This is a genomic window from Streptomyces xanthochromogenes, from assembly GCF_014650455.1.
Taxonomy (GTDB): Bacteria; Actinomycetota; Actinomycetes; order Streptomycetales; family Streptomycetaceae; genus Streptomyces; species Streptomyces xanthochromogenes.
This window is the reverse complement of the sequence record NZ_BMUZ01000007.1, coordinates 293,731-351,401: the sequence shown is the minus strand read 5'-3', so window position 1 is coordinate 351,401 and position 57,671 is coordinate 293,731. Positions and strand designations below refer to the sequence as shown.

The 57,671-nt window shown below is 71.2% G+C and carries 41 protein-coding genes and 1 pseudogene (2 of these 42 only partly in view); 19 read left to right on the top strand and 23 right to left on the bottom strand.

Translation table 11 applies throughout. From position 1 onward, the window contains the following. From pyk to pta, 3 genes and pseudogenes are all read right to left on the bottom strand, one after another. On the bottom strand, window positions 1–1,097 hold the 5' portion of the coding sequence (pyk, locus tag IE267_RS20530) for a pyruvate kinase (protein WP_161253046.1). 334 nt of this gene lie to the left of the window's left edge; only the first 1,097 of its 1,431 coding nucleotides appear in the window; it begins with the start codon at window positions 1,095–1,097; its stop codon lies off the left edge, out of view. A gap of 106 nt (window positions 1,098–1,203) precedes the next feature. Then, entirely contained in the window at window positions 1,204–2,433 is a 1,230-nt protein-coding gene (locus IE267_RS20525) for an acetate kinase (RefSeq protein WP_189764193.1), read from the bottom strand. Beyond that, window positions 2,430–4,516: pseudogene (gene pta / locus IE267_RS20520) on the bottom strand (phosphate acetyltransferase). The gene IE267_RS20525 and the pseudogene pta overlap by 4 nt, the downstream one beginning before the upstream one ends. A 256-nt stretch (window positions 4,517–4,772) precedes the next feature. Between pta and IE267_RS20515 the strand changes: the two are divergent. Then, window positions 4,773–5,798: an ATP-dependent 6-phosphofructokinase gene (locus IE267_RS20515; RefSeq protein ID WP_161253037.1), complete on the top strand. Its 1,026-nt coding sequence runs from the start codon at window positions 4,773–4,775 to the stop codon at window positions 5,796–5,798. Window positions 5,799–5,930: 132 nt separating this feature from the next. Here the strand turns inward: IE267_RS20515 and IE267_RS20510 are convergent, their stop codons facing one another. From IE267_RS20510 to IE267_RS20485, 6 genes are all read right to left on the bottom strand, one after another. Further along, window positions 5,931–6,605: a helix-turn-helix domain-containing protein gene (locus IE267_RS20510; protein WP_229861344.1), complete on the bottom strand. Its 675-nt coding sequence runs from the start codon at window positions 6,603–6,605 to the stop codon at window positions 5,931–5,933. Window positions 6,606–6,729: 124 nt separating this feature from the next. After that, entirely contained in the window at window positions 6,730–7,554 is an 825-nt protein-coding gene (locus tag IE267_RS20505) for a carbohydrate ABC transporter permease (protein ID WP_167159516.1), read from the bottom strand. 59 nt (window positions 7,555–7,613) lie between these two features. Beyond that, window positions 7,614–8,501, bottom strand: a complete 888-nt coding sequence (locus tag IE267_RS20500; protein WP_189764192.1) for a carbohydrate ABC transporter permease — start codon at window positions 8,499–8,501, stop codon at window positions 7,614–7,616. After that, window positions 8,498–9,904: an extracellular solute-binding protein gene (locus tag IE267_RS20495; protein WP_189764191.1), complete on the bottom strand. Its 1,407-nt coding sequence runs from the start codon at window positions 9,902–9,904 to the stop codon at window positions 8,498–8,500. The genes IE267_RS20500 and IE267_RS20495 overlap by 4 nt, the downstream gene beginning before the upstream one ends. Before the next feature lie 114 nt (window positions 9,905–10,018). After that, window positions 10,019–10,705: a response regulator gene (locus IE267_RS20490; protein WP_161253280.1), complete on the bottom strand. Its 687-nt coding sequence runs from the start codon at window positions 10,703–10,705 to the stop codon at window positions 10,019–10,021. After that, on the bottom strand, window positions 10,702–12,300 hold the full coding sequence (locus IE267_RS20485) for a sensor histidine kinase (protein WP_189764190.1): 1,599 nt from the start codon (window positions 12,298–12,300) through the stop codon (window positions 10,702–10,704). The genes IE267_RS20490 and IE267_RS20485 overlap by 4 nt, the downstream gene beginning before the upstream one ends. Before the next feature lie 146 nt (window positions 12,301–12,446). Here IE267_RS20485 and IE267_RS20480 point away from each other — a divergent pair, with 146 nt between their 5' ends. Further along, window positions 12,447–13,820, top strand: a complete 1,374-nt coding sequence (locus IE267_RS20480) for a cation:dicarboxylate symporter family transporter (protein WP_229861343.1) — start codon at window positions 12,447–12,449, stop codon at window positions 13,818–13,820. Window positions 13,821–13,835: 15 nt separating this feature from the next. Here the strand turns inward: IE267_RS20480 and IE267_RS20475 are convergent, their stop codons facing one another. From IE267_RS20475 to IE267_RS20465, 3 genes are all read right to left on the bottom strand, one after another. Next, on the bottom strand, window positions 13,836–14,543 hold the full coding sequence (locus tag IE267_RS20475) for a DUF1345 domain-containing protein (RefSeq protein ID WP_229861342.1): 708 nt from the start codon (window positions 14,541–14,543) through the stop codon (window positions 13,836–13,838). Between the two features lie 85 nt (window positions 14,544–14,628). Further along, window positions 14,629–15,081, bottom strand: coding sequence for a phospholipase (locus IE267_RS20470; protein WP_189764188.1), 453 nt, complete (start codon window positions 15,079–15,081; stop codon window positions 14,629–14,631). 206 nt (window positions 15,082–15,287) lie between these two features. Then, window positions 15,288–15,875 carry a TetR/AcrR family transcriptional regulator gene (locus IE267_RS20465; protein ID WP_229861353.1) on the bottom strand — a complete coding sequence of 196 codons (588 nt, stop codon included), beginning with the start codon at window positions 15,873–15,875 and terminating at the stop codon, window positions 15,288–15,290. 247 nt (window positions 15,876–16,122) lie between these two features. Here IE267_RS20465 and IE267_RS20460 point away from each other — a divergent pair, with 247 nt between their 5' ends. The 4 genes from IE267_RS20460 to IE267_RS20445 all read left to right on the top strand — a co-directional run bounded on the left by IE267_RS20460 (window position 16,123) and on the right by IE267_RS20445 (window position 21,204). Beyond that, window positions 16,123–17,766 carry an MFS transporter gene (locus IE267_RS20460; RefSeq protein ID WP_373304574.1) on the top strand — a complete coding sequence of 548 codons (1,644 nt, stop codon included), beginning with the start codon at window positions 16,123–16,125 and terminating at the stop codon, window positions 17,764–17,766. Window positions 17,767–18,022: 256 nt separating this feature from the next. Beyond that, window positions 18,023–18,493: a MerR family transcriptional regulator gene (locus IE267_RS20455; protein ID WP_189764186.1), complete on the top strand. Its 471-nt coding sequence runs from the start codon at window positions 18,023–18,025 to the stop codon at window positions 18,491–18,493. Beyond that, entirely contained in the window at window positions 18,493–18,828 is a 336-nt protein-coding gene (gene trxA, locus IE267_RS20450; RefSeq protein ID WP_161258343.1) for a thioredoxin, read from the top strand. The genes IE267_RS20455 and trxA overlap by 1 nt, the downstream gene beginning before the upstream one ends. Window positions 18,829–18,969: 141 nt before the next feature. Further along, window positions 18,970–21,204, top strand: coding sequence for a HelD family protein (locus IE267_RS20445; RefSeq protein ID WP_189764185.1), 2,235 nt, complete (start codon window positions 18,970–18,972; stop codon window positions 21,202–21,204). A 260-nt stretch (window positions 21,205–21,464) separates the two neighbouring features. Here IE267_RS20445 and IE267_RS20440 read toward each other — a convergent pair whose 3' ends face one another. Continuing rightward, on the bottom strand, window positions 21,465–22,562 hold the full coding sequence (locus IE267_RS20440; protein ID WP_229861341.1) for a LacI family DNA-binding transcriptional regulator: 1,098 nt from the start codon (window positions 22,560–22,562) through the stop codon (window positions 21,465–21,467). 201 nt (window positions 22,563–22,763) lie between these two features. Here IE267_RS20440 and IE267_RS20435 point away from each other — a divergent pair, with 201 nt between their 5' ends. The 5 genes from IE267_RS20435 to IE267_RS20415 all read left to right on the top strand — a co-directional run bounded on the left by IE267_RS20435 (window position 22,764) and on the right by IE267_RS20415 (window position 30,419). Next, the gene (locus IE267_RS20435; protein ID WP_167156797.1) at window positions 22,764–24,059 is read left to right on the top strand and encodes an ABC transporter substrate-binding protein; all 1,296 of its coding nucleotides are present in this window, start codon (window positions 22,764–22,766) and stop codon (window positions 24,057–24,059) included. 53 nt (window positions 24,060–24,112) lie between these two features. Next, on the top strand, window positions 24,113–25,072 hold the full coding sequence (locus IE267_RS20430) for a carbohydrate ABC transporter permease (RefSeq protein ID WP_189764184.1): 960 nt from the start codon (window positions 24,113–24,115) through the stop codon (window positions 25,070–25,072). A 25-nt stretch (window positions 25,073–25,097) separates the two neighbouring features. Then, window positions 25,098–25,964 (top strand): carbohydrate ABC transporter permease, encoded by an 867-nt coding sequence (locus IE267_RS20425; RefSeq protein ID WP_167156793.1) that lies wholly within the window; start codon window positions 25,098–25,100, stop codon window positions 25,962–25,964. 58 nt (window positions 25,965–26,022) lie between these two features. Beyond that, the gene (locus IE267_RS20420; protein WP_189764183.1) at window positions 26,023–27,264 is read left to right on the top strand and encodes a glycoside hydrolase 5 family protein; all 1,242 of its coding nucleotides are present in this window, start codon (window positions 26,023–26,025) and stop codon (window positions 27,262–27,264) included. A 146-nt stretch (window positions 27,265–27,410) separates the two neighbouring features. Further along, entirely contained in the window at window positions 27,411–30,419 is a 3,009-nt protein-coding gene (locus IE267_RS20415) for an alpha-mannosidase (RefSeq protein WP_189764182.1), read from the top strand. A gap of 63 nt (window positions 30,420–30,482) precedes the next feature. Here IE267_RS20415 and glgB read toward each other — a convergent pair whose 3' ends face one another. The 4 genes from glgB to IE267_RS20395 form a co-directional block, all read right to left on the bottom strand. Further along, on the bottom strand, window positions 30,483–32,843 hold the full coding sequence (gene glgB, locus IE267_RS20410) for a 1,4-alpha-glucan branching enzyme (RefSeq protein WP_189764181.1): 2,361 nt from the start codon (window positions 32,841–32,843) through the stop codon (window positions 30,483–30,485). 12 nt (window positions 32,844–32,855) lie between these two features. Further along, window positions 32,856–34,223: a maltokinase N-terminal cap-like domain-containing protein gene (locus IE267_RS20405; RefSeq protein ID WP_189764180.1), complete on the bottom strand. Its 1,368-nt coding sequence runs from the start codon at window positions 34,221–34,223 to the stop codon at window positions 32,856–32,858. A gap of 143 nt (window positions 34,224–34,366) precedes the next feature. Continuing rightward, a complete protein-coding gene (gene treS / locus IE267_RS20400) occupies window positions 34,367–36,106 on the bottom strand; it encodes a maltose alpha-D-glucosyltransferase (protein ID WP_167156783.1) in 1,740 nt (579 codons plus the stop codon). After that, window positions 36,103–38,202, bottom strand: coding sequence for an alpha-1,4-glucan--maltose-1-phosphate maltosyltransferase (locus tag IE267_RS20395; protein ID WP_189764179.1), 2,100 nt, complete (start codon window positions 38,200–38,202; stop codon window positions 36,103–36,105). Before IE267_RS20395 ends, treS begins: the two co-directional genes overlap by 4 nt. Before the next feature lie 356 nt (window positions 38,203–38,558). Between IE267_RS20395 and glgP the strand changes: the two genes are divergently transcribed. After that, complete coding sequence (gene glgP / locus IE267_RS20390; RefSeq protein WP_189764178.1) at window positions 38,559–41,189, top strand: alpha-glucan family phosphorylase; 2,631 nt, start codon at window positions 38,559–38,561, stop codon at window positions 41,187–41,189. Window positions 41,190–41,273: 84 nt separating this feature from the next. On the opposite strand, the gene IE267_RS20385 is transcribed toward glgP, so the two are convergent. Continuing rightward, a complete protein-coding gene (locus IE267_RS20385) occupies window positions 41,274–43,310 on the bottom strand; it encodes a M4 family metallopeptidase (protein WP_189764177.1) in 2,037 nt (678 codons plus the stop codon). A 203-nt stretch (window positions 43,311–43,513) separates the two neighbouring features. Beyond that, a complete protein-coding gene (locus IE267_RS20380; RefSeq protein ID WP_189764176.1) occupies window positions 43,514–43,747 on the bottom strand; it encodes a TetR/AcrR family transcriptional regulator C-terminal domain-containing protein in 234 nt (77 codons plus the stop codon). Window positions 43,748–44,027: 280 nt separating this feature from the next. On the opposite strand from IE267_RS20380, the gene IE267_RS20375 reads away from it, so the two are divergent. Further along, a complete protein-coding gene (locus tag IE267_RS20375; RefSeq protein ID WP_167156773.1) occupies window positions 44,028–44,534 on the top strand; it encodes a DinB family protein in 507 nt (168 codons plus the stop codon). 45 nt (window positions 44,535–44,579) lie between these two features. On the opposite strand, the gene IE267_RS20370 is transcribed toward IE267_RS20375, so the two are convergent. From IE267_RS20370 to IE267_RS20360, 3 genes are all read right to left on the bottom strand, one after another. Beyond that, window positions 44,580–45,731: a DUF1266 domain-containing protein gene (locus tag IE267_RS20370; RefSeq protein WP_229861339.1), complete on the bottom strand. Its 1,152-nt coding sequence runs from the start codon at window positions 45,729–45,731 to the stop codon at window positions 44,580–44,582. Between the two features lie 91 nt (window positions 45,732–45,822). Continuing rightward, the gene (locus tag IE267_RS20365) at window positions 45,823–47,676 is read right to left on the bottom strand and encodes an ABC transporter ATP-binding protein (protein WP_189764175.1); all 1,854 of its coding nucleotides are present in this window, start codon (window positions 47,674–47,676) and stop codon (window positions 45,823–45,825) included. After that, on the bottom strand, window positions 47,673–49,670 hold the full coding sequence (locus tag IE267_RS20360; protein WP_189764174.1) for an ABC transporter ATP-binding protein: 1,998 nt from the start codon (window positions 49,668–49,670) through the stop codon (window positions 47,673–47,675). The genes IE267_RS20365 and IE267_RS20360 overlap by 4 nt, the downstream gene beginning before the upstream one ends. Window positions 49,671–49,853: 183 nt before the next feature. Here IE267_RS20360 and IE267_RS20355 point away from each other — a divergent pair, with 183 nt between their 5' ends. From IE267_RS20355 to IE267_RS20340, 4 genes are read left to right on the top strand one after another with little or no spacing between them, the layout of a single operon-like run. Beyond that, window positions 49,854–50,756: an ABC transporter ATP-binding protein gene (locus IE267_RS20355; RefSeq protein WP_189764173.1), complete on the top strand. Its 903-nt coding sequence runs from the start codon at window positions 49,854–49,856 to the stop codon at window positions 50,754–50,756. Next, the gene (locus IE267_RS20350; protein ID WP_167156764.1) at window positions 50,753–51,544 is read left to right on the top strand and encodes an ABC transporter permease; all 792 of its coding nucleotides are present in this window, start codon (window positions 50,753–50,755) and stop codon (window positions 51,542–51,544) included. Before IE267_RS20355 ends, IE267_RS20350 begins: the two co-directional genes overlap by 4 nt. A 59-nt stretch (window positions 51,545–51,603) precedes the next feature. Then, the gene (locus tag IE267_RS20345; RefSeq protein WP_189764237.1) at window positions 51,604–52,872 is read left to right on the top strand and encodes a sensor histidine kinase; all 1,269 of its coding nucleotides are present in this window, start codon (window positions 51,604–51,606) and stop codon (window positions 52,870–52,872) included. Next, entirely contained in the window at window positions 52,862–53,506 is a 645-nt protein-coding gene (locus tag IE267_RS20340; protein ID WP_167156762.1) for a response regulator, read from the top strand. The genes IE267_RS20345 and IE267_RS20340 overlap by 11 nt, the downstream gene beginning before the upstream one ends. 15 nt (window positions 53,507–53,521) lie before the next feature. On the opposite strand, the gene glgX is transcribed toward IE267_RS20340, so the two are convergent. Next, on the bottom strand, window positions 53,522–55,777 hold the full coding sequence (gene glgX / locus IE267_RS20335) for a glycogen debranching protein GlgX (RefSeq protein ID WP_189764172.1): 2,256 nt from the start codon (window positions 55,775–55,777) through the stop codon (window positions 53,522–53,524). A gap of 140 nt (window positions 55,778–55,917) precedes the next feature. Here glgX and IE267_RS20330 point away from each other — a divergent pair, with 140 nt between their 5' ends. After that, window positions 55,918–57,147 carry a L,D-transpeptidase gene (locus tag IE267_RS20330; protein ID WP_189764171.1) on the top strand — a complete coding sequence of 410 codons (1,230 nt, stop codon included), beginning with the start codon at window positions 55,918–55,920 and terminating at the stop codon, window positions 57,145–57,147. Window positions 57,148–57,442: 295 nt separating this feature from the next. After that, window positions 57,443–57,671, top strand: the 5' end (the start) of a protein-coding gene (locus IE267_RS20325) for a L,D-transpeptidase (RefSeq protein ID WP_167156758.1). It continues 1,007 nt past the right edge of the window; the window shows 229 of its 1,236 coding nt (coding positions 1–229); its start codon is at window positions 57,443–57,445; its stop codon lies off the right edge, out of view.

The window sequence follows — 57,671 nt, the reverse complement described above, 5'->3', positions numbered from 1 at the left end:
TCCGCGATCTCACAGGCGGCACGGGCCACCGAACCGCCCTGCGTACGCGGCTTCTTGCCCGGCACCAGCGGCTGGAGACCCTTGGAGAGGAGCTCCTCCTCGGCCGCCTCGACGATCTTCGACATCGTCTTGACCGTCTCGATCGGGTACGCGCCCACCGAGGACTCGGCGGAGAGCATGACCGCGTCCGCGCCGTCCAGGATGGCGTTGGCGACGTCGGACGCCTCGGCGCGCGTCGGCCGCGAGTTGGTGATCATCGACTCCATCATCTGGGTCGCGACGATCACCGGCTTGGCGTTGCGGCGGCACAGCTCCACCAGGCGCTTCTGCACCATCGGGACCTTTTCGAGGGGGTACTCGACCGCGAGGTCGCCACGGGCCACCATCACGCCGTCGAAGGCGGCGACGACGCCCTCCATGTTGGCGACCGCCTGCGGCTTCTCCACCTTGGCGATGACCGGCACGCGGCGGCCGACCTCGTCCATGACCTTGTGGACGTCCTTGACGTCGTCGGCGTCCCGGACGAAGGAGAGCGCGACCAGGTCGCAGCCCATGTTCAGGGCGAACCGCAGGTCCTCGATGTCCTTCTCGGACAGCGCCGGGACGTTCACCGCCGCGCCGGGCAGGTTGATGCCCTTGTGGTCGGAGATGACACCGCCCTCGATGACGATGGTCTTCACCCGGGGGCCGTCCACCGAGACGACCTTGAGCTCGACGTTGCCGTCGTTGATCAGGATCGGGTCGCCCTTGGTGACGTCGCCCGGCAGGCCCTTGTAGGTGGTGCCGCAGATCGACTTGTCGCCGGGGACGTCCTCGGCGGTGATGGTGAACTCGTCACCCCGGACCAGCTCGACCGGGCCCTCGGCGAACTTCGCGAGGCGGATCTTGGGGCCCTGGAGGTCGGCGAGCACGCCCACCGCGCGGCCCGTCTCCTCGGCGGCCTTGCGGACCCGGTCGTACCGGGCCTGGTGCTCGGCCTGGGAGCCGTGGCTGAAGTTGAAGCGGGCCACGCTCATGCCGGCCTCGATCAGAGCGACGAGCTGCTCATGAGAGTCGACGGCGGGGCCCAGGGTGCAGACGATTTTGGAACGGCGCATAAGGCGGATCCTATCGGTTTGTTTCGCTACGGAATATTCCGTCTGGTGGAATGTACAAATGGGCGGGATGACGCTCAGGTGTCGTCCAGGCAAACCGGAAATTCGGTCAGGAATTCGCCCCCGGTGTCACCAGCTCATACGTCTGCTGCGCGATTTCCAGCTCCTCGTCCGTGGGTACCACGGCCACCGCGACCCTGGCGTACTCCGGTGAGATCAGCCGCGCCGTGTCGGACCGCACGGCGTTGAGCTCGCCGTCCACCGCGAGGCCCAGCTCCTCGAGACCCGCGATCGCGGCCTCGCGGACCGGGGCGGCGTTCTCGCCGACACCCGCCGTGAACGCGATCGCGTCGACCTTGCCGAGTACGGCGTAATAGGCGCCGATGTACTTCTTCAGACGGTGAATGTAGATGTCGAAGGCGAGTTGCGCCTTCTCGTCGCCCTCGTCGCAGCGGCGGCGGATCTCCCGCATGTCATTGTCGCCGCACAGGCCCACCAGGCCGCTCTTCTTGTTGAGCAGCACGTCGATGTCGTCCACCGACATTCCCGCGACCCGCTTGAGGTGGAAGGTGACCGCCGGGTCGACGTCACCGGACCGGGTGCCCATCACCAGGCCCTCCAGGGGTGTGAGCCCCATCGAGGTGTCGACGCACCTGCCGCCGCGGACCGCCGAGGCGGAGGCGCCGTTGCCCAGGTGCAGCACGATCACGTTGACGTCCTCGGGCGCCTTGCCGAGCAGCCGCGCCGTCTCGCGCGACACATACGCGTGCGAGGTGCCGTGGAAGCCGTAGCGCCGGATGCGGTGCTCGTCGGCCGTCGCCACGTCGATGGCGTACCGGGCGGCGGACTCCGGCATCGTCGTGTGGAACGCGGTGTCGAACACCGCGACCTGCGGCAGATCGGGGCGCAGTGCCCGGGCGGTGAGGATGCCGGTGATGTTCGCCGGGTTGTGCAGCGGGGCGACCGGCACCAGGCGCTCGATCTCCGCGAGCACCTCGTCGGTGATCACGGTCGGCGCGCTGAACTTGAGCCCGCCGTGCACCACCCGGTGGCCGATGGCCGTCAACTCCGGGGAGTCCAGGCCGAGTCCGTCCACCGCCAGCTCCGCGGCGACCGCCTTGAGGGCCGCCGCGTGGTCGGCGATCGGGCCGTTCTGCTCACGGGCCTCACCGCCCGTCGCCAGCGGGGTGTGCTTGAGCCGCGAGGTCGTCTCGCCGATCCGCTCGACCAGGCCCACGGCCAGACGGGAGGCGTCGCGCATGTCGAGGAGCTGGTACTTCACCGACGAGGAACCGGAGTTGAGCACGAGGACGCGCGTGCCCTGGTTGGCGGTGGTCATGCGGAGGCCTCCTGCCCCTGCGCCTGGGCCTGGATGGCCGTGATGGCGACGGTGTTGACGATGTCCTGGACGAGGGCGCCGCGCGACAGGTCGTTGACCGGCTTGCGCAGACCCTGGAGCACCGGGCCCACGGCCACGGCGCCGGCCGAGCGCTGCACGGCCTTGTAGGTGTTGTTGCCGGTGTTGAGGTCCGGGAAGATCAGCACGGTCGCCTGCCCGGCGACCTCCGATTCCGGCAGCTTGGTCGCGGCGACCGAGGGCTCCACGGCCGCGTCGTACTGGATCGGGCCCTCGATCCTCAGGTCGGGCCTGGCCTCGCGAACCAGCTTGGTGGCCTCGCGCACCTTGTCGACGTCCGCACCCGAACCCGAGGTGCCCGTCGAGTACGACAGCATCGCGATCCGCGGGTCCACGCCGAACTGCTGGGCGGTGGCGGCCGCCTGGACCGCGATGTCCGCGAGCTGCTCGGCATTGGGGTCGGGGTTGACCGCGCAGTCGCCGTACACGAGCACCTTGTCGGCGAGGCACATGAAGAAGACCGAGGAGACGATCGAGGCGTCCGGCTTGGTCTTGATGATCTCGAAGGCGGGCGGATGGTCGCGGCGGTGGAGTGCACCGAGCCCGACACCATGCCGTCGGCCAGGCCCTCCTGGACCATCAGCGTGCCGAAGTAGTTCACGTCCGCGACCACGTCGTACGCCAGCTCCACGGTCACGCCCTTGTGGGCGCGCAGCTGCGCGTAGCGCTCGGCGAACTGCTGGCGCAGCTCGGAGGTCTGGGGGTCGATGATCTGGCACTTGGTGACGTCGATGCCGAGGTCCGCGGCCTTCTTGCGGATCGCCTCCACGTCACCGAGCAGCGTCAGCTCGCACACGTCCCGGCGCAGCAGCACATCGGCGGCCCGCAGCACCCGGTCCTCGGTGCCCTCGGGCAGCACGACCCGGCGCCGGTGGGCGCGGGCCTGCTCCAGGAGCACGTGCTCGAACATCATCGGGGTGACCCGGCCGCTGCGGGCCACCGAGACCCGGCGCAGCAGGTCGGCGGTGTCCACGTGCCGCTCGAAGAGGCCGAGCGCGGTCTCCGCCTTGCGGGGGGTTGCCGCGTTCAACTTGCCTTCCAGGGCGAAGAGTTCCTGCGCGGTGGGGAAGGAGCCGTGGCTCACCGCGACCACCGGGGTGCCCGGCGCGAGCCGGTCGGCCAGGGTCAGGATCGCCTCGCCGGGCCGCTCGTCGAGCGTGAGCAGCACGCCCGCGATCGGCGGTGTGCCGGCGCTGTGCGCGGCGAGCGAACCGACCACCAGGTCCGAGCGGTCTCCCGGGGTCACGACCAGACAGCCCGGGGTCAGCGCGTTGAGGAAGTTCGGCAGCATGGCGCCGCCGAAGACGAAGTCGAGGGCGTCGCGCGCGAGCCCCGCGTCGTCGCCGAGCAGCACCGTGCCGTCCAGGGCGGCGGTGATCTGGGCGACCGTGGGCGCCGAGAGCGCGGGCTCGTCCGGCAGGACGTAGCAGGGCACGGGGAGGCGGGCCTTCAGGCGCTCCTCGATCTCGCCCCGGTCGACCGGGGCGACCCGGTTGACCACCATGGCGAGCACATCGCAGCCGAGCCCGTCGTAGGCCCGGTACGCGTTGCGCGCCTCGGCCCGTACCGACTCGGCGGTCTGGCCCTGGCCGCCGACCACCGGTATCACCGAGGCGCCGAACTCGTTGGCGAGCCGTGCGTTGAGCGCCAGCTCGTCGGGGAGCTGGGTGTCGGCGAAGTCGGTGCCGAGGACCAGGACGACCTCGTAGTCGCGGGCCACCCGGTGGAAGCGGTCGACGAGCCGTGAGACGAGTTCGTCGGTACCCTGCTCCGCCTGGAGCGCGGACGCCTCGTGGTAGTCCATCCCGTACACCGTGGCGGCGTCCTGCGCCAGCCGGTAGCGGGCGCGGAGCAGATCGAACAGGCGGTCCGGTCCGTCGTGCACCAAGGGGCGGAAGACGCCCACCCGGTCCACCTGGCGGGTCAGGAGCTCCATGACTCCCAGCTCGATGACCTGGCGGCCGTCTCCCCGGTCGATCCCGGTCACGTACACGCTGCGCGTCACGCGTGCTCTCCCGTTCTGCATCGCAGGAAATTGTCCATATAGGGCGGTCTTGCCCCCTTGACAATACCTCTGCCAATGGATAGGACGCCCGCCGGACGAAAGGCCCGGCGGAAGGGTCGGAAGACCCGCCCCCCATGATGGTCGGAGTAGCAGGACGGGCGGGTGGCCCAGGGTGCGTGGGACAATCTGAATTGCTCACGTTACGGGGGATTCGGGCGTGACCTCCCAGCACCAGCGAAGCAGGAGATTGACCACGATGCGCATCGGAGTTCTCACCGCAGGCGGCGACTGCCCCGGCCTGAACGCAGTGATCCGGTCGGTCGTGCACCGCGCCGTGGTCGGTCACGGCGATGAAGTCATCGGATTCGAGGACGGGTTCAAGGGCCTGCTCGACGGTCACTTCCGCCCGCTCGACCTCAACGCGGTGAGCGGCATCCTGGCCCGCGGCGGCACCATCCTCGGCTCGGCCCGGCTGGAGCGCGACCGGCTGCGCGAAGCGTCCGAGAACTGCGCCGAGTTGACCAGGCGCTACGGCATCGACGCGCTCATCCCGATCGGCGGCGAGGGCACGCTCACCGCGGCCCGGATGCTGTCCGAGGCCGGCATGCCCGTCGTCGGCGTGCCCAAGACCATCGACAACGACATCTCCGCCACCGACCGCACCTTCGGCTTCGACACCGCCGTCGGCGTGGCGACCGAGGCCATCGACCGCCTCAAGACGACCGCCGAGTCGCACCAGCGCGTGATGGTCGTCGAGGTCATGGGCCGGCACGCGGGCTGGATCGCCCTGGAGTCCGGCATGGCCGGCGGCGCCCACGGCATCTGCCTGCCCGAGCGGCCCTTCCAGGTCGACGACCTGGTCAAGATGGTCGAGGAGCGCTTCGCACGCGGCAAGAAGTTCGCGGTCGTCTGCGTCGCCGAGGGCGCCCATCCCGCCGACGGATCGATGCCGTACGAGAAGGGCGCGATCGACCAGTACGGCCACGAGCGCTTCGCCGGCATCGGCAACCGGCTGGCCGTCGAACTGGAGCGACGCCTGGGCAAGGAGGCCCGCCCGGTCATCCTCGGCCACGTCCAGCGCGGCGGCGTCCCGACCGCCTACGACCGCGTCCTCGCGACCCGCTTCGGCTGGCACGCGGTGGAGGCCGTGCACCGCGGCGAGTTCGGCAACATGACGGCGCTGCGCGGCACGGACATCGTGATGGCCCCGCTGGCCCACGCGGTGACGACCCTGAAGACGGTCCCGGACAACCGCATGTACGAGGCCGAGTCGGTTTTCTAGCGGACGAAGCGGGACCGCGGTCCCCTTTTACGGGGGCCGAAGGTCCCTCGGGAAAGGGGTGCGGGGAGCTCCGCGGCCAGCCGCGGCGGACCCGGGGACGCAACTCGCGCAACTCGGCGCACCCCGGCGGAGCTACCCGTGAGCAAGCTCCCAGAACCGGTCGACGATGCGGTCGAGGAAGTCCCGCCCCGCGTCCCCGGTGTCGTTGTCCGAGCCCCAGTTGAGCGTGGCGACCATGTGCGACTGGTACTCGGTGTGGAGCTGGTCGAGCACCCCCTCCACATGCTGCTTGGAGAGCGGGAGCAGCTTCGACGTCGGCTTGACGTACGCCTGCCAGCGCGTGGTCACCGCGCCGCGCAACAGCTCGGCGAGGTCGTCGTTCTGGCCGGTGGCCGTCACGTAGTCGCGCAGCGACAGCTGGAGCAGATCGGCCAGCGCCGCCGACTGGCGTTCGTTGCCGCGCCAGCGCCCCGCGTCCTCCATGCGCCGGTACGCCCCGACGTCGAGCCCGACCCGGCGGGCCATGTCCTCCAGGCTCAGGCCGCGGGCGAGGCGGTGCTCGCGCAGGGTGGAGGCGGCCGCCATCAGATCGCCGGGGGAGCACCACAGAACACCGGCCAGCGCGGTCAGCTCGCGCGCCTCGGGCGCCGCGAGCCCCCGCTCCCACGCCATCACGGTGTCCGGTGACACCAACAGGCCGTACTGGGCGCGCATGCCGTAGGCGACGTGGCCGGGGGCCATGCCCAGAGCCTCTCGCAGTCGGCGGGCCGCGAGGGCATTGAAGGGTGGGGTGGGGTGCACGCGCACACCGTAGGACGGTAAGTGACATCTGCCTACGGTGTGTTCCACCAAAGAAGGTGAATTGGAGGAAAGTACGGTTTTGGTGGCGTCCGGGTTACCTAAGGGTTGGGTAAGCGTGTGCTCGCCCACGCTAACCCTTCACCCCGCCGGCCAGCGCGAAACCTCCGCCGAGCCGCCGTGCGATCAGCACGTACAGCAGGAGCACCGGCGTGGAGTACAGGATCGAGAAGGCGGCGAGCTGGCCGTAGACCACCGAGCCGTAGTTGCCGAAGAACGTGAAGATGGAGACCGAGGCGGGCAGCCGGTCGGGGGAGAGCAGCAGCATGAAGGGGACGAAGAAGTTCCCCCACAGCATGATGAAGGTGTAGACCGTAACCACGGTCACTCCCGGGCCCATCAGCGGCAGCACCACCCGCACCAGGGTCTGCGGCATGGACGCCCCGTCCGTCCAGGCCGCCTCCTCCAGGGCGAGCGGCACCCCGTCCATGAAGTTCTTCATCAGCCAGATGGCGAAGGGGAGTTGGGAAGTGGCGAGGAACAGTGCGGTGCCGGACGTCGTGTCGATGAGGTTCACCTGGACGAAGAGGCCGTACACCGGCACCATCACCGCCGTGATCGGCAGACACGTCGTGAACAGGATCGTCAGCAGGTACGGGCGGGTCAGGCGCGAGCGGTAGCGCGAGAGCGGATATGCCGCGAGCGCCGCGCACGCCACCGTGAGCAGCGTCGAACTCCCGCACAGCACCAGGCTGTTGAGCATCGGCGTGAAGGTGATGTCGGGGGTCAGGACGGCCGAGAAGTTGTCCGCGGTCGCCGAACGCGGGAGCCGGACCCGCAGGTCCGCCTGGGTGTCCACGGAGGCGAGGAGCAGCCAGAGCAGCGGTACCGCGAAGGCCGCCGCGACCGCGAGCAGGGCGCAGTCGGCGGCGAGCCGTTGCCGGGTGCGGCGGCGCACCCGGCCCGTGCGGGCCGACCGGTGCCGGACGGCGGCCGGTCCGCGTCCGCCGCGGGCGCTCACACGTCCACCCTCATCAGCCGCAGATAGACCACCGAGAACAGCGAGCCGACCAAGAGCAGCAGCAGGGCCACCGCCGTGCCGTAGCCGATCAGGCTCTTCAGGAACGCCTGGTCGTACATGAACACCGGCAGCGTCTGGCTGCGGTCTCCGGGGCCGCCCCGGGTCATCGCCCAGATGAGGCCGAAGACCGACAGCGTCTGGAGGGTGTTGAGCATCAGGTTGGTGCCGATGGAGCGGCGGATCATCGGCAGGGTGATGTGCCAGAACCGGCGCGCCCCGCCCGCCCCGTCGACCTCCGCCGCCTCCTCGATGTCGCGCGGGATCTCGGCGAGCGCGGCCGAGTAGATCAGCATCGAGAACGCGGTGCCGCGCCACACGTTGGCGAACGACACCGCGAGGATCGGCAGCGTGAACAGCCAGTTCTGGGTGGGGAGATGGAGCCATCCGAGGATCGCGTTCAGTGTTCCCTCGCGCCGGAAGAAGGCGTAAAGGAGGAAGGCCGCCACGATCTCCGGCAGCACCCAGGCCGTGATCACCAGCGCCCCCGTCACGGTCCGCACCGGGCGCGAGGCCCGTCGCATCAGGGCCGCGAGCGCCAGGCCGAGCGTGTTCTGGCCGACGAGCGAGGACAGGACGGTGAAGACCAGGGTGAGCCGGACGGCGTTGCGGAACGCCGGGTCGGCGAACGCCCGCCGGAAGTTGGCGAGGCCGACGAAGTCGACCGCCGACGACCCGGTCAGCTGCATGTCGGTGAAGGCGATGTAGACGCAGTAGCCGATCGGCCCGGCGAGGAAGAGCAGCAGGAGCAGCGTCGCGGGCGCGATCGGCAGCCAGCGCCCCGCACGGGACCGCGGTCCGCCCCGCGCCGATGCGAAGGCGCTCAACTCGCGCCCCGCACGATCGACTTGAGCCGGTCGTCGTAGGCCTTCGAGGCGGCGGCCGCCGAGCCGCCGGTCGTGACCGACTCCATCGCCTCGCCGATCGCCGTCGACACCTGCGGGTACACCGCGAGCGCGGGCCGGTAGTGGGTGAGGGGGACGAGGCCGGTGAAGAAGGTGATGCCCGGCATGGAGCGCAGATACGTGGGGTCGGCGGCGACATCCGTGCGGACCGCGATCTGCGCGTCCGCCACGTCCCACTCGACCGCGTTCTCCTTCGTCTGCAGGGTCTTGACGAAGTCGAAGGCGAGAGCCGGGTTGGCCGCCTTAGCGGGGATCGCCCAGGTCCAGCCGCCCGACATCGAGACCTTGCCCGGCGCCTGGCCGTACTGGGTCGGCATCGCCGCCTGGCCGAGCGTGGTCGACCAGGCCGGCCACTCCTTGGGGCCCTTGTTGATCCAGTTCTGGCCGAGCCAGGAGCCGTCGAGGGCGATGGCCAGCTTGCCGTTCGGCATCCAGTCCGTCGCCAGATGTGTGCCCACGTTCGGGTCGAGGGCGTCGGAGGGGTCGGGGCCGAGCTTCTCCGCGTACACCGTCCGTACGAGGTCGAGCGCGTCCTTGAAGCCCTGGGTGCCCGAGACCCACTTCTTGGCCGCCGGGTCGTACAGCGGGTTCGCGCCGGTCCCGTACAGGAGCATCTCCAGGCCCTGCATGGCGGACGCCTCGCCGCCCGCCTTGCCCGTGTAGACGTTGAGCGGGATGACGCCGGGCACCTTCTCCTTGATCGTGCGGGCGGCGTCCAGGAGCTCCGCCCAGTTCTTCGGCTGCCAGTTCGCGGGCAGGCCCGCCTTCGCGAAGATCTGCTTGTTGAACCACAGGCCACGGGTGTCCGTGCCGTCCGGCACCCCGTACGTCCTGCCGTCCTCGGCCTTCGCCGCCGCCTTCGCCGTGTCGACGAACTGGCCCCACTGGTCCCACGAGGACAGATAGTCGTCCAGCGGGCGCAGATAGCCGGCCCCGATGTCGGCGTTGATGCGGAACGTGTCCTCGTAGACCAGGTCGGGGGCGGTCTTCGGCGAGCGCATCATCTGCTGGACCTTGGCCGCGTAGTCGTTGTCGGCGGCCTGGATCGGCACGAGTTCGGCCTTCTTGCCGGGGTGGGCCTGCTCGAACTGCTTCTTGACGTCCGCCAGGAACGCGTCCTTGAAGCGGATCTTGTTGTCGGTGGAGCGGTTGTACGCGATCTTCACGGTGTCGGGGTCGCTGCCGGAGCCGCCGCAGCCGGCGAGCGCTCCGGCGGCGAGGACGGCGGCGAGGATCAGGGAGAGCCGGTGTCCGTACGCCGCTCGGCGACACGGGTGGGGGCGGGACACGGGGGCTGCGGCGGGGGCGGTGGGGCGCACGGGCACGACCTCCTCGGGCCGGGCGTGCGGTCGTGGCCACGGCCGCACTTGGCTGCCCGGTGAAGGTAAGGGCGCCCGCGGACAAGGTCAACCCCGCGCCCACCCCGGCTGACAACCTTGTCAACCGCCGTGCGGGCGAGTGGAGTTGAGCCAGCGGTACTGCAACTCGGGCCGGCCGATCTGGCCGTACTGGGGCGTGCGCTCGGCGCGGCCGGTGGTGACCAGATGTTCCAGATAGCGGCGCGCGGTGATCCGCGAGATGCCGACCGCGAGCCCCGCCTCCGTCGCCGTCACCCCCTGCGGAGTCTCGCGCAACGTGCGGGTGACCGCCTGCAGCGTGGGCGCGCTCAGCCCCTTGGGGAGCGCGGAGGGCTGCGGGGCGCGCAGCGCGGCCAGCGCCCGGTCGACCTCCTCCTGCCCGCTCGCCTCCCCGGCCGCCGCCCGGAACTCGGCGTACCGCACGAGGCGGTCGCGCAGGGTCGGAAACGTGAACGGCTTCAGCACGTACTGCACGACCCCGAGCGAGACGCCCTCGCGCACCATCGTCAGGTCCCGCGCCGAGGTCACCGCCACCACATCGGCGCTGTGCCCCGCCGCCCGCAGCGACCGCACGAGCTGGAGGCCGTGCCCGTCCGGCAGATACAGGTCGAGCAGGAGCAGGTCCACCTCGGTCCGCTCCAGCGCGCGCAGCGCCTCGGCCCGCGAATGCGCGACCGCGACCGCGGTGAAGCCTGGCACCCGGCCGACATAGAGCCGGTGCGCCTCGGCGGCGACGGGATCGTCCTCGACGACCAGCACCCGGATCATGCGCGCACTCCCTGCTCCACGGGCAGCCGCACGGTGAACTCGGCGCCTCCGTAAGGACTTCGGTCGAGCTCGATGGTGCCCCCGTGCCGGGCCGCGGCGAGCCGCACCAGGGCCAGGCCGAGGCCGCGCCCCGGGCTCTTCGTCGACCACCCCCGCTCGAACACGGCCTCGGCGGCGGCCGGATCGATGCCGGGCCCGCTGTCCGCGACCCGCACCACGAGGTCGCCGTCCTCGGTGGTGAGCGTGACGGCGACCTCGGCGGCGGCGCTGCCCTGCGCCGCGTCCACCGCGTTGTCGAGGAGGTTGCCGAGGACGGTCACCAGATCGCGGCCGGGCAGCGAGTCCGGCAGGAGACCGTCCCCGATCGCGCTGCCCTCGGTGAGGACCAGTGCCACGCCGTGCTCGTTGGCCTGCGCCGCCTTGCCGAGGAGCAGTGCGGCGAGCACCGGTTCGCCGACCGCAGTCACCACCTGGTCGGTGAGCGCCTGGGCCAGTTCCAGCTCGGCGGTCGCGAACTCGACGGCGTCCTGGACGCGGTCCAGCTCGATGAGCGAGACCACCGTGTGCAGCCGGTTCGCGGCCTCGTGCGCCTGGGCGCGCAGCGCCTGGGTGAAGCCCCGCTCGGAGTCCAACTCGCCCGAGAGCGCCTGGAGTTCCGTGTGGTCGCGCAGGGTCACCACGGTGCCGCGCTGCCCGCCGGAGGAGACCGGCCGGGTGTTGAGGACCACGATCCGGTCGGCCGTCATGTGCACCTCGTCCACGCGCGGTTCGGAGGCGAGCAGTGCCCCGGCGAGGGCGGCGGGGAGGCCGAGTTCGGCCACCGGGCGGCCCACCGCGTCCTCGTGGAGCCCGAGCAGCTCGCGCCCCCCGTCGTTGATCAGCGCGATCCGCCGCCGGCCGTCCAGCATCAGGAGCCCCTCGCGCACGGCGTGCAGGGTGGCTTGGTGGTAGTCGTGCATGCGGCTCAGCTCGGCCGCGTTCATGCCGTGGGTGTGCCGGCGGAGCCGCGCGTTGATCACGTACGTGCCCAGGCCGCCGAGCGCGAGCGCGCCGCCCGCCATGCCGGCGAGCGCCACCAGCTGTTTGCGCACCTGCTCGCTGATCCGGTCGATGGTGATGCCCGCGCTGACGAGCGCGGTGATCCGGCCATGATCATCGGGGTCGCGAACCGGTGTCACGACCCGTACGGAACGGCCGAGCACCCCCATGTGCGTCTCGGTGAACGTCTCGCCGCGCAGCGCGGGGGCGGTGTCGCCGAGGTAGGTCCGGCCGATCTCGCCCGGCACGGGGTGCGTCCAGCGGGTGCCGTCCGGGGCCATCACCACGACGAAGTCGACGCCGGTCGTGGAGAGCAGGGTCTGTGCGTACGGCTGGAGGGCGGCGGTGGGGTCCTTGGTGCGGGCCGCCTCGACCACCGAGGGCGAGGCGGCGACCGAGGTCGCGGTCGCGACCGCCTGGCGCCGCGCGGTCTCCTCGGCCTGGCGGCGGTCGGCCAGGTATGAGAAGAGCGCGCATCCCGCCACGATCGCGGCGACCAGAACCACCTGCATGGCGAAGAGCTGGCCGGCGAGCGAGCGGGGTCCGGGAAGGCGCATCCGGTCAGTGTGCTGGCTGAATCCGCATGAACGAAATGCACGTAAGGGTGACCGGCGTCACAGTCTGCTGGATAGTCGCGGGGATCGCTGAAGGGCCATCGGGACATGGCCGCAGCCGCAACGGAGCCGCAACGAAGGAGAATCCCGTGGCAGAGCCAGCCGCCCCCGCCCGCCGGGAACGGACCCACTACCTCTACCTGGCCGTGATCGGCGCGGTGATCCTCGGCATCGTCGTGGGCTTCGCGGCGCCGGGGGTCGCCGTCGAGCTGAAGCCGATCGGCACCGGGTTCGTGAACCTGATCAAGATGATGATCTCGCCCATCATCTTCTGCACGATCGTGCTCGGCGTCGGCTCGGTGCGCAAGGCCGCCAAGGTCGGTGCCGTGGGCGGCCTCGCACTCGGCTACTTCCTCGTCATGTCGACGGTCGCCCTCGCGATCGGCCTGGTGGTCGGCAACATCCTGGAGCCCGGCTCCGGCCTCCACCTGACCGAGGCGGCCCGGCACGCCGGGGCCAAGCAGGCCGCCGGGGCCAGCGAGTCCACGGCGGACTTCCTGCTCTCGATCATCCCCAAAACGATGGTGTCCGCCTTCACCGAGGGCCAGGTCCTCCAGACCCTCCTGATCGCCCTGCTCGCCGGCTTCGCGCTGCAGGCGCTCGGCTCGGCGGGGCAGCCGGTGCTGCGCGGCATCGAGCACATCCAGCGGCTCGTCTTCCGCATCCTGGCGATGGTGATGTGGGTGGCGCCCATCGGTGCGTTCGGCGCGATCGCGGGGGTGGTCGGCGAGACCGGTGTGGACGCCCTCAAGGCGCTGGCCGTCATCATGATCGGCTTCTACGTCACCTGTGCCCTCTTCGTGTTCGTGGTGCTCGGCGCGATCCTGAAGCTGATGACCGGGGTGAACATCTTCGGCCTCCTGAAGTACCTGGCCAGGGAGTTCCTGCTGATCCTGTCCACGTCCTCGTCGGAGTCGGCGCTGCCGCGGCTCATCGCGAAGATGGAACACCTCGGGGTGAGCCGCTCGGTGGCCGGCATCACGGTGCCGACCGGCTACTCGTTCAACCTGGACGGCACCGCGATCTATCTGACGATGTCCTCGCTGTTCATCGCGAACGCGATGGGCAAGCCGCTGGGCGCGAGCGAGCAGATCTCCCTGCTGCTCTTCATGATCATCGCCTCGAAGGGCGCGGCCGGTGTCACGGGCGCGGGCCTGGCCACTCTGGCCGGCGGCCTCCAGTCCCACCGCCCCGAACTGGTCGACGGCGTCGGCCTGATCGTCGGCATCGACCGGTTCATGAGCGAGGCGCGGGCACTGACCAACTTCGCGGGCAACGCGGTGGCCTGTGTCCTCGTCGGCACCTGGACGAAGGAGATCGACAAGGCCCGCGTCGCGGAGGTGCTCGCGGGCCGCCTGCCGTTCGACGAGCGGATGCTGACGGCGGGTGAGCCCGAGGTGCCGGAGCAGCGAGAGGAGCCGAAGCCGGCTTCCCCGGCGGCCAGTTCCCCGGTGCCCAACTAGGAGTGTCGAGGGTGCCTAGTCGAGGATGTTGACCGCGCGGGCGACCACGAGCACGACGGTCAGCAGCGACACGGCGGACTGCAGCATCATCAGCATCTTCGCCCAGCGGTTCAGCGGCATCACATCGGTCGGGCTGAACGCGGTGGCGTTGGTGAACGACAGGTACAGATAGTCCGGGAAGGCCGGTTCCCAGTGGGGCGGGGCCAGTTCGGGGCTCTGCATCTGCGGGAAGAGGAAGTCGGGGAAGAGCCGGGTCGCGTGCATCCGGGCGACCGGACCGCCCCGGTCCCACTCCCAGTACCAGAGCGCGAACACGATCACGTTGGTCAGCCAGATGCCGCCGCCCGTCACGAGCAGGGCGGCGGCGTCGTGGCCTTCCTGCCCCCGGACGAGCCCGACCACGAGCCGCACCGCCGACCAGCCGTTGGCGGCGCTGATGCAGGCGATGAGCACGAGCCCCGCGATCCGGGACAGCCGCGAGGCCCGCTCGATGCGCAGGGGGTTGGCCGCGATCAGCGCCGCGATGAGCGCGATCTCCAGCGCGGGCAGCAGCCAACCGGGGTGGATGGTCAGCCGCTCGGGCAGTGTCCACTGCAGAGCGACGGCGACGAGCACGGCCACCGCCGACGCCCACCGCGACTCTCCTCGGGTGACCCGCTGCCATGCGGGCACCGGCCGGTGCGCGGAGCCGTGCTCGGACTCGTCCTGCGGTACGTGCGTCACGGTCCCCATGCTGCCGCCCCGGCTCGGCCGGGGCGAACCGGGGGCGGCGCGGGGAGGGGCCCGGACGCCGTGCACGGGGTGAACGTCAGCTGCCCAGGGCCTTCACCGCCTGGTAGTAGGTCCATGCCGTCGCGTCGCACGACGCCTTCTTGGCGCTGCTGTAGGCGTTGCAGACGCGCTTGAGGTCCTCGTACAGGGCGCTGTCGACGCGGGCCTTGTTCGCGGGGAACTGGCCCGCCGCCTTGTAGTTGCGGTAGCCGAAGTCGTGCCGGGCGCAGGACAGTTTGAAGGGGAAGCCGAAGGGGTTGTCGGGGGAGCTGGAGCAGTAGTCCGTCGACCAGTCGAAGCCGTACGCGGACCAGCGGGCCTGGTCGTTGTGGGCGGCCTGCCAGGAGTTGGAGCTGGCCGCGCTGGTCTGCGTGAAGGAGGCGAGCACCTGCGCCTTGTCGGCCGGGGCGGCCTGGGCCGGGGCGGTGGCGAGGGCGGCGAGGGTGAGTGCCGCGGTCGCGGTCATGCTCAGGGTGGTACGACGGCGCATCCTGAACCTCCGTGGGGAGAGCGGTGAGTGACGTGCCGTCACTGTCGCCCCACGGGCTACGGGTGTTCTACGGGCTTGCTATAGAAGCCCCCGAAAGATGTTCGGGGGCGTGGGCTTTTGGGGTGCCGGTCGAGAGTCCGCCGCCGGGGCGGCGGGGGTGCCGGGCGCCGGATGCGGGCTCACCGGCCACGGCTGTCGCCGGTCGGCTACCGGCTGTCGTCCGTCGGCTGGTGGCGATCGAGTGCCGCCGCCACGATCGCGGCCGTGCGGTCCGCCGGGACGCCGGCCGAGAGCAGCAGGGTCGTCGCGGCCGAACGGCCCGCCTCCGCCGCCGGCAGGGCGCCCTCGTTGACCGCCTCCATGAGGCCGAACAGGGACTGCTCGTGCACATAGGCGAGGGCGGCGGGCGGCAGGGGAGAGGTGAACACCCCTTCGCACAGGCCGAGTTGGAGCAGATCCACGCACTCCTTGCGAACCGGGGCGAGGCGTTGCTTGATGCCCGCCATGGTGACGCTCCGCTGGGCCAGGGCGACCAGGAGCCGGTAGCGGTCGGCGATCTCCCAGACCGCGAGGGTGGCCCGGGCCAGTGCCTCGGCCGGGTCCGTGATGCCGTCGCGCCCCTCGCGGTGCGCGTCCGCGACCGTCTCCGCCGCCTCGTCCACCAGGGCCGCGATCAGCGCGTCCCGGCTCGGGAAGTGCCCGTACACCGTGCGCCGTACGACCCCCGCCGCGCGGGCGATCTGGTCCATCGACGCGTCCGGGTCGCGGACCAGCTCGGCGAAGGCCACCTCCATGATGCGGCGGCGGTTCGCGTCGGCGCGGCCCCCCGAGGGGGCGGCTGGGGTTGCTGTCACGCCCCCATTTTGCACAGCGCCGTGCAGGGGCGTAAATTGCACAGCGTTGTGTAATTGCACAGCCATGTGCAAGTAGTGGATGTGGATCAACCCCGATGGGGCCCCGGGGGCGACAGGCCTCGGGGGAAGCAAGACCGAGGAAGGGTGAGACATCGTGGGTCTCGTCATCAACCAGCCCGTCGAGAAGATGGGGGCGCCCTATCGGCGACGCTGGTGGGCGCTGCTCGTGCTCTGCCTCAGCCTGCTGATCATCGTGATGGCGAACACCGCCCTCACCGTCGCCGCCCCCGACATGACCAAGGACCTGGGGCTCAGCAGCTCCGACCTGCAGTGGGTCATCGACGGCTACACCGTTCCGTACGCCGCCCTGATGCTGCTGCTCGGCGCCATCGGCGACAAGTACAGCCGGCGCGGCGCACTCGTGCTCGGCCTGCTCGTCTTCGCGGGCGCCTCCGTGGCCGGCTCGCTCGTCGACAGCTCCACCGGCGTCATCGCGTCCCGGGCCGTCATGGGCGTCGGCGCCGCGCTGATCATGCCCGCGACCCTGTCGCTGCTCGCCTCCACCTTCCCGCGCGCCGAGCGCGCCAAGGCGATCCTGCTGTGGACCGCGACCGCCGGAATCGCCATCGCCGCCGGGCCGTTGGTGGCGGGCGCGCTCCTGGAGAACCACGGCTGGGCCTCGACGTTCCTGATCAACGTGCCGATCGCGCTGCTCGCGGTCGTCGGCGCGTTCGTGCTCGTACCGCCGTCGAAGGCCGCCCACCACGACCGCATCGACTACGTCGGCGGCCTGCTCTCGGTCGTGTCGGTCGGCGCGCTCGTCTACATGATCATCCAGGGCCCGCACTTCGGCTGGGACATCAAGGCGATCGGCGCCGCCGTCGTTGCCGGGCTCGGCTTCCTCGTCTTCGTCCTGTGGGAGCTGCGCCACCCGCGGCCCGTCCTGGACGTACGGCGCTTCGCGCACCGCATGTTCTCCGGCTCGCTGCTCGCCGTCGCGCTGTTCTTCCTCGCGGTCTTCGGCGCGTTCTACTACCTCACCCAGCACCTCCAGTTCGTGCTCGGCTACACCCCGCTCGAGACCGGCATCCGCATGCTGCCGCTGGCCGGCGCGGTCTTCGTGGGCTCCGCACTCACCGGGTTCCTGACCCCGCGGCTCGGCATGAAGGTCACCGTCACGGCCGGCATGGTCGCCGGAACCGTGGCGCTCGCCCTGCTCACCCGGGTCGACTCCGGCTCCGGGTACGGTGACTTCCTGGCCCCGCTGATCATCCTGGGCGTCGCCATCGGGCTCGCGCTCTCGCCCTGCACCGACGCGATCATGGGCGCGTTCCCGGAGGCCGAGCTCGGTGTGGGCGGTGCCGTCAACGACACCTCGCTCGAACTCGGCGGCTCGCTCGGCATCGCCATCCTCGGCTCGGTGCTCGCCAAGTCGTACTCCTCGCACCTCGCGGACGCGACCGCCGGCACGAAGCTGCCCGCATCCGCCCTCGCCACCGCGCAGGACTCCGTCGGCGCCGGTTACGCCGTGGCCCAGGGCATCGGCGAGCAGGCCAAGCAGCTCGGCGCCCAGGCGATGCACGCGGGCTCCCCGCAGCAGGCGGCCCAGCTCAAGGCCCAGGCCGAGCAACTCGCCGCGGGCGCACAGCAGATGAGCCACGCGGTCGGCTCCGCCTTCTCCGACGCGGTCGCCCGCACCAGCCTCATCGGCGCGGTCATCCTCGGCGTGGGAACCGTCCTGGTGGCCGTCCTCCTGCCGCGCCGGGACAAGGGCGAGGCGCAGCAGGAGCAGACTTCGGACAACGCGGAGCACGAGCCCCTGTCGGTCTGACCGCCCCGACCTCCCGGCCGCCGAGCGCGCCGGACACGACGAGCCCGAGCCCGGCGCAGAGCCGCGGCCCGGGCTCGTCGGCGTGACCGGCCGGCGCACCGCGGGCCGGTCGCCCCCGGCGACGCATCGGCCACCGCCCACGCACCGGCGGCATCGGGGTCCGTCTCATCCGCTCCGGCTGCGGCGGGTCCGTCCCGTGTGCTCGGCACCGGGCGGGCTTGCCTTGACGTCGACGTGAAGGCTTACCGTCCTTGTCATGCGCATCGGCGAACTCGCGGCGCGGGCGGGCACGACCACTCGCGCGCTCAGGTACTACGAGTCGCGCGGCCTGCTCGCCGCGCGCCGCACCGGCAACGGCTACCGGACGTACGACGAGGACGACCTGCGGCTGCTCCAGCAGATCCGGACCCTGCAGGACTTCGGGTTCGACCTGGAGGAGACCCGGCCGTTCGTGGAGTGTCTGCGGGCCGGCCACCCGGCCGGCGACAGCTGTCCGGCGTCGCTGGCGGTCTACCGCCGCAAGCTGGCCGAGCTCGACGCGCTGATCGACGAGCTCGGTGCCGTGCGCACCCGGGTCCGTGCGGAGCTGGCGCGGGCGGAAGTGCTGGCGACGGCAAAGGAGCCGGGCGGACCCGAACCGCGCTGCGAGTTGAGCCCGGGCGGCATGACGGCGGCCCCGGATGTGAACGGGGCAGCGGACGGCAGAGAACCGAAGGGGATGACGTGATGATCAAGGCGGCAGGCGTGGACGAGGTCACGGACGAGACGTTCGCCGACGCGGTGCGGGGGTCGGCGCTGCCGGTCCTGGTGGAGTTCACGGCCGACTGGTGCGGGCCGTGCCGGCAGCTGGCACCCGTGCTGAGTGCGATGGCGGCCGAGGAGGCGGACCGGCTGAAGATCGTTCAGCTGGATGTGGACCGGAATCCGGCGACGACCGCGCAGTACGGTGTGCTGTCGATGCCCACCCTCATGGTCTTCGTCGACGGCGAGCCGGTGAAGTCGATGGTGGGCGCGCGCCCCAAGCGGCGGCTGCAGCAGGAGCTCGCCGACGTGATCCGATAGGTGACCGAGCGATCCCACAAAAAAGCCCCGGATGAATTGACATCCGGGGCGTTCGCCTGCGTATATTAAGTGTTTCGCGCCTTCTGATAATAAAGTCACGAAGAAGCCTTATGGAAGCACTGTATCGCGTCAGGAGTGGAATTGTCAACCGAGGAATTTCGGAAGGAACAGCAATTCATCACCGACCTCTATGCCCGCCTCGACCAGCTGCGGGATCAGGCCGAGGTCGCGGTGCAGTCGGCGTTGTCCCAGGTCGGCACGGGTCTGCAGGCCCGGCTGGAACGGGATGTGATGGTCGCCGAGCAGTCCGGCCTGCTCGGCGCCCTCAACGCGGGCGAGAACGGGCTGTGCTTCGGACGGCTCGACTTTCAGGACGGCGCCACCCATCACGTCGGACGCATCGGAATCCGCAGGAACGACCGGGAACGTACGCCCCTTGTGATCGACTGGCGGGCCGAAAGGGCACGCCCGTTCTATCTCGCCACCGGGTATTCGCCGATGGGATTGCGGCGCAGGCGTCACATCACCACCGAGGGTCGCACCGTCACCGCGCTGCACGACGAGCTGCTCGACCTGACGGATTCGGAGCGCACCGGGCACGAGGGCGCCAATGCCGACGAGGTGCTGCTCGCCGCGCTCGACGCCGCGCGCACCGGCCGGATGCACGACATCGTGCAGACCATCCAGGCCGAGCAGGACCGCATCATCCGGGCCCCGCACCGCGGCGTGCTCGTCGTGGAGGGCGGCCCCGGCACCGGAAAGACGGTCGTCGCGCTGCACCGGGCGGCGTATCTCCTGTACGAATACCGGGAGTTGCTGGCTCGCAGGGCCGTGCTGGTGGTGGGACCCAACCCGGCGTTCCTCGGCTACATCGGCGATGTGCTGCCCTCGCTCGGCGAGACGGGTGTCCTCCTGTCCACGATGTCCGAGTTGTTTCCCGGTGTGCACGCCACGGGTTCCGACACCCCTGAGGCCGCCGAGGTCAAGGGCCGGGCGGCGATGGCGGAGGTGCTGGCCGCGGCCGTGCGCGACCGCCAGACCGTGCCCCAGTGGGCCACCGAGATTCCGCACGACGGGTACGGGGCGCTCCAGCTCGACCGGGCGATGGCCGAGGACGCCCGGTGGCGGGCGCGCGAGAGCGGCCTCCCGCACAACCTGGCCCGGCCGCACTTCGCCTTCCACATCATCGACGCGCTCACGGCGCAGCTGGTGGAGCGCATCGGTGCCGACCCCTTCGGCGGCCCGAACCTGCTGGGCCCGGACGACGCCGCCCAGATGGGCAAGGAGATCGCGACGAGCCGTGAGGTGCACGCGGCGATCGAAGAGCTGTGGCCGATGCTGACGCCGCGGGAATTCGTGGCCGACTTCCTGGCCGCGCCCTCCCATCTCCCGGACGCCGAAACCAAGTTGATCCAGCGGGACGGCGGCGAGTGGACGCCCGGGGACGTCCCGCTGCTCGACGAGGCGGCCGAGCTCCTCGGCGAGGACGACAGCGCGGCGCGGGCCGCGGCCGAGGCCGAGCGCCAGGAGCGGATCGCCTACGCGCAGGGTGTGCTCGACCTCTCCGCGGGCTCGGAGTCCTACGAGTTCGAGGACGAGGAGTCCGAGGTGCTCGCGGCGCACAACATCATCGACGCCGAGCGGATGGCGGAGCGGCACGAGGAGGCCGACCACCGCAGTGCGGCCGAGCGGGCGGCCGCCGACCGGACCTGGGCGTTCGGGCACATCATCGTCGACGAGGCGCAGGAGCTCTCCGCGATGGCGTGGCGGCTGCTGATGCGGCGCTGCCCGACCCGCTCGATGACGCTCGTCGGCGACCCCGCGCAGACCGCGGACGCGGCGGGGGTGGGGTCCTGGGACCGGATTCTGGCGCCGTACGTCGAGCCGGGGCACTGGGAGCACGTCCGTCTCGGGGTCAACTACCGGACGCCGGCGGAGATCATGGAGGTGGCGGCCGCGGTGTGCCGGGCGGCCGACCCGTCCTTCCTGCCGCCGAGCTCCGTCCGCTCCACCGGGGTACGCCCCTGGGCGCGGCGGGTCGCCCCCGACGCGCTCGCGTCGGCGGTGGCGGACGCCGTCACGGCCGACCGGGGCGCGGGCCGCCTCGCGGTCATCGCCCCGGCCCCCTTGCACGCCGCGCTCCTGACGGCCCTGCCCGACGCGTCGTCCGGCCCCGTGCCCGACCTGACGAGCGAGGTCGTCCTCCTCGACCCGCGTCAGGCGAAGGGCCTGGAGTTCGATGCGGTGCTGGTGGTCGAGCCGGGGGAGTACGGGGTCAGCGACCTGTACGTCGCGCTGACGCGGGCGACGCAGCGGTTGGGCGTGCTGGCCTCTGGCCCCCTGCCCCCGGCCCTGGGCGACTTGCCCACCGCGTAGGGGTCCGGGGCACGCCGGGGCGGGCTTCCGGGGGCTGCGCCCCCGGGCCCCGGGATACGCCTGCGGGCCGCGGGGGCCCTTCGCGCAGTTCCCCGCGCCCCTGGCTCCTCTTTCGCCCGTCCACCGTGCGTGGCTGGTCGCGCAGTTCCCCGCGCCCCCAAGTGCCGCGGTGCTGGGGCACTTTCAGCCCGTCCGGCGTTTGAGGACGAGCGCCGTTCAGGCGCGAACGGGGTCTGGGGCGGAGCCCCAGGGGGTTGGGCTCACCCGCTCCCGAAACCCTGAGCCGGAGGCGCCCCCGTGCTTTCGCGTGGCTGCAACCGCGGCAGCGGATCCTGGAGTTGGCGGGGCGCGTCGCCGTCCAGGAGGGCGAGGAGCTGGGACGCCGCCCGCCCCCCGAACTCGTCGGCCTTGCGCACCAGCGCCGTCAGCTGCGGATGCAGGGTGTGGCAGATGACGGAGTCCTCCCAGGACACCACCGAGACGTCCCGCGGAATCAGGAGGCCCCGCTCCGCCGCGACGCTGACCGCCGCCACCGCCATCACCTCGTTGTCGCAGATGAGGGCCGTGGGCGGCACCGGCGCCGAGAACAACCGCCGCGCGGCCTTGGCCCCCTGACGGTCCGTGAAGTCCGTTGTCACGGAGACCGCGTGCTCCAGACCCAGCCGCCGCGCGGCCGCCCGCAAGGACGCGATCCTGCGAGCCGTATGGGCGTAGCCCGGCGTACCGGCGATGTGACCGATGCGGCGGTGGCCGAGCCCGTACAGATGCCGGACGATCAGATCCATCGCCCCGGAGTCGTCGGCCCAGATGTTGGAAAGCCGTGCCTGGCGCGGGAGTTGGGGAGCGTCAGGGTTCCCCGGCGCCTCCATCCCGCCGATGATCACGGCCGGCAGGCCGAGTACCGCGAGGGTCTCGGGGCGCGGGTCCGAGACCCGGGGGTCGACCACGATCACCCCGTCGACCCGCCCCTCCGCCCACCACCGCCGGTACAGCTCGCACTCCGCCTGGACGTCGTCGACCATCTGGAACACCAGCGCCTGGTCCCGCGGCGCGAGACTCGCCTGGATGCCCGAGACGAGCTGGAGGAAGAACGACTCCCCGCCCAGGCTGTCCGCCGGGCGGGCCAGCACCATGCCGATGGCCCCCGCGCTCTCGCCGGAGAGCGCCCGCGCCGCCGAGCTGGGCCGCCAGCCGAGCCGGTCCGCGACCCGGATGACCCTGCGCCGGGTCGAATCGGACACCCCGGGACGGTTGTTGAGCGCGAAGGAGACCGCGCTCGTGGAGACGCCCGCCTCTCTGGCCACGTCCTTCATCGTCGGGCGGCGGGGTGGCGGCGCATCGCTTTCGATCTCGCTCATGCGCTGATGGTAACGCGGTTTAGTTGAATCGCACTAAACCGCCTTAGTAAGCCGCAAAGATTCAGGACTTTAGTCCTTTTTAGTGCCCCTGACCTGCTCGTTTAGTCAATCGGTCCACTTATTCGCTATTGACGGCCAATTAATTCGCGCTGCATGGTGTGCGGCAACGTCATCGGGACGAGGCGAAGGAGTCAGCCACTCATGTCCATTCATCGCAGTGTCGCGATCCGGACGGCCGTAGGTCTCGGCGCCGCCCTCTCGCTCACCCTGCTCACCGCGTGCGGTGGCGGCGGGAGCGGCAAGGGGTCGGCCACCGACGGGAAGGTCGAGGGCGAGATCAAGTTCCAGACCTGGAACCTCCGCGCCAACTTCAAGGACTACTTCGAAGGCGTCATCAAGGACTTCGAGAAGGCCAACCCCGGCACCACGGTGAAGTGGGTCGACCAGCCCGCCGACAACTACGCCGACAAGCTGAGCGCGGACGCCACCGCCGGCACTCTCCCCGATGTCGTGAACCTCTCCCCGGACCTCGCCTATCCGCTCGCCAAGGCCGGGACGCTGCTCAACCTGGACAAGGACAAGGTCGCCGCCAAGTTCAAGCCCGAGTACCTGGACGGCGCCTGGCAGGGCTTCGACATGCCGGGGCTGGAGGGCTCGTACGCCTTCCCCTGGTACCTGAACACCGGCCCGCTCTTCTACAACAAGTCCATGTTCAAGGACGCCGGGCTCGACCCCGACAAGGCGCCGAAGACCTTCGACGAACTCTTCGCGGATGCCGGGCAGTTGGCGCAGAAGGGCAAGGCCACCCTCGCGCAGCCGCCGACCGTCGAGGACTTCGGGCGCTACGGCGTCCAGATCATGAGCGAGGACGGCACGAAGTTCACCTTCAACGACGCCAAGGGCGTCGAGTTCCTGACGAAGTATCAGACGATGTTCAAGGAGGGCGGGCTCCACAAGCAGGCGCTGACGCTCACCGCCGAGACGGCCGGGCAGAAGTTCCTCCAGCAGGAGGTGGCCATGAACCCGGGCAGCGCCCACGACCTGGACACCTTCAAGAAGAACGCCCCGTCGCTCTACAACAGCCTCGGCATCACGGACGTACCGACCAACACTGGCAAGCAGAACATGTACTTGCAGGGACTCTCGGTCAACTCGCAGAGCAAGAACGCCGCGACCGCCCTCGCCTTCGCGCACTTCGTCACGGACCAGAAGAACCAGGAGGACTTCGGCCACAAGGTCGCCGTCTTCCCCAGCACCAAGGGGTCGCTCGACAAGGAGTACTGGACGAAGGCCGACGGCACCGAGGAGGGCAAGATCCGGGTCGCCTCGGCCAAGATGCTGCCGACCGCCGTCAACTACACGCCGGTGCTGTTCAGCGACGAGATGAAGACGATCCTGCGCAACGAGACAGCCAAGTGTCTCCAGGGCAAGGAGTCGCCCAAGCAGGCCCTGGACAGCGCGGCCAACCAGATGACCAAGCTGATCCAGCAGAAGTGACCCGGTGATCGAGCGATGAGCCCCTCCACCCCCGTCACCCGGCGGTCCCGGTCATGAGCACCTCGACACCGACCGTCGCCACGAAGGGGGCCGCGGGCCGCCCGCGCACCGCCGCCCCCGGCCGGCGCGCGGGCCGCCCCGCCGGCCGTACGCACAAGGCGTTCAGCCCCTGGCTGTTCCTGGCCCCCGGACTCCTGATCACCCTCGCCTTCAACCTCTACCCGTTCCTCGCCACGGTGTGGAAGTCGTTCACCGACGCCCGCACCCTGACCACCGGCGAATTCGTCGGCTTCGACAACTTCACGGCCCTCGTGCACGACGACCAGTTCTGGGTCGCCCTGCGCAACAGCGCCCTGTACGTGGTCCTGGTCGTGCCGTGCCTGGTCCTGCTGCCGCTGCTGCTCGCCCTCCTGGTGCAGCGCCACATCCCCGGCATCGCCTTCTTCCGGTCCGCCTACTACACGCCCGTCGTGGCGTCCGTGGTCGTCGTGGCCCTGATGTGGGTGTGGATGCTGGACGACCGCGGATTCATCAACGGCGTCCTTCACCTGGTGGGCGTCGACCCGGTGCCGTTCCTGTCCAACCAGTGGCTGCTGCTGCTCAGTTCGATGGCCCTGACGGTGTGGAAGGGGCTCGGCTACTACATGATCATTTATCTGGCCGCGCTCGCGAACGTACCCAGGGAACTGCACGAGGCCGCCGAGGTGGACGGAGCCGGGCCGATCCGGCGCTTCGTCTCCATCACCATGCCGTCCGTGCGCTCCACCATGGTCCTGGTCGGCGCGCTCTCCTCGGTCTCCGCCTTCAAGGTCTTCACCGAGGTCTTCATGATCGCCGGCCCGACCGGGGGACCCGGCGGCACCGACACCACCCTCGTCATGCTCATCCAGCGGACCGGCACCGGTCTCCAGGGCCGCACCGGCTACGCCTCGGCCATGTCGATCGTGCTGTTCCTGCTGACCCTGGTCCTGATGCTCCTCGTGCTGCGCGCCGACCGGAAGGACAAGGACTGATGGCCGACCGGAAGGACACCCGCTGATGGCCGCCGTCACCCACCACCCGGCCGCACCCCGTCGCACCCGCGCCCCCCGCTGGCGCAGGGCCCTGCGGTACGCGGCACTCGTGATCGTGCTGCTCATCATGATCGGGCCGTTCCTGTGGCAGCTGTCGACCTCGCTCAAGGGCACCACCGAGGACATCTACACCTCGCCTCCCCGACTGCTGCCCGAGCACCCCACCTTCGCCAACTACCGGGGCGTCGCGGACATCATCCCCGTCTGGGACTTCATCCTGAACTCCGTGAAGGTGGCCGTCAGCAACGTCCTGACCAACGTGATCGGCGCGGCCATGGCCGGCTACGCGCTCTCCCGGCTCCGCTTCAAGGGCCGGGGCGTCGCCGCGATCGTCTTCGTGCTCGCGCTCCTGGTGCCGATGGAAGCGACCATGCTGGCCCAGTTCGCCACCATGCGCTCCCTGGAACTGAACAACACCCTGGTCGCCGTGGTGCTGCCGGGCTGCATCGGCGCGATGAACGTGCTCCTCATGCGCAACGCCTTCGACAACATCCCGTACGAGATCGAAGAGGCGGCCATCGTCGACGGCGCCAACGTCTGGCAGCGCTTCACCAGGATCGCCCTGCCCGCCGTGAAGGGAACCCTCGCGGTCGTCGCGATCTTCTCCTTCATGGGCGCCTGGGACGACTTCCTGTGGCCCCTGATCGTCCTCTCGGACTCGGACCACTTCACGCTGACCGTCGGCCTGAACTTCCTGCAAGGCACGTTCTCCAACAACCAGCGCATCGTCGCGGCGGGCACCATCATCGCCGTCGCGCCGCTGATCGTGATGTTCGCCTGCCTCCAGCGGTTCTTCTTCCGCGGAGTCGGCGAAGGCGCGGTCAAGGGCTGACCCGTCACGCGCGGGACCCTCAACTCCCCTTCCAGAGAACTACCTTGGAGTCCATCCCATGGCAGCCCCGCGCTTCGGCGTCAACTACACGCCCAGCCAAGGCTGGTTCCACCACTGGCTCGACTACGACCCGGATGCCGTCCGGACCGACCTCGACGCGATCGCGGCCCTCGGCCTCGACCACATACGCGTCTTCCCGCTCTGGCCGTACTTCCAGCCCAACCGCACCCTGATCCGTCCCCGCGCCGTCGAGCAGCTCGTCGACCTCGCGGACGCCGCCGCCGAGCGCGGCCTCGACGTCAACGTCGACGGTCTCCAGGGGCATCTGTCGAGCTTCGACTTCCTGCCCGCCTGGACGAGGACCTGGCACCGCCGCAACCTGTTCACCGACCCCGAGGTCGTCGACGGGCAGGCCGCCTATCTGCGCACCCTGGCGGCGGCCCTCGCCGACCGGCCCAACTTCATCGGCATGACGCTCGGCAACGAGGTCAACCAGTTCTCCGCCGGGCCCCACCCCGACCCCGACCGGGCCACCGAGGCCGAGGTCGACCGCTGGCTGGAGCGGATGCTGGCGGCCTGCGCGGAGGGAGCGCCGGGCAAGCTGCACCTGCACGCCGAGTACGACGCGTGCTGGTACCAGGACGACATGCCGTTCACCCCGGCCCAGGCGGCCCGGCGCGGCGCCGTGACCGCCGTGCACTCCTGGGTCTTCAACGGCACCGCGCAACGCCACGGCCGTGCGTCGGTGCCGAGCGAGCACCACGCCGCCTACCTCGTCGAGCTGTCCAAGGCGTGGGCCGACGACCCGCACCGGCCGGTCTGGCTCCAGGAGGTCGGCGCCCCGGCCCCCCTCGTGCCGCCCGCGCACGCGGCCGCCTTCACCGAGGCGACCGTGGAGAACGCCCTGGACTGCCCCGACCTGTGGGGCATCACCTGGTGGTGCTCGCACGACGTCTCGCGCGAGCTCGCCGACTTCCCCGAACTCGAATACGGGCTGGGCCTGTTGACCAACGACGGCACGCCCAAGGACACCGCCCGGGTGCTCGCCCGGGCCGCCGCCGCGTTCCGCGAGGGAGCCCGCACCTACGCCCCCGCGCCCCGCACGACCGCGCTCGCCGTGCCCGCGGACCCGGCCGCCCGCTCCGCGTGCGCACCCGGGGGAGCCGTCTTCGAGGCGTTCTTCCGGCTCACCGCGGACGGCGCCCGTCCCACCACCGTCCTCGCCACCCGCGCCGACGACCGGGCCCACCTCCTGGCGCGCGGCATCACCGACGTCGTCACCCCCGACCAGGTCCGGTGACACCTCACCTGCGCCGGGCCGGTACCAGCCGCGCCCGGCCGCCGGGCCGGTTCGGCGTACGGACGGCGGGGGATCCTCACACCGCGCCCCATCCGGCCCCCGCCGTCCCCACCCGGTAGATCCACCCATCCGAACGGAGCACCCTCATGCATGACGACCGCGGCCTGGTCGAAGCCCGCCTCAAGCGCGTTCTGGACGAGCGCGTCCGCCCCGCCGTGTACCCGGAGTCGGTGCCGCTGGAGGTCGCCGTCTGGAACGCGCCGGATGAACCGGTACCGGTGGAGGAGGGCCTGGCCGCGCCGGTGACGCCGGTCGCGGTCGGCGACCTGTGGGGTCCGCCCTGGGGCACCAGCTGGTTCCGGGTGACCGGGACCGTGCCCGAGGAGTGGGCGGGCAAGTCGGTGGAGGCCCTGCTCGACCTCGGCTTCGACGAGAACATGCCGGGCTTCCAGTGCGAGGGCCTGGTCTATCGGCCCGACGGCACCCCGGTGAAGGGCCTCAACCCGCGCAACCAGTGGGTCCGCATCGGCGCCCCGGTCGACGGCGGCGAAGAGGTCCGCCTGCACATCGAGGCCGCCTCCAACCCGGTCCTGCTCGACTACCACCCCTTCGTGCCGACGGCCCTCGGCGACATCGAGACCTCGCACCGCGACCCGCTGTACCGGCTGACCCGCATGGACCTCGCGGTGTTCGACGAGACGGTGTGGCGCCTGGTCATCGACCTGGAGGTGCTCGGCGAGCTGATGGCGGAGCTGCCCGTCGACTCCGGCCGGCGCTGGGACGTCCTGCGCGCGGTGGACCGGGCCCTGGACGCGCTCGACCTCCAGGACGTCAACGGCACCGCCGCGGCGGCCCGTTCGGAGCTGACCGAGGTCCTCTCCTCGCCCGCCGAGCCATCCGCGCACCGGATCAGCGCGGTGGGCCACGCCCACATCGACTCGGCGTGGCTGTGGCCGCTGCGCGAGACGGTGCGCAAGGTGGCGCGCACGACGTCCAACATGACGGCCCTGCTTGAGGACGAGCCCGAGTTCATCTTCTCGATGTCGCAGGCCCAGCAGTGGGCCTGGATCAAGGAGCACCGGCCCGAGGTGTGGGCGAAGGTGGTCAAGGCGGTGTCCGACGGCCGGTTCGTACCGGCCGGCGGCATGTGGGTCGAGGCCGACACCAACATGCCGGGCTCGGAGGCGATGGCCCGTCAGTTCGTGCACGGCAAGCGGTTCTTCATCGACGAGTTCGGCGTGGAGAACGACGAGGCGTGGCTGCCCGACACGTTCGGCTTCGCCGCGGGCCTGCCGCAGATCATCAAGGCGGCGGGCTCCAAGTGGCTGCTCACGCAGAAGATCTCCTGGTCGCAGACCAACAAGTTCCCGCACCACACCTTCCAGTGGGAGGGCATCGACGGCACCCGGATCTTCACGCACTTCCCGCCGGTCGACACCTACAACTGCGCCATGAAGGGCAGTGAAATCGCCCACGCGGCCAGGAACTTCAAGGACAAGGGCGTCGCCCGGCACTCGCTCGCGCCGACCGGCTGGGGCGACGGGGGCGGCGGCACCACCCGCGAGATGATCGCCAAGGCGGCCCGTCTGCGCGACCTGGAGGGCAGTGCGCAGGTCGTGTGGGAGACCCCGGCCGAGTTCTTCGCGAAGGCGGAGGAGGAGTACAAGAACCCGCCGGTGTGGGTGGGCGAGCTGTACCTGGAGCTGCACCGGGCGACGCTCACGAGCCAGGCGAAGACGAAGCAGGGCAACCGCAGGAGCGAGCACCTGCTGCGCGAGGCGGAGCTGTGGTCGGCGACGGCGGCGGTGCGCGTGCCCGAATTCGCCTACCCCTACGAGGAGTTGGACCGCATCTGGAAGACGGTCCTGCTGCACCAGTTCCACGACATCCTGCCGGGCTCGTCGATCGCCTGGGTGCACCGCGAGGCGGAGAAGACGTATGCGGCGGTCGCTGCCGAGCTGACCGGCCTCGTCGAGAAGGCCCAGCGCGCGCTCGCGGGCGAGGGCACTCAGACCCTGGTCTTCAACGCGACCCCGCACGCACGGCACGGCATCGCGGCGGGCGGGGCAGCGGTGCCGGCCGGCGAGGAGCCGGCCGAGCTGTCGGACCGTGCGGACGGCGGCTTCGTCCTGTCGAACGGCCTCCTGCGGGTGGAGGTCGACGAGCGCGGCCTCGTCGTCTCCGCGTACGACCTCACCGCCGGCCGGGAGACGATCGCGCCCGGCCGCCCCGCGAACCTGCTCCAGATGCACCCCGACTTCCCGAACATGTGGGACGCGTGGGACGTGGACGCGTTCTACCGCAACACGGTGACCGACCTGGTCGAGGCGGACGAGGTGGCGGCGGGCGAGGGCGCCTCGGTGCGGGTGGTCCGCTCGTTCGGGTCCTCGAAGGCGACCCAGACCCTGACCCTGGCCCCCGGGGCGTCCCGGCTGGACATCGTCACGGAGGTGGACTGGCACGAGACGGAGAAGTTCCTGAAGCTGGCCTTCCCGCTGGACGTGCACGCAGAGCGGTACGCGTCCGAGACCCAGTTCGGCCACTTCTACCGGGCCACACACACCAACACGAGCTGGGAGGCGGCCAAGTTCGAGGCCTGCAACCACCGCTTCGTGCACCTGGAGGAGCCCGGCTGGGGCGTGGCCCTGGTCACCGACTCGACGTACGGCCACGACGTGACGCGCACGGTACGGCCCGAGGACTCGGGTACGACGACGACCCTGCGGGTCTCGCTGCTCCGCGCTCCCCGCTTCCCCGACCCCGAGACCGACCAGGGCCCGCACCGCTTCCGGCACGCGCTGGTGCCGGGCGCGACGATCGGGGACGCGGTGCGCGAGGGCTACGTCGTGAACCTTCCCGAGCGCACGCTCCCCGGCGCCGGACCGGTCGCCCCGCTGGCCGAGGTCGACAACGACGCGGTCGTGGTGACCGCGGTGAAGCTGGCGGACGACGGCAGCGGCGACGTGGTCGTCCGCTTCCACGAGGCACACGGCGGCCGCGCCCGCGCCACCCTGACCCCGGGCTTCCCGACGGCGTCGGTCACCACGACCGACCTCCTGGAGCGCCCGCTCGGGCAGGCGGAGCAGACGTCGGGCCCGGTGGAGCTGACCCTGCGCCCCTTCGAACTGCGCACCCTGCGGTTCGAGCGGGCGTAGGACCCCGGACATGCCACCGCGCCCCGGCCGACTCGTCGTCGGCCGGGGCGCGGTGGTGCCCGCTCACACCGGCCGGAACCAGACCGTGGCCAGCGGCGGCAGCGTCACGGAGAGGGAGGTGGGCCGGCCGTGGGACTCGGTCGCCTCCGGCTTCAGGGGGTCCGGGTTGCCGACGCCGCCTCCTCCGTAGCGGGACTCGTCCGTGTTGAGGACCTCCTGCCAGGCACCAGGCCCCTCCGGCACGCCCAGCCGGTACTCCGCCCGCACCACCGGAGAGAAGTTGGACACCGACAGGAGAGGGGCGCCCGAGGCGTCGTGGCGCAGGAACGCGAACACGTTGTCCTCGGCCGCGTCGCCCGCCACCCACGAGAAGCCCGACGGATCGGTGTCGCGCTCCCACAGCGCGGGCTGCGCCGCGTACACCGTGTTCAGATCGCGCACCAGGTCGCGGACGCCCCGGTGGTCCGACTCCGCACCGTAGGAGGGGTCGAGCAGCCACCAGTCCGGGCCGTGGCCCTCCGACCACTCGGCGCCCTGTGCGAACTCCTGGCCCATGAACAGGAGTTGCTTGCCGGGGTGGGCCCACATGAAGCCGAGGTAGGCGCGGTGGGTGGCGCGCTGCTGCCACCAGTCACCGGGCATCTTCGACACCAGGGCCCGCTTGCCGTGGACCACCTCGTCGTGCGAGATCGGCAGTACGTAGTTCTCGCTGTACGCGTACACCATCGAGAACGTCATCTCGCTGTGGTGGTACTTGCGGTGCACCGGCTCGTGCTGGACGTAGCCCAGCGAGTCGTGCATCCAGCCCATGTTCCACTTCAGGCCGAAGCCCAGGCCGCCGTGGTCGGTGGGGCGGGTCACCCCGTCCCAGGCCGTGGACTCCTCCGCGACGGTCACGACGCCCGGGCAGCGCCGGTAGACCGTCGCGTTCATCTCCTGAAGGAACGCCACCGCGTCCAGGTTCTCGCGGCCGCCGTGCTCGTTGGGGGTCCACTCGCCGTGCTCGCGTGAGTAGTCCAGATAGAGCATGGAGGCCACCGCGTCGACCCGCAGCCCGTCGACGTGGAACTCCTCGCACCAGTAAGTGGCGTTCGCCACAAGGAAGTTGCGGACCTCCTTGCGGCCGTAGTCGAACTCCAGGGTGCCCCAGTCGGGGTGCTCGGCCCGCAGCGGGTCCTCGTGCTCGTACAGGGTGCGCCCGTCGAACTCGGCCAGCGCCCAGTCGTCCTTGGGGAAGTGCGCGGGCACCCAGTCCACGAGCACCCCGATGCCCGCCTCGTGCAGCGCGTCCACCAGGAAGCGGAAGTCGTCGGGCGTGCCCATCCGGGACGTGGGCGCGTAGAAGCCGGTGACCTGATAGCCCCACGATCCGCCGTAGGGATGCTCCGCCACCGGCAGGAACTCCACATGCGTGAAACCGAGGTCTTTGACGTAGGCCGGAAGCTGGTCGGCCAGCTGGCGGTACGTCAAACGGGGCCGCCAGGAAGCCAGATGGACCTCGTAGACGGAGAACGGGGCCTCGTGCACCGGCCGCGCGGACCGCCGTGCCATCCACTCCTGGTCGCGCCAGACGTGGTGCGACTCGGTGACGATCGAGGCGTTGGCGGGCGGCACCTCCGTGCGCTGGGCCATCGGGTCGGCCCGCAGGGTGTGGCTGCCGTCGGGCCGCATGATCTCGAACTTGTACAGCGCCCCGTCGCCGACCCCCGGCAGGAACAGCTCCCACACCCCGGTCGAGCCGAGCGAACGCATGGGGTGCGCGGTGCCGTTCCAGTAGCTGAAGTCCCCGGTCACACGCACGCCTTGGGCATTGGGGGCCCAGACGGTGAAGCGGGTGCCGGTCACGCCCTGGTGGCTCATGGGGCGGGCGCCCAGGGCCGTCCACAGCTCCTCGTGGCGGCCCTCGCCGATCAGATACAGGTCGAGGTCGCCGAGCGAGGGCAGGAAGCGGTACGGGTCCTGCACCTCGATCTCGGCGTCCGCGTAGCTGACGAGCAGGGTGTACTCGGGGATCTCGCTCAGCGGCAGCACCCCGGAGAACAGCCCGTCGCCGTCGTTGTGGAGCTCGGCGCGCAGCCCCTTGCCGAGCACGGTCACGGCCTCCGCGAACGGGCGCAGCGCCCGGAACACCACCCCGCCGCGCAGGGGATGCGCGCCGAGCAGGGAGTGCGGGTCGTGGTGCCCGCCCGCGAGCAGGCGGCCCCGTTCCGCAGCGTCCAGGGCGGGGGCGGGCCGTACGCCGCGACTCGCGGCCCGGCGCGGCGCGGGCGGCTTCTTGGCGGCCTTGGCCGGCGCCTTGGCCGACTTCGCCGGGGCCTTGGCGGGCTTCGCCGCCGCCACGGGTTCGGCGGTGCCGGGAGCGGGCTCGGAGGAGTTGCGGGCGGGGCGGGGGGTCACGGGGTCGGCCTCCTCAAGTGGCGTCATTCCAGGGCGGGTTCAGGCACCGGCCAGACGGCGGACCGCCGCCATGGGCACGGGCAGCCAGTCGGGTCGGTGCCGGGCCTCGTAGAGCACCTCGTACACCGCCTTGTCGGTCTCGTACGCGCGCAGCAGCTCGGGGGCGTCGCGCGGGTCCGAGCCCGCCCGGGCCGCGTATCCGTCGCAGTAGGCGGCCCGGCACTCCTTGGCCCACTGCGGGTTCGGGGGCCGCGCGGTGCAGGACGCGTAGTCGAAGGAGCGGAGCATGCCCGCGACGTCGCGGACGGGTGGCTGGGGGCGGCGGCGCTCGGCGAGCGGGCGGGCCGGCTCGCCCTCGAAGTCGATCACCGACCAGGACCCGTCGGCGGGCCGCAGTGCCTGGCCCAGGTGCAGATCGCCGTGCACGCGCTGCGCCGTGCCCGCCGAATCGAGGGCGGCGACCGCCTCGAACGCGGCCCGCAGTCCGGATACGTGGGGCGCGAGCGCGGGCACCGCCTGGGCGGTGGCGTCCAGGCGCTCCGTCATCGCGGCGGCGATCGCGGCCGTCTGCGGACGGCCGAGGGTGACCGGCGGGAAGGCGTCGGCCAGGGCCAGGTGCACCTCGGCGGTGGCCTGCCCGAGCTCGAACGCCTGCCGGGTGAAGGGCCGGTCCTGGGCGAGCGAGGCGAGCGCCAGGGTCCAGCCGTCGTCGGCGCCGCGCAGGAACGGCTGGAGCACGCCGAGGGTGGCCGCCTCCGGCTCGGAGGTGCGGAACCAGGCGGCGGGCGCCGGCACCCGGGCACAGCCCTGGCGGGCCAGGGCCCACGGCAGTTCCAGATCCGGGTTGACGCCCGGCTGCACCCGCCGGAACACCTTGAGAATGAACGTATCTCCGTACACCAGCGAGGAGTTGGACTGCTCCACGCCGAGCAGGCGCGGCGCGAGTCCCGGCGGGATCGTCACCTCGGGGTCGTGCTCGAAGCTGAGCGGGCCGACCGAGCCCGGGGTGCGCAGCCGCTCCAGGAGCAGGGCCGCGGACTGCGGGTCCTGGAGGGCGTCGTAGACCGTCCGCCCGGCCAGCGGGCCCTGGGTCGCGCGGCCGATGAGGGCGGGGGCGAGCCGCGGCGGGAGCTGGTCGCGCACGCCGATCAGGAGCTGGTAGCAGTCGGCCGGCCCCGGCGCCGCATCCGCGGGCAGCGCCAGGGGCGCGTGCTCGGCGCGGACGAGCAGGTGCAGGAAGCCGGGCAGCAGCTCGGTCGCGGTGAGCAGCACGAAGTCGGTCACGGGCCGCCCCTTGCCCGCGAACCAGCGCTGCCGGGGCAGCCATTCGTGCAGAAGCGGGGCGAGCGAGGTCAGCAGCCGGGTGGCTGGGAGGCCGGTGGTACGGGGCGGTGCGGCCTTCGGCATGGCGGCGCATCCTTTCCCCGGGCACACAATCGATTTGCGCAGAGTGTCCCGGATTGCACGAGAAGCTGTCCGGCGGCGCGCGGGGTTCGGCTTTCAGAGTGCCCCGGGCGGAGCGGTGGAAACCGCCCCGCCCCGGGCGACGGTCAGCCGATGGCGGGAGAAACGGCGGGAGAAACGGCGGTGGAAACGGGGTCCTTCCGCAGCCGGAACCAGTAGAAGCCGTGGCCGGCCAGGGTGAGCAGATAGGGCCATTCGCCGATGGCGGGGAAGCGCACTCCGCCGATCAGCTCCACCGGGTGCATCCCGTTGAACGCCCGCAGGTCGAGCTCGGTGGGCTGGGGGAAGCGCGAGAAGTTGTGCACGCACAGCACCAGGTCGTCCCCGCACTCGCGCAGGAAGGCGAGCACGGCCGGGTTCGACGACATCAGCTCGGTGTACGAGCCGAGGCCGAAGGCGGGGTTCTGCTTGCGGATCTCGATCATCCGCCGGGTCCAGTGCAGGAGCGAGGACGGCGAGGCCATGGCCGCCTCGACGTTGGTCACCTGGTAGCCGTAGACCGGGTCCATGATCGTGGGCAGATAGAGCCGGCCCGGGTCGCACGAGGAGAAGCCCGCGTTGCGGTCCGGCGTCCACTGCATCGGGGTGCGCACCGCGTCGCGGTCGCCGAGCCAGATGTTGTCGCCCATGCCGATCTCGTCGCCGTAGTACAGGATCGGCGATCCGGGCAGGGAGAGGAGCAGCGCGGTGAACAGCTCGATCTGGTTGCGGTCGTTGTCGAGCAGCGGGGCCAGCCGGCGCCGGATGCCGATGTTGGCCCGCATCCGCGGATCCTTCGCGTACTCGGCGTACATGTAGTCGCGCTCTTCGTCCGTGACCATTTCGAGGGTGAGCTCGTCGTGGTTGCGCAGGAAGATGCCCCACTGGGCGTTCCTCGGGATCGCCGGGGTCTTGGCGAGGATTTCCGAGACGGGGTAGCGCGACTCGCGGCGCACCGCCATGAAGATGCGCGGCATCACCGGGAAGTGGAACGCCATGTGGCACTCGTCGCCGCCCTTGGCGTAGTCGCCGAAGTAGTCGACGACGTCCTCGGGCCACTGGTTGGCCTCGGCGAGCAGCACCGTGTCCGGGTAGCTCGCGTCGATCTCGACCCGTACCCGCTTGAGGAACTCATGCGTTGCCGGAAGGTTTTCGCAGTTGGTTCCCTCCTCCTGGTACAGGTACGGCACGGCGTCCAGGCGGAAGCCGTCGATGCCGAGGTCGAGCCAGAAGCGCAGCGCGGAGATGATCTCTTCCTGCACGGCCGGGTTCTCGTAGTTGAGATCGGGCTGGTGGGAGAAGAAGCGGTGCCAGTAGTACTGCTTGCGGACCGGGTCGAAGGTCCAGTTGGACGTCTCGGTGTCGACGAAGATGATCCGGGCGTCCTGGAACTGCTTGTCGTCGTCGGCCCAGACGTAGTAGTCGCCGTAGGGGCCCTCCGGGTCCCGGCGGGACTCCTGGAACCACTCGTGCTGGTCGCTGGTGTGGTTCATCACGAAGTCGATGATCACGCGCATGCCGCGCTGGTGGGCGGCGTCCACGAACTCGACGAAGTCGGCGAGGTCGCCGAACTCCGGCAGCACGGCGGTGTAGTCCGAGACGTCGTAACCGCCGTCGCGCAGTGGGGATTTGAAGAACGGCGGCAGCCAGAGGCAGTCGACACCCAGCCATTGCAGATAGTCCAGCTTGGCGGTGATGCCCTTGAGATCCCCGACGCCGTCGCCGTTGCTGTCCTGGAAGGACCGCACGAGCACCTCGTAGAACACCGCACGCTTGAACCACTCGGGGTCGCGGTCCTTGGCGGGGGTGTCCTCGAAGGTGTCGTGGACGGGCTCATTGACGATCATGGTGTGGGTGACCCTCCGATCGGCGGGGACGGTCGCAGGACCAGGATGTGCGCGGGCGCTCGGCCCGGCTCTAGGCGCACGTAGTTGGCCCTGCCCCAGTGGTAGGTCTCTCCGGTGAGCTCGTCGCGCACCGGGACGGTCTCGTCCCATGCGAGGCCGAGCGCCGGCATGTCCAACGAGACCGTGGCCTCCTGGGTGTGGTGGGGGTCGAGGTTGGCGACCACCACAACGGTGTTCGATCCCGAGCGCTTGCTGTAGGCGATCAGCGCGTCGTTGTCCGTCTCGTGGAAGTGGACCGAGCGCAGCTGCCGCAGCGCCGGATGGCGACGCCTGATGCGGTTGAGGGTGGTGATCAGGGGAGCGATGGAGCGGCCCGAGCGCTCGGCCGACTCCCATTCGCGGGGCCGGAGTTGGTACTTCTCCGAGTCCAGGTACTCCTCGCTGCCCGGCTTGGCCGGGGCGTTCTCGCACAGCTCGTAGCCGGCGTAGACGCCCCAGGTGGGGGAGAGGGTCGCGGCGAGCACGGCCCGCACCTCGAAGGCCGGACGGCCGCCCTCCTGGAGGTAGCCGTGCAGGATGTCCGGCGTGTTCACGAAGAAATTGGGCCGCATGTAGGGCGCGCTCTCGCCCGCCAGTTCGGTGACGTATTCGGTGAGCTCGTGCTTGCTGTTGCGCCAGGTGAAGTACGTGTAGGACTGCTGGAACCCGATCTTGCCGAGCGTGTGCATCATCGCGGGCCGGGTGAACGCCTCGGCCAGGAAGATCACGTCCGGGTCGGAGCCGTTGATCTCGGCGATGACCTTGTCCCAGAAGACCACCGGCTTGGTGTGGGGGTTGTCGACGCGGAAGATCCGCACGCCGTGCCCCATCCAGAACCGCAGCAGCCGGACGGTCTCCTCGATCAGGCCCGGCATGTCCTCGTCGAAGGCGATCGGATAGATGTCCTGGTACTTCTTCGGCGGGTTCTCGGCGTACGCGATCGTCCCGTCCGCCCGGTGGTGGAACCACTCCGGGTGCTTCTGCACCCAGGGGTGGTCGGGGGAGCACTGGAGCGCGAAGTCGAGGGCCACCTCCAGACGCAGATCGCGGGCGGCGCCCACGAAGGCGTCGAAGTCGTCCAGGGTGCCGAGGTCGGGGTGGACCGCGTCGTGGCCGCCGTCCGCCGAGCCGATCGCCCAGGGGACGCCGACGTCCCACTTCCTAGCCGTCAGGGAATTGTTGGCGCCCTTGCGGTGGGTGGTGCCGATGGGATGGATCGGCGGCAGATAGACGATGTCGAAGCCCATCGCGGCGACCGCGGGAAGCCGCTCGGCCGCCGTGCGGAAGGTGCCCGAGACCGGCTTGCCGCGCGCCTTGACCACGGCTCCCTCCGAGCGCGGGAACAGCTCGTACCAGGAGCCGAACAGGGCGCGCTCGCGCTCGACGAGCAGCGGCATCGGGTCCGAGGCGGTGACCAGATCGCGCAGCGGGTGGGTGGCGAGGGCGGCGTCCACCTCCGGCGCGAGGGCGGCCGCGAGCCGGGCCGCGGGGGTGCGGCTCGCATCGCGCAGGGCGTCCACCGCGGCGAGCACCGCCTCGCGCCGGCCCTTGGTCTTGGGCACCCCGGCGGCGGCCCGCTCGTACAGCGCCGCGCCCTCGGCCAGGACGAGCTCGGTGTCCTGGCGGGCCGGGATCTTGATGCCCGCGTGGTGGCGCCAGGTCGCGACCGGGTCGCTCCAGGCCTCGACGGTGTACGTCCAGCGGCCCTCGGCCCCGGCGCAGACCTCGGCGCCCCAGCGGTCGGTGCCGGGGGCGAGTTCGCGCATGGGAGTGAAGGGGCCCGGGCGCCCACCGGGATCTCTGAGCACCACATTGGCGGCGACGGCGTCGTGGCCCTCGCGGAAGACGGTGGCGGTGACCTGGAAGCTCTCCCCGGTCACCGCCTTGGCGGGCCTGGTGCCGCACTCGACGGCGGGGCGTACGTCGAGGACGGGAATGCGGCCGATTGACGGGTTCGGGTTCACGGGCTCACCTGCGGGTGATTGGTAGGGTTTGCCGCGTTTGCGGGAATCTGTCCTTTTTAGCTGCTCCGTTGACGGCTGACCGGCTGCGGGCATGGCCGCTCCTGTCCGCGTTCACTCGAATGGCGTGCGGGAGAGACTGCGGGAATGCGTTACCGGATGAGCCTTCCACGGTGTACGGGTGGGCATTCCGGCAGCTTGTTAACTACCTGCGCGTAACGGTTTCGGACAGATGAGCACTCCGGGTTCCCCCGGCGGCGACGTGAACTCCGCCTGCATGGCTTATTCGTGACGGGCCATCAGGGTGGTGGTGCGGGAAAGCGGAATCCGGGGGACCGGCCGCGAGGCGCTGTGGTTGACGGGGCGCGTCGGCACTACCTTCGGGGGTGAAGGAGGGGCGCACATCGCGGTGTGCCCACCCCGATACGTACGTCCCCTGCAAAGGTGGAAGCGTGAAGGCAATCCGTCGATTCACCGTGCGCCCTGTCCTGCCCGACGCCCTGAGGCCGCTCAGCGACCTCGCGCGCAATCTGCGCTGGTCCTGGCACACCGAGACCAGAGAACTCTTCCAGTCCGTGGACCCCGACGGCTGGCGGGCGGCGGGTGAGGACCCGGTCCGGCTGCTCGGCTCCGTCGGCGCCGCCCGGCTCGACTCGCTCGCCCAGGACCGCCGCTTCCTGCGTCGGCTCACCGCCGCGGCCGACGACCTCGACGACTATCTGCACGGCCGCCGCTGGTACCAGGAGCAGAGCGGCGAACTCCCTTGTGCCATCGGGTACTTCTCGCCCGAGTTCGGCATCACCGCGGCCCTGCCCCAGTACTCCGGCGGCCTCGGCATCCTCGCCGGGGACCACCTCAAATCCGCCAGCGACCTCGGCGTACCGCTCATCGGGGTCGGCCTCCTCTACCGGCACGGCTACTTCCGCCAGTCGCTCTCGCGGGACGGCTGGCAGCAGGAGCACTACCCCCTGCTCGACCCCAACGAGCTGCCGGTCTCGCTCCTGCGGGAGGAGGACGGCAGCCCGGCCAGGGTCTCGCTCGCCCTGCCCGGCGGGCGCGCCCTGCACGCCAACATCTGGCAGGCCCGGGTCGGCCGGGTGCCGCTGCTCATGCTCGACTCCGACGTCGAGGAGAACGCGCCCGGCGAGCGCGACGTCACCGACCGGCTCTACGGCGGCGGCAGCGAGCACCGGCTGCTCCAGGAGATGCTGCTCGGCATCGGCGGGGTGCGCGCGGTGCGCACCTACTGCCGCCTCACCGGCCACCCCGCGCCCGAGGTGTTCCACACCAACGAGGGGCACGCCGGGTTCCTCGGGCTCGAACGCATCCGTGAACTCGCGGGCGAGGGGCTCGACTTCGACGCCGCGCTCGAATCGGTGCGGTCCGGGACCGTGTTCACCACGCACACCCCGGTGCCGGCCGGGATCGACCGCTTCGACCGCGAGCTGGTCGCCCGCCACCTCGGTGACGACGGCGAGCTGCCCGGTGTCGACGTGGAGAAGATCCTCCGGCTCGGCATGGAGACCTACCAGGGCGGCGAGCCCAACCTCTTCAACATGGCCGTCATGGGCCTGCGGCTCGCCCAGCGCGCCAACGGGGTCTCGACCCTGCACGGCGCGGTCAGCCGGGAGATGTTCGCCGGGCTCTGGCCGGGCTTCGACGCGCAGGAGGTGCCGATCACCTCCGTCACCAACGGCGTGCACGCCCCCACCTGGGTGGCGCCCGAGGTCATGCGGCTCGGTGCCCGCCAGATCGGCGCGACCCGCACCGAGGACGCGCTGACCGTGGGCGGCTCCGAGCGCTGGGACGCGGTCGCCGACATCCCGGACGCCGAGATCTGGGAGCTGCGCAGGGAGCTGCGCGAACAGCTCGTCGTCGAGGCCCGCGAGCGGCTGCGCGCCTCCTGGCGCCAGCGTGGTGCGGGATCGGCCGAACTCGGCTGGATCGACGGGGTGTTGAGCCCCGACGTCCTCACCATCGGCTTCGCCCGGCGGGTCCCGTCGTACAAGCGGCTCACGCTGATGCTGCGCGACCGGGACCGGCTGATGGAGCTGCTCCTGCACCCGACCCGGCCGGTGCAGATCGTCGTCGCGGGCAAGGCGCACCCGGCGGACGACGGCGGCAAGCGCCTGGTGCAGGAACTGGTGCGGTTCGCCGACGACCCGAGGGTGCGCCACCGGATCGTGTTCCTGCCCGACTACGGCATGGCGATGGCGCAGAAGCTCTACCCGGGATGCGACGTCTGGCTCAACAACCCGCTGCGCCCCCTGGAGGCCTGCGGGACGAGCGGCATGAAGGCGGCCCTGAACGGCTGCCTCAACCTGTCCGTCCTGGACGGCTGGTGGGACGAGTGGTTCGAGCCCGACTTCGGCTGGGCCATCCCGACCGCCGACGGCGCGGCCACCGACGAGGACCGGCGCGACGAACTGGAGGCCAACGCGCTCTACGACCTCATCGAGGACCGGGTCGCCCCGCGCTTCTACGACCGCGGCGCGGCCGGGCTGCCGGACCGCTGGATCGAAATGGTCCGCCAGACCCTCACCACGCTCGGCCCCAAGGTGCTCGCGGGGCGGATGGTGCGGGAGTACGTGACCCGTCTGTACGCGCCGGCCGCCGCGGCCCACCGGGCCCTCGACGCCACCACCGCCGTGGAGTTGGCCCAGTGGAAGGCGCGGGTCCGGAGTGCCTGGCCGCGGGTCGCGGTCGACCACGTCGAGGCGCTGGCCCCGGTGGCGGCCCCCAACGGCACCGCGGAGCTCGGCTCCACGCTGGCGCTCAAGGTCCGGGTGGCGCTCGGGGAGCTGGGGCCCGAGGACGTGGAGGTGCAGGCGGTGGCGGGCCGGGTGGACGCGGCCGACACCATCGCGGACGCCGAGACCTTCCCGCTGAAGCCGACGAGCGGCCCCGACCTGGAGGGCCGCTGGATGTACGAGGGGCCCCTCGCGCTCGACCGGACGGGTCCGTTCGGCTACACGGTCCGGGTGCTGCCGGCCCACCGCCGTCTCGCGACGCACGCGGAGCTCGGGCTGGTGGCCGGCCCGACCGGGACGACCGGGGAGGGCGCGGGCGTGCTCATGCGCTGAGCCCGGGCCGTCCGTGCCCGGACATGGGCGGTGCCCGGAGCCTTGTGGGCTCCGGGCACCTTCACTTTCCGGCCAGCCGCCTGGTCAGAAGGTGAGCTTGAAGTCGGTGATGGTGCCGACGTCCTGCCGCGCCTTGTCCTGGACCTTCAGCTTCCACACGCCGTTGGCCGCGACGGCGGAGGCGTTGACGGTGTACGTCTTGTTGAGGTTCTTCGTCGAGTCCGAGGAAGAGCTCTGCAGACGGTACGAGGTGCCGTTCGGGGCCACCAGGTCGATCTGGAGGTCACCGATGTAGGTGTGCGTGATCTTCACGCCGACCTGGAGGGCGGCCGGTGCGTTGCCGGTGATGCCCGAGACGGTCACCGGCGAGGTCACCGCGGCACCCGGGTAGTCCGGGATGGCCACGCTGGCCGTGTTCTCGAAGACCTTGCCACCGGGGTCGGTGCCGCCGCCGTGGCGGGCGCCGACGTTGATGGCCGCCCACGCGTCGGTGATGTTGTTGACCTCGGCGCTGTTCGCGCCGTACAGCTCGGTCGCCGCGGCGATGGTGCCCGCGCGGGCCCCTGCGTAGTCCGTGCTGGAGTTGAACTTGGTGGTCAGCGCCTTGTACCAGATCAGCTGCGCCTTGTCCCGGCCGATGCCGGTGACCGGAAGGCCGTCGGAGGTCGGCGAGTTGTAGGTGACGCCGTTGATGACCTTGGTGCCGCTGCCCTCGGAGGCCAGGTAGAACCAGTGGTTCGCCGGGCCCGAGGAGTAGTGGACGTCCAGGTTGCCGACGCCGGAGTACCAGCTGTCCGCGGAGCCGCCGTCCTTGCTCGGCTTGTCCATGTAGCGCAGCGGGGTGCCGTCACCGTTGATGTTGATCTTCTCGCCGATGAGGTAGTCGCCCGGGTCCGACGCGTTGTTCGCGTAGAACTCCACCGACGTGCCGAAGATGTCGGAGGTGGCCTCGTTCAGACCGCCCGACTCGTCCGCGTACTCCAGGCCCGCGGTCGCGGCGGTGACGCCGTGCGACATCTCGTGGCCGGCCACGTCGAGCGCGGTCAGCGGGTCGTTGTTGCCCGTGCCGTCGCCGTACGTCATGCAGAAGCAGCTGTCGTCCCAGAACGCGTTGACGTACGCGTTGCCGTAGTGGACGCGGGAGTAGGCGCCGACGCCGTCGCCCCGGATGCCGGAGCGGCCGAAGACGTTCTTGTAGAAGTCCCAGGTCGCGCCCGCGCCGTAGGCGGCGTCCGCACCCGCGGTCGCGGCGTTGGAGTTGGTGCCGTCGCCCCAGGTGTCGGTGGTCTGGGTGAACAGCGAACCGGTGCCGGAGGAGCCGTGGTTCAGGTTGTACGTCTTGTGGTTGCCCCGCGTCGCGTCGGTCAGGGTGTAGTTCGACCCGGACTTCGTCGTGTTGAGGGTGACCTGGCCGCTGTAGCGGGTGTTGCCGACACCGGTCTCGATGCCCTGCCACTGGTGCAGCTTGGCGCCCGTCTTGGCGTCCGTGATGACGTGCAGCTGGTTCGGGGTGCCGTCGTCCTGCAGCCCGCCCACGACCGTCTCGTACGCGAGGGTCGGCGCGCCCTTGACCATCCAGATGACCTTGCGGGCGCTGTCGGCCTTGCCGGCCTTCGAGCCCGCGGCCTTCGCGGCCTTGAGGGCCTGGCCCTCGGCGGTGGCCGGTGCGCTCGCGGGGGCGGCGGTGGAGACGCCCTGGAGCTGGGCGTTGTTCGCCTTGAGCACGTCCTTGGTCTTGCCGGCCGCGGTGTCGACCATCAGGTCGCCGCCGAGCACGGGCAGACCCTGGTAGGTGCGCTCGTAACGGGTGTGGACCGTGCCGTCCTGGTCCTTGGACACGTCGTGGACGACGAGCTTCTCCTGCGAGCTGAGACCGAGGTCCTTGGCCGTGGCCGCCGTGGTGGCCGTGGCCTGGCGTATGAGCTCGGCACGCTGGGAGGGGGTGAGACTCGCGGGCAGGGCGCCCGTGTTGCGTACTGCCTGGGCCTTCACGGCCGCGGCGGCCGCGGAGTCGTCGGGGCGTGCGCTGGCGCTACCTGCCTGGACGCCGACACTGAGCATGGCGGCTGCGGCGATCAGGGCGCCGGTGGCGGTGGCACGACGACGATGCGTGGATCTCACGCGAACTCCTTCTGCGAGGGGGTTCCGGTCGACTGGGTGGGGCCGGCCGGGCAGAGCAAAGCGGAGCATGTGCGGCAACGAGATGTGCTGCGTGAAAACTTCGTGCGTGGAACGGGGGAAGAGTGCCAGCAGTGGAGAACCGGTGTCAGGAGCGCGTCAAGAAGTTGGCCGAAAACCGTCCGTTGTCCGAAGGTCGCCGTTCGTTAAGCGGACGTTTCACGGATGTGTGCGTCGACGCCGTCGAGGAGTCGGGCCAGCCCGAACCCGAAGAGCGAGTCCAAGTCCAGCTCGAACGGCTCGTGTTCGAGGATGGTGGCCAGGACCGGGTAGCCGCCCCCCGACACGATGGCCGCAAACCGCCCCCCGTTGCGGTCCATCCACTGCTCGCTGGAGACTCCGGTGTCCTGGATCGGGGCGGTGGTGTACCGCCACGGCATGGCCCACGCGCCGGGCGCGGCGCGCGAGACGCTGGGCGGGGCGGTGGTGACGGTACGGGCTGTCCGTGGCTGGTCGCGCAGTTCCCCGCGCCCCTGGCGGGATCGGTGCGGGCCAGTGCGGGCATCTTCAGCCCGTCAGGGGGTCCCCCTAACCCTCAACGCCTTGGGGGAGCTTGAGGACGAGCGCCGTTCAGGCGCGCACGCGGTCCGGGGCGGAGCCCCAGGGGCCCGGGGCGGGTACTGTTCGGCGGCCGGAACGGAAACGTACGAGGAGCCCCCCATGAACGACCCCCGCATAGGCCCGCCCCACTGCGGCGACGAACGAGAAACCCTGCGCGCGTTCCTCGACTACCACCGCACGACGCTCGCCATGAAGTGCGAGGGGCTCGACGACGACGCGTTGCGGCGGCAGTCGATGCCTCCGTCCACCCTGTCCCTGCTCGGCCTCGTCCGGCACATGGCCGAGGTCGAACGGGCCTGGTTCCGGCGGGTGTTCGAGGATCACGACGCTCCGATGGTGTGGTCGGACAAGGTCGACTTCCAGGCCGCCTACGACGCGAGCGGCTCCACCCGCGCCGAGGCGTTCGCCGCCTGGGAGGCCGAGGTCGAGCACTCCCGCAAGGTCGAGCGCGAGGCCGAGTCCCTCGACCTCGTGGCCGTTCAGCCGCGCTGGGGCGAGGACGTGTCGCTGCGCATGGTGATGCTGCACATGATCCTGGAGTACGGCCGCCACAACGGCCACGCCGACCTTCTGCGCGAGGGCATCGACGGCACCGTGGGCGCCTGAGCCCACCCCCCCCGGCGCCCCGCCCGAGCGCCCGCCGCCGCGGCCTCAGCGCCAGGGGATGTTGCGCCAGGGGCTGGCCTCGTGCTCGGTGAGGATGCGGTGCGCGGTCAGGTTCCCCCGGTAGTAACTCCCGTACGACTCCCCGTCGAAGCGCAGCACCCGCCCGAGCGCGTACGCCGCCGAGAAGCCCTCCCAGGACCGGTACGCCGACCTGCTCAGGGCCCCCGCGTGCACGATCGCCTGCTCGGCCTCGTGCGGGGTGCAGAACCGGGCCGCGAGCCCCCAGCGCGCCAGGTTCACGGCCCGCCCGTAGTCGTAGGCGACGGCGGTGGTGACCCGGCCGTCCGGCGGCAGCAGCCCGTCCGCCCGGAACCGGGCCTCGTAGCGGATGATGCGCCGCACCAGCTCCTCGATCTCCCGGACGGCGTCATGGCCCACCCCGATGTCCTGGGCGTGCCCGGCGGCCGTCTCGCGCCACAGCTCGGCGGGCGGTGCCTCGTCGAGACCGGCACGCAGCTCCTCGCGTACGCGCAGGACGAAATCGGGCTCCGCCGGGCTGTTGCGCGCGTCGAGCAGGGCGTCCAACTGCTGCTGCCAGTGCGCCCGTTCGGTGATGCCCCACGATTCGCGCAGCATGCGGAGCTGCTCGGTGTAGTCCCGGTAGACGGAGCCCACCTCGTTCCACGGGACGTCATTGCTGAGCGCCAGCTGCGCTCCGCAGGCCAGCCCGTACGCCAGCGGGCCGCGCAGCGCGCCGTGGCGCAGGCCGATGAGCCGGTCCGGGCGCTCGACCTCCACATGGAGCCGGCGCCAATGGGCGAGGTCGTCGGGCCCGGTGGCCAGGACGGCCTGGGCCGGGGTGCCCGCGTTGACCGCGAGCAGCGTCCGCCCGTCCAGGAGGCCCGAGTCGGCGATCCAGCGCAGGGACACCCCGTGGAACACCCAGTCCGGATGCCACGGCGGCAGCATCCCCCGGGTGAGCACCGGCCTGCTCAGCCGGCCGGACGCGTCCCGGTAGGAGGGCCAGCGGATCAGGTCGGGCCGGGCGTCGACCTCGGCCTTCGGCGCCGCGATGTAGAGCTCTTCGCGGGCGAGCGCCCGCACCTGCGCCGCCACGTCGCCGCGCAGGCCCGCCGTGTGCAGCAGCCACTCCGTCTCCGTCGGCGCCGCCCAGTTGGTACTCGTCCCCGTTGCCACGTCCCCGATCCTACGAACCCGGTGCCCGCCGCCGCCCGGCAGGTACCGGAAATGCGCAGGTGGGGGCGGGCTCTCGGTTCCTCCGGTGCGGTCAGGCGAGGCTGTCGCGCCAGGCGCGGTGCAGGTCGGCGAAGCGGCCGGTGCCGGCGATGAGGTCGGCGGGGGAGCCGTCCTCGACGATCCGGCCCTGCTCCATCACCAGGACCCGGTCCGCGATCTCGACCGTGGAGAGCCGGTGCGCGATCACCACCGCCGTACGCCCGTTGAGGACGGTGTGCATGGCGCGCTGCACCGCCCGCTCGCCCGGGACGTCCAGCGAGCTGGTCGCCTCGTCGAGGATCAGAACGGCCGGGTCGGCGAGCAACGCCCGTGCGAAGGCGACCAGTTGGCGCTGCCCGGCCGAGATGCGGCCGCCCCGCTTGCGTACGTCGGTGTCGTAGCCGTCCGGCAGGCTCGCGATGAAGTCGTGCGCGCCGATCGCCTTCGCGGCCTGTTCGATCTCGGCCCGGGTGGCGTCCGGACGGCCGATCGCGATGTTCTCGGCGACCGTGCCGGAGAACAGGAACGCCTCCTGGGTGACCATGACGACGCCGCGCCGCAGGTCCCGTACGGACAGCTCGCGCAGATCCGTCCCGTCGAGCAGGACCCGGCCGGCCGTCGGGTCGTAGAAGCGGGCCAGGAGCTTGGCGAGGGTGGACTTGCCCGCGCCCGTCGAGCCGACCACGGCGACGGTCTGGCCGCCCGGGATGGTCAGGTCGAAGCGGGGCAGCACCTCGCCGCCGGTGCGGTAGCCGAAGCCGACGCCCTCGAAGTCGACCCGGCGACCCGGGAGTTCGCCCGCCGACACGGGCAGCGGGGTCGGCCGGGCCGGTTCCGGGACCGACGGCGTCTGGGCGAGCAGCCCCGCGACCTTCTCCAGGGACGCGGCCGCCGACTGGTAGGAGTTGAGGAACATGCCGAGCCGGTCGATGGGGTCGTACAGGCGGCGCAGGTACAGCACCGCGGCCGCGAGCACGCCGAGTTCGAGGTCGCCGTCCGCGACCCGCGTGGCGCCCCACAGGACCATCGCGGCGACCGCGACGTTGGCGGTGAGCCGGGAGCCCACCACATAGCGGGCCATCTCCAGGAGCGCGTCGCCGTTGGTCCGCTCGTGGCGCTGGTTCAGCTCCTTGAACTCGGCGTCGTTCGCGCGCTCGCGCCGGAACGCCTGCACCGGCCGGATGCCGTTGAGCGTCTCGGCGAACTTGACGATCACGGCGGCGATCGCCGTGGAACGGGCCGCGTACACGACCCCGGCGCGGCGCTGGTAGCGCCGGATCAGGAAGTGCAGGGGCAGGTAGGAGGCGACGGCGAGCGCGCCGATGCCCCAGTCGAGCCAGAGCAGCATCGCGCAGATGTAGACCGAGGAGAGGATCACCCCGATCAGCTCCTGAAGGCCTTCGCTGAGCAGCTCGCGCAGCGACTCGACGTCGGTCGTGGACCGGGAGATGAGCCGGCCGGAGGTGTAGCGCTCGTGGAAGTCCACGCTCAGCGCCTGGGCCTGCCGGAAGATCCGTCCGCGCAGGTCGAGCAGTACGTCCTGGTTGACGACGGCCGAGGCCCTGACGAACGCGTACTGGAAGAACCCGGAGGCCAGCGCGCACACCAGGTAGCCGGCGCCGACGACGGTCAGCGGGCCGTAGTCGTGCGCCCGGAACGCGGGGACGCCCCGGTCGATGGCGTACGCCACGAGCAGCGGTCCCGCCTGGGCCGCGGCCTGCTGCACCACCAGCATCAGCGTCGCGAGCACCACGCCCCGGCGCAGCGGGCGCAGCAGCGAGCCGAGCAGCGCCCTGGTCGCCCCGGGGGGTGCGGGCAGCTCGTCCCGGTCGAAGGGATCACCGTCCCCGGCGGGCTTCGACTCCTTCTCGCCCGTGGTCTTCTGCTCCCCGACGGTCGTCGTCATCGCCCGTCCTCCCCCTCGTCGTGCCGGTCATCGGCGCCGGACATCAGCCAGGCGTATTCGGCGTTGCTCCGCAGCAGTTCCTGGTGGGTGCCGACGGCGGTGATGCGTCCCTCCGACAGCAGCGCGACCCGGTCGGCGAGCAGCACGGTGGAGGGGCGGTGCGCGACGACGAGCGCGGTGGTGTCCTGGAGCACCCGGCGCAGCGCCGCCTCGACCAGCGCCTCGGTGTGGACGTCCAGGGCCGACAGGGGGTCGTCGAGGATCAGGAACCTCGGCCGCCCCACGACCGCGCGGGCCAGCGCGAGCCGCTGCCGCTGCCCGCCGGACAGGCTCAGCCCCTGCTCGCCGACCTGGGTGTCCACGCCCTGCGGCAGCCGCCGGACGAACTGGGCCTGTGCGATGTCGAGCGCCCGCTCCAGATCGTCCGGACTCCCGCCGCCCATCGCGACGTTGTCGCCGACGGAGGTCGAGAAGAGGGTGGGTTCCTCGAACGCCACGGAGACGAGCCCGCGCAGCCGCTCCCGCGTCATGTGCGCGATGTCCTCGCCGTCCAGCGTGATCCGTCCGCCGCTGACCTCGTGCAGCCGCGGCACGAGCGCGGTGAGCGTGGTCTTGCCCGAGCCCGTGCCGCCGACGAGGGCCATGGTCTCGCCGGGCCGTATGTGCAGATCGATGCGGGACAGGACGGGCGCGCTGCCGTCGGCGGCATCGGGGTACCGAAAGGTGACCCCTTCGAACCGGATGCCGGCCGCCTGATCGACGGCTCCCAACTCGGCCCCGGCGGGCAGCAATTCAGCCCCTCCGGCGTTTGAGGAGCGGGGGTCCGGGGGCAGCGCCCCCGGTGCACGGTCCGCAGGCGAAGCAGCGGCGGAGGCGGGTCCCGGGGCGGAGCCCCGAGGTGGCTCCAGGGGTTCCAGGGGTTCCAGGGGCGCAGCCCCTTGGGGGGCACCCGGGGGCAACTCCCCCGAGGAGTGGCTGGTGGAGGCGCCCGGCGCCTCCGCCTCCTCCTGCGCGTCCATCGCCTCGAAGAAGCGGGCCGTCGCCGTCGCCGACTCCTGGCTCATCGCGAGCAGGAACCCGATCGACTCGACCGGCCAGCGCAGGGCGAGCGCCGTGGACAGGAACGCCACGAGCGTCCCGGCCGAGAGGTCGCCGTCGGCCACCTGCACCGTGCCGAGCACCAGGGCAGCGCCGATGGCGAGTTCGGGGATCGTGGTGATCAGGCCCCACAGTCCGGCGAGCAGCCGTGCCTTCGCGAGCTCGGTGCCGCGCAGCCGCCGGGAGAGCTCGCGGAAGGCCAGTGCCTGGCTGCGGTGCTGCCCGAACCCCTTGATGATGCGGATGCCGAGCACGCTCTCCTCGACGACCGTCGTCAGATCGCCCACCTGGTCCTGGGCCTGCCGGGCGACCAGCGAATAGCGGGTCTCGAAGAGCGAGCAGAGGATCACCAGTGGGATCACCGGCACGAGCAGCACCAGGCCGAGGCTCCACTGCTGGGAGAGCAGGATGGCGAACCCGGCCAGGATCGTGACCGCGTTGACGACCAGGAAGGTCAGCGGGAACGCCAGGAACATCCGGAGCAGCATCAGGTCCGTGGTGCCGCGCGACAGGAGCTGGCCCGAGGCCCACCGGTCGTGGAAGGAGACCGGAAGGCGCTGTACGTGCCGGTACAGATCGGCCCGCATCTCGGCCTCGACGCGCGCGAGCGGCCGCGCCACCAGCCACCGCCGGTACCCGAAGAGCGCTGCCTCCGCGAGGCCGAGCAGCAGCAGGTACAGCGCGCCGAGCCACACCCCGCCGGGGTCGTGCTCGGCCACCGGGCCGTCGACGATCCACTTCAGGACGAGCGGGATCACCAGACCGAGACAGGAGGCGACAATGGCCACAAATGCCGCACTGAACAGGCGCGTTCGTATGGGGCGTACATACGGCCAGAGCCTCAGGAGTGAGCGCGTGGCCGACTGGTCCTTGATAGCTGCATGTGTTTCGGACATCAGGGCCGAGCCTACGGACGGGCACTGACAGTGCCCACCGAGTTTCGGCCGGGCCCCGCTGGTCCGCTGGTCCTAGGACCGCGCGAACGCAGGGGGTCGTACCGCTCATCAACCGATCGGTTGATGCGGGGTCGAGCGCGATGGGCGATGTGGCGGACCCCCGCCGACCGGGATTCTCATGGCATGGCAATCATCGAAGTCAACGCAGTGCGCAAGGCGTACGGCCGCAGGCCCGCTGTCGACGACGTCAGCTTTGCCGTCGAGGAGGGGGAGATCTTCGGAATCCTCGGCCCCAACGGCGCGGGCAAGACCACCACCGTCGAGTGCATCGAGGGGCTGCGCGTCCCGGACGCCGGGACGATCCGGGTGGCCGGGTACGACCCGGTCGCCGACCACGACCGGGTGACCCGCATCCTGGGCGCCCAGCTCCAGGAGAGCGAGCTCCAGCCCAAGCTCACCGTGCGCGAATCCCTGGAGCTGTACGCCTCCTTCTACTCCGACCCGGCCGACTGGCGACCCCTCGCCGAACGCCTCGGGCTCGCCGAGAAGCTCGGCACCCGCTTCGCCAAGCTGTCCGGCGGCCAGAAGCAGCGCCTGTTCATCGCGCTCGCCCTCATCGGCAATCCGCGTGTGGTGGTGCTCGACGAGCTGACCACGGGGCTCGACCCGCGGGCCCGCCGTGACACTTGGGAACTGATCGAGGACGTACGCCGCGGCGGTGTCACGGTCCTCCTGGTCACCCACTTCATGGAGGAGGCCCAGCGCCTCTGCGACCGGATCGCCGTGATCGACAAGGGGCGGATCGCCGCCCTGGACACCCCTTCGGGCCTCATCCGGCGCGCGGCGGGCTCCACCGTCATCTCCTTCACCCCCTCGGCCCCGCTCGACGACCTCGCACTCACCGAGCTGCCGCAGGCCGCCGCCGTGGAGGAGAAGCAGGGTCGGGTGACCATCCACGGCACCGACGAGACCGTCAACGCCGTGATCACCCTGCTCGCCCGGCACCACATCACCGCCCACCAACTCCGCGTCTCCGAGGCCACCCTCGACGACGCGTTCCTGGACCTGACGGAGGCCTCGGCATGACCACCACCCTCACCCCGCCGCGCCCCGCCCGTGCCGCCCGGCCCCCGCGCCGGGCCGCCGCCGCGGTACTGAAGACCGAGGCCACGCTCTTCCGGCGCGAGCCCGCCGGACTGTTCTGGATCATGGTCTTCCCGACCGTCCTGCTGGTCGTGCTCGGCTCGATCCCGGGCTTCCGCGACCCGGACAAGGCCCTCGGCGGCATCCGCTTCGTGGACGCGTACGTCCCCGTCGCCGTGCTCCTCTCCATGATCATGGCCGGGCTCCAGGCGATGCCGCCGGTCATCACCGGGTACCGCGAGCGGGGCATCCTGCGCCGGATGTCGGTCACCCCCGTGCGCCCCTCCGCCCTGCTCGGCGCCCAGATGGGGCTGCACGGGGTGGCCGCGGTGATCTCCGCGGTCCTCTCCCTCACGGTGGGCCGGCTCGCCTTCCAGGTGGCGCTGCCGCACCAGCTGTTCGGCTACGCCTTCGCGCTGCTGCTCGCCGTTCTGAGCGCGCTCGCCCTCGGCGCCCTGGTCTCCGCGCTCTCGCGCACCTCCAAGGTCGCCAACGCCATCGGCTCCGCGGTGTTCTTCCCGATGATGTTCAGCGCCGGTGTGTGGCTGCCCGTCCAGGCCATGCCCGACACGCTCGGCCGCATCGTGGAGCTGCTGCCCTTCGGCGCCGCCGCCCAGGCCCTCACCGAGGCCGCGGCCGGCAGCTGGCCGGGCTGGGACCACATCGGCGTCCTGGCCCTGTGGACCGTGCTGCTCTCGGCCGCCGCGTCCCGCTGGTTCCGGTGGGAATGACGGCGATCGCCCGCTGGGGCGGTACCGGCGGCCGCTTCGACGTGGACGAGACTGGTGCCATGAGCGACGGGGCGAACGAGGTGAAGCGGGACCTGGTGGAGGAACGCTGGGAGGTGTTCCACCGCTGGGGCCCCTTCGGCCTGCTGTTCATCGGCTGCCTCGCCGCGGCCGCCACCGCCGACCTGCTGATGAGCCCGGACGCCCGCCGGGCCGCCCTCTGCCTGGTCGGCGGCGCCCTCGTGCTCCAGGTCTGCTGGGACCGGTGGCGCCGTGCCCGGCCGGGGCCGAGCGCGGCGGGGGCCGTCTACTACTTCCTGCGCTGGGGTCTCGCCTTCGCGCTCACCTGGCTCAATCCGTTCTTCGCCTTCTTCGCCGTCTGCGGCTACTTCGGTGCCCAGGCGGTGCTGCCCCGGCGCCTGGTGCGGATCGGTCTGGTCGCGACCGCCGTCACCATGGCCGGGTCGCAGTCCGGCGGCCTGCCGCCCAAGGGGACCATGGGCTGGGTGGTGTTCGGCGCGGTGCTCGTCATCAACTGCGTCCTGCTCACGGTGTTCAGCCACCTCGCCGCCCAGGAGGACGAGCGCTCCCGGGTCCAGGTGGAGACCATCGCCGCCCTGGAGACCACCAACGCCCGGCTTCAGCAGGCCCTCGACGAGAACGCCGCCCTGCACGCCCAACTCCTGCTCCAGGCACGGGAGGCGGGCGTCGCCGACGAGCGGCGCCGGCTCGCCGCCGAGATCCACGACACCATCGCCCAGGGCCTGGCCGGGATCATCGCCCAGCTCCAGGTGGTCACCAGCAGCAAGGACCCCGCCCTGGTGCGCGAACACCTCGCCAGCGCCCAGGCGCTGGCCCGGCACAGCCTCGGCGAGGCCCGCCGTTCGGTGCAGAACCTCAGCCCGCTCGACCTCGAACACGACCTGCTGCACGAGGCGTTGAAGAAGACCGTCGCCGAATGGGGCACCCGGCACGGGGTGCGTGCCGACTTCACCGTGACCGGCACCGCCGTCCAGCTCCACGACGAGATCGAGGCCACCCTGCTGCGCATCGCGCAGGAGGCCCTCGCCAACGCGAGCCGCCACGCCCACGCCTCGCGGATCGGCGTGACCCTCTCCTTCATGGGCGACGAGGTCTCCCTGGACGTCCGTGACGACGGCCGCGGCTTCGACCCGCTCGGCCTGCCCGCCCGCTCGGGCACCGGTGGCTTCGGCCTGGACGGAATGCGGGCCCGCGCCGAACGCATCGCGGGCAGCGTCACCGTGGAGTCGGAGCCCGGCCATGGCACCGCGGTCTCGGCCCGCGTACCGTTGGTGCCCCATGACCACTGACGCCACCATCACCCTCCTGATCTGCGACGACCACCCCGTAGTGCGGGACGGTCTGCGCGGCATGTTCGCCTCCGCCGACGGCTTCGAGGTCCTCGGTGAGGCCTCCAACGGCGTGGCGGGCGTCGACCTCGCCGAGCGGCTCGACCCCGACGTCGTCCTGATGGACCTGCGCATGCCGGGCGGCGGGGGAGTGGCCGCCATCGCCGAGCTCACCCGGCGTGGACTGCGCTCCAAGGTCCTCGTCCTCACCACGTACGACACCGACTCCGACACCCTGCCCGCGATCGAGGCGGGGGCCACCGGCTACCTCCTCAAGGACGCCCCGCGGGAGGAGCTGTTCACCGCGGTCCGGGCCGCCGCGGCGGGCCGCACGGTCCTCTCCCCGGCCGTCGCCTCACGTCTGGTCACGGCGGTCCGCACGCCCGCGGTACCCGCGGGCGAACCGCTCTCCGGCCGCGAGCGCGAGGTCCTCGAACTGGTCGCCAAGGGCACCTCCAACCGGGAGATCGCCCGCGCCCTGTTCATCAGCGAGGCCACGGTGAAGACCCATCTCACCCATATCTACGGCAAGTTGGGCGTCAAGGACCGGGCGGCCGCGGTGGCGGTGGCGTACGACCGCAAGATCCTCGGCTAACCGCCGGCCCACTCCCTACTCCGCCACCTTCAGGACCAGCACCGAGCGGGCCGGAAGCGTCACCATCTCGCCGCCCCGGTGCACCACTCCCGGCGGCTCGGCCTGGTCCTCCCGTGAGGTGTCCACGACCAGCTCGTAGGCGGCGGCCCACGGCGGGCCCGGCAGGACGCAGTCCGCCGGACGGTCCGACGCGTGCAGCAGGATCAGGAAGCTGTCGTCGGTCACCGGCGCGCCCCGGGCGTCGCGCCCCGGGATGTCGCGCCCCGACAGATACAGGCCGAGGGTCGCTGCGGGCGCGTACCAGTCCCGTTCGGTCATCTCCTCGCCGCGCGCCGTGAACCAGGCCAGGTCGCGGAGACCGTCCGCCCCCTGGGCCCGTCCGGAGAAGAAGGCGCGTCGCCGCAGGACCGGGTGACGGTGCCTCAACTCGACCAGCCGGGCGGCCAGTTCGAGCAGGCCGCGCGCGCCCGGCTGCTCCAGGAGCGACCAGTCGAGCCAGCTCACCTCGCCGTCCTGGCAGTACGCGTTGTTGTTGCCGCCCTGGGTGCGGCCCATCTCGTCGCCCGCGACCAGCATCGGCACGCCCGTCGACACGAGCAGGGTGGTGAGCAGGTTCCGCAGCTGGCGCCGGCGGAGCGCGTTGACCTCCGGGTCGTCGGTCTCGCCCTCCACCCCGCAGTTCCAGGCCCGGTTGTCGTCGGTGCCGTCCCGGTTGCCCTCGCCGTTGGCCTCGTTGTGCTTGCGCTCGTACGACACCAGGTCCCGCAGCGTGAAGCCGTCGTGCGCGGTGATGAAGTTGATGGACGCGTACGGGCGCCGGCCGCCCCAGGCGTACAGGTCGCTGGAGCCCGAGAGGCGGTAGCCGAGGTCGCGCATGTCCGGCAGCGCGCCCCGCCAGAAGTCCCGTACCGCGTCCCGGTAGCGGTCGTTCCACTCGGTCCACAGCGGCGGGAAGGCACCCACCTGGTAGCCGCCGTTGCCCACGTCCCACGGTTCGGCGATCAGCTTCACGCGGCGCAGCACCGGGTCCTGGGCGATCACCGCTAGGAAGGGCGACAGCATGTCGACGTCGTGCATCGAGCGGGCCAGCGCCGCCGCGAGGTCGAACCGGAAGCCGTCCACCCCCATCTCGGTGACCCAGTAGCGCAGCGAGTCGGTGATCAGGCGCAGCACATGGGGCTGGACCACGTGCAGGGTGTTGCCGCAGCCGGTGTAGTCGGCGTAGCGCCGGGCGTCCGCCTGGAGGCGGTAGTAGCCGCGGTTGTCGATGCCGCGCAGGGACAGCGTCGGCCCCATCTCGCTCGCCTCGGCGGTGTGGTTGTAGACCACGTCGAGGATCACCTCGATGCCCGCCTCGTGCAGTGCCCGCACCATCCGCTTGAACTCGCCGACCTGCTGTCCCGCGGTGCCGCTCGCCGAGTAGCCGGCGTGCGGCGCGAAGTAGCCGATCGAGTTGTAGCCCCAGTAGTTCTTCAGGCCCCGCCGCAGCAGATGGTCCTCGTGCGCGAACTGGTGCACCGGAAGCAGCTCGACCGCGGTGACCCCGAGCCGCACCAGGTGGTCGATCGCGGCCGGGTGCGCGAGCCCGGCGTAGGTGCCGCGCAGCGGTTCGGGGATGTCCGGGTGCAGCCGGGTGAAGCCGCGTACGTGCAGTTCGTAGATGACGGAGTCGGACCAGGGCGTCTTGGGGCGGCGGTCGTCGGCCCAGTCGTCGTCGTCCTGCACCACCACGCCCTTGGGGACGTGCGGCGCCGAGTCGCGGTCGTCGCGCACGGTGTCGGCGACCTGCTGCTGCGGCCAGTCCCGTACGTGCCCGTACACCTCGGGCGGCAGCACGAAGTCGCCGTCCACGGCGCGCGCGTACGGGTCGAGCAGCAGCTTCGCCGGGTTCCAACGGGCCCCCGTCCACGGGTCCCAGCGCCCGTGCACCCGGAATCCGTACCGCTGCCCGGGGCGCACCCCGGGGACGAAGCCGTGCCAGATCTCATGGGTCAGCTCGGTGAGGACGAGCCGGGTCTCGGTGCCCGCCGCGTCGAACAGGCACAGCTCCACCGATTCGGCGCCTCCCGCCCACAGCGCGAAGTTGGTGCCCGCGACCCCGTCCGGGCCGACCCGGAAGCGGGCGCCCAGCGGCGTGGGGGCGCCCGGCCAGACCGGGGGGCGCAGGGCTCCCGGTTCACCCCGGTGGCCGTTCACCGTGCGGGACCCCTCCGTACCGGGGGCGCCGCCCACGGCACTTTGCACTGCCTTCTGTTCGGCTGCGCTCGACACCTGACGGCCTCCCGCGGCTCGGCGCGGGGGCGGCAGCGGCGTCCCGGCCGCGGCTTCCCTGCGCGTCTCTGCACCTGTTCTTCCCGCAACAGCCCTCGTACTCACGTTTCCCCCGGCGGGGGGCGGTCGTTGGGCCGGTCGTGAGAGACGTACTGAAGCGGGCAGGGGCGGGCACGGCCGCCGCCCTGGCATGGGCAGGACTGACGGCGGTCCTGGTGACCGCGCTGACCGGGTGCTCGGGCGGCGCCCTGGACATCGGCGACATCGGCGGCAAGCCGTTGACGCCGCAGGAGGCCATCCTGGTGACCCCGGACGACGGGGCCAAGGGAGTCAAGGCGGACCAGAAGGTGGAGGTGCGGGTGCCGGGCGGGCGCCTGGAACGGGTCAAGGTCATGAAGACGGAGGACGCGCAGCCCGAGGAGGTACCGGGGAAGATCTCCGAGGACGGGCTGACCTGGACGCCGACCGGGGGCGCGCTGCAGCTGGCGGCCCTCTACACGGTGGACACCGTGGCGCTCGACGGCCACGGCCGCCGCCAGGCCCGGCACACCAGCTTCGCCACCCTCGTGCCCGAGCACCGCTTCATCGGGTACTTCAAGCCGGAGAACCGCTCGACGGTGGGCGTCGGCATGATCGTGTCGTTCAACTTCAACCAGGGGATCAAGGACAAGGCGGCCGTCGAGCGCGCCATCAGGATCACCTCGCAGCCCCCCGTGCAGGTGCGCGGCCACTGGTTCGGCAAGGACCGGCTCGACTTCCGGCCCGAGAAGTACTGGGTGCCCGGCACCAAGGTCACCGTCGACATGCGGCTGCGCGATGTGCTCGCGGCCCCCGACGTCTACGGCATCCAGGACAAGACGATCGGCTTCACCGTGGGGCGCGACCAGGAGTCCCTGGTGGACGCCGAGGCGCACACCATGGAGGTGCGGCGCGGCGGCGAACTGGTGTCGACGCTGCCGATCTCCGCGGGGTCGCCGAAGAACACCACGTACAACGGGAAGATGATCGTCACCGAGATGTACGACGTGACGCGGATGAACAGCCAGACCGTCGGGTTCGGCGGGGAGTACGACATCCCGGACGTGCCGCACGCCATCCGGCTCACCAACACCGGCACCTTCCTGCACGGAAACTACTGGGCTCCCTCCAGCACCTTCGGCAACTCCAACACCAGCCACGGCTGTGTCGGACTGCGGGACGTGAAGGGCGGCAGCTCGGACACCCCGGCGGGCTGGTTCTTCGACCGCACCCTCATCGGCGACGTGGTCGAGGTCGTCAACTCCCATGACCGCGAGGTCGCTCCGGACAACGGGCTCAGTGGCTGGAACCTGGACTGGGCGAAGTGGAAGGCGGGCTCCGCCATCTCCTGAGAGCCGCCCGCGGATCTGCCGAGGACCCGCTGAGGCCCGCTGAGGCCCCCTGAGGACCTTCTGGGCCCCGCACCCTCGAACGCACGGCCCCATGACCGTTCCCGGTTAACCAACCGGGAACGGTTCCTGTGTTTCACCTGAGAGTTCCAGGAAAACTTGGGACTGAACGGTGACATGGGAGGGGGAGATCGGGGCCGGTTCGGTGTGATTATCTAGCGCCGTGCGCGCGAGGACGTGCGCGGGGGTGAGTGAGTGCGGGCGGTGGCGGGGCCACGCCGTGCGAGGGGAGAAAGTCTTGAACGGGCAGCCTATTTCGGGGGCCGCGGCCGGACGGAGCGGTCGTCGGGGCAGCGCAGTGCTGGCCCTCATATGCGGGGCGCTGCTGCTCCTCGTCACCGCGTGCGGCGGAGGCGACGGCGGATCCAAGTCGAAGGCCGGCAGCGCGGGCGCCACCGAGGACACCAAGGCGTCCGAGGCCGTGGTCGACGTCGTCCCGGCGGACAACGCCAAGGACGTCGCCACCA

Excerpts from the sequence above, each read along its gene's own strand:
- glgB (WP_189764181.1), bottom strand. The coding sequence starts at position 32,843 with ATGACGCCACTTGAGGAGGCCGACCCCGTGACCCCCCGCCCCGCCCGC.
- IE267_RS20415 (WP_189764182.1), top strand. The coding sequence starts at position 27,411 with ATGCATGACGACCGCGGCCTGGTCGAAGCCCGCCTCAAGCGCGTTCTG.
- IE267_RS20365 (WP_189764175.1), bottom strand. The coding sequence starts at position 47,676 with ATGACGACGACCGTCGGGGAGCAGAAGACCACGGGCGAGAAGGAGTCG.
- treS (WP_167156783.1), bottom strand. The coding sequence starts at position 36,106 with ATGATCGTCAATGAGCCCGTCCACGACACCTTCGAGGACACCCCCGCC.
- IE267_RS20465 (WP_229861353.1), bottom strand. The coding sequence starts at position 15,875 with ATGGAGGTGGCCTTCGCCGAGCTGGTCCGCGACCCGGACGCGTCGATG.
- IE267_RS20380 (WP_189764176.1), bottom strand. The coding sequence starts at position 43,747 with ATGCCGTGGCGGTACACCACCGCCCCGATCCAGGACACCGGAGTCTCC.
- IE267_RS20425 (WP_167156793.1), top strand. The coding sequence starts at position 25,098 with ATGGCCGCCGTCACCCACCACCCGGCCGCACCCCGTCGCACCCGCGCC.
- IE267_RS20360 (WP_189764174.1), bottom strand. The coding sequence starts at position 49,670 with ATGTCCGAAACACATGCAGCTATCAAGGACCAGTCGGCCACGCGCTCA.
- IE267_RS20350 (WP_167156764.1), top strand. The coding sequence starts at position 50,753 with ATGACCACCACCCTCACCCCGCCGCGCCCCGCCCGTGCCGCCCGGCCC.
- IE267_RS20525 (WP_189764193.1), bottom strand. The coding sequence starts at position 2,433 with ATGACCACCGCCAACCAGGGCACGCGCGTCCTCGTGCTCAACTCCGGT.
- IE267_RS20435 (WP_167156797.1), top strand. The coding sequence starts at position 22,764 with ATGTCCATTCATCGCAGTGTCGCGATCCGGACGGCCGTAGGTCTCGGC.
- IE267_RS20460 (WP_373304574.1), top strand. The coding sequence starts at position 16,123 with ATGGGGGCGCCCTATCGGCGACGCTGGTGGGCGCTGCTCGTGCTCTGC.
- IE267_RS20420 (WP_189764183.1), top strand. The coding sequence starts at position 26,023 with ATGGCAGCCCCGCGCTTCGGCGTCAACTACACGCCCAGCCAAGGCTGG.
- IE267_RS20440 (WP_229861341.1), bottom strand. The coding sequence starts at position 22,562 with ATGAGCGAGATCGAAAGCGATGCGCCGCCACCCCGCCGCCCGACGATG.
- IE267_RS20470 (WP_189764188.1), bottom strand. The coding sequence starts at position 15,081 with ATGCGCCGTCGTACCACCCTGAGCATGACCGCGACCGCGGCACTCACC.
- IE267_RS20340 (WP_167156762.1), top strand. The coding sequence starts at position 52,862 with ATGACCACTGACGCCACCATCACCCTCCTGATCTGCGACGACCACCCC.
- IE267_RS20375 (WP_167156773.1), top strand. The coding sequence starts at position 44,028 with ATGAACGACCCCCGCATAGGCCCGCCCCACTGCGGCGACGAACGAGAA.
- IE267_RS20430 (WP_189764184.1), top strand. The coding sequence starts at position 24,113 with ATGAGCACCTCGACACCGACCGTCGCCACGAAGGGGGCCGCGGGCCGC.
- IE267_RS20485 (WP_189764190.1), bottom strand. The coding sequence starts at position 12,300 with ATGCGCCTTCCCGGACCCCGCTCGCTCGCCGGCCAGCTCTTCGCCATG.
- IE267_RS20515 (WP_161253037.1), top strand. The coding sequence starts at position 4,773 with ATGCGCATCGGAGTTCTCACCGCAGGCGGCGACTGCCCCGGCCTGAAC.
- IE267_RS20405 (WP_189764180.1), bottom strand. The coding sequence starts at position 34,223 with ATGCCGAAGGCCGCACCGCCCCGTACCACCGGCCTCCCAGCCACCCGG.
- trxA (WP_161258343.1), top strand. The coding sequence starts at position 18,493 with ATGATCAAGGCGGCAGGCGTGGACGAGGTCACGGACGAGACGTTCGCC.
- IE267_RS20355 (WP_189764173.1), top strand. The coding sequence starts at position 49,854 with ATGGCAATCATCGAAGTCAACGCAGTGCGCAAGGCGTACGGCCGCAGG.
- IE267_RS20345 (WP_189764237.1), top strand. The coding sequence starts at position 51,604 with ATGAGCGACGGGGCGAACGAGGTGAAGCGGGACCTGGTGGAGGAACGC.
- IE267_RS20455 (WP_189764186.1), top strand. The coding sequence starts at position 18,023 with ATGCGCATCGGCGAACTCGCGGCGCGGGCGGGCACGACCACTCGCGCG.
- IE267_RS20395 (WP_189764179.1), bottom strand. The coding sequence starts at position 38,202 with ATGCCCGCAGCCGGTCAGCCGTCAACGGAGCAGCTAAAAAGGACAGAT.
- IE267_RS20490 (WP_161253280.1), bottom strand. The coding sequence starts at position 10,705 with ATGATCCGGGTGCTGGTCGTCGAGGACGATCCCGTCGCCGCCGAGGCG.